59 protein-coding genes and 3 pseudogenes (1 of these 62 only partly in view) are annotated in these 55,455 nt (G+C 60.5%); 45 read left to right on the top strand and 17 right to left on the bottom strand.

Features of this window, described 5'->3' with window-relative positions; all coding sequences use genetic code 11:
• The 26 genes and pseudogenes from ACSSV8_RS15470 to tnpC (ACSSV8_RS15345) form a co-directional block, all read left to right on the top strand.
• Nucleotides 1-3,190 carry the 3' portion of a strawberry notch-like NTP hydrolase domain-containing protein gene (locus ACSSV8_RS15470; protein ID WP_454283043.1) on the top strand. The gene continues 1,073 nt to the left of window position 1, outside the view, so the window shows 3,190 of its 4,263 coding nt (coding positions 1,074-4,263); its start codon lies beyond the left edge, outside the window; the stop codon is at nt 3,188-3,190.
• Between the two features lie 126 nt (nt 3,191-3,316).
• Nucleotides 3,317-3,703 carry a DUF6878 family protein gene (locus ACSSV8_RS15465; protein WP_282092893.1) on the top strand — a complete coding sequence of 129 codons (387 nt, stop codon included), beginning with the start codon at nt 3,317-3,319 and terminating at the stop codon, nt 3,701-3,703.
• Nucleotide 3,704: 1 nt separating this feature from the next.
• On the top strand, nt 3,705-4,157 hold the full coding sequence (locus tag ACSSV8_RS15460; RefSeq protein WP_282092894.1) for a DUF6915 family protein: 453 nt from the start codon (nt 3,705-3,707) through the stop codon (nt 4,155-4,157).
• Between the two features lie 109 nt (nt 4,158-4,266).
• Nucleotides 4,267-4,562: pseudogene (locus ACSSV8_RS15455) on the top strand (hypothetical protein).
• Between the two features lie 124 nt (nt 4,563-4,686).
• Nucleotides 4,687-5,415, top strand: a complete 729-nt coding sequence (locus ACSSV8_RS15450; RefSeq protein WP_282092896.1) for a DUF736 family protein — start codon at nt 4,687-4,689, stop codon at nt 5,413-5,415.
• 156 nt (nt 5,416-5,571) lie between these two features.
• Nucleotides 5,572-6,108, top strand: a complete 537-nt coding sequence (locus tag ACSSV8_RS15445; RefSeq protein WP_454283042.1) for a hypothetical protein — start codon at nt 5,572-5,574, stop codon at nt 6,106-6,108.
• Nucleotides 6,109-6,256: 148 nt separating this feature from the next.
• Complete coding sequence (locus tag ACSSV8_RS15440; protein ID WP_417281129.1) at nt 6,257-6,838, top strand: rhomboid family intramembrane serine protease; 582 nt, start codon at nt 6,257-6,259, stop codon at nt 6,836-6,838.
• A 534-nt stretch (nt 6,839-7,372) separates the two neighbouring features.
• Nucleotides 7,373-7,963, top strand: a complete 591-nt coding sequence (locus tag ACSSV8_RS15435) for a hypothetical protein (RefSeq protein ID WP_417281127.1) — start codon at nt 7,373-7,375, stop codon at nt 7,961-7,963.
• Nucleotides 7,963-9,033, top strand: coding sequence for a helix-turn-helix domain-containing protein (locus ACSSV8_RS15430; RefSeq protein WP_288960400.1), 1,071 nt, complete (start codon nt 7,963-7,965; stop codon nt 9,031-9,033). The genes ACSSV8_RS15435 and ACSSV8_RS15430 overlap by 1 nt, the downstream gene beginning before the upstream one ends.
• A 61-nt stretch (nt 9,034-9,094) precedes the next feature.
• Nucleotides 9,095-9,805, top strand: coding sequence for a toll/interleukin-1 receptor domain-containing protein (locus ACSSV8_RS15425; protein ID WP_454283041.1), 711 nt, complete (start codon nt 9,095-9,097; stop codon nt 9,803-9,805).
• A gap of 846 nt (nt 9,806-10,651) precedes the next feature.
• The gene (locus ACSSV8_RS15420) at nt 10,652-11,581 is read left to right on the top strand and encodes a DUF2493 domain-containing protein (RefSeq protein WP_454283040.1); all 930 of its coding nucleotides are present in this window, start codon (nt 10,652-10,654) and stop codon (nt 11,579-11,581) included.
• A gap of 156 nt (nt 11,582-11,737) precedes the next feature.
• A complete protein-coding gene (locus tag ACSSV8_RS15415; RefSeq protein ID WP_454283039.1) occupies nt 11,738-12,730 on the top strand; it encodes a nucleotidyltransferase family protein in 993 nt (330 codons plus the stop codon).
• 533 nt (nt 12,731-13,263) lie between these two features.
• Nucleotides 13,264-13,470 (top strand): hypothetical protein, encoded by a 207-nt coding sequence (locus tag ACSSV8_RS15410; RefSeq protein WP_007120662.1) that lies wholly within the window; start codon nt 13,264-13,266, stop codon nt 13,468-13,470.
• A 562-nt stretch (nt 13,471-14,032) separates the two neighbouring features.
• Nucleotides 14,033-14,626 (top strand): helix-turn-helix domain-containing protein, encoded by a 594-nt coding sequence (locus ACSSV8_RS15405; RefSeq protein WP_454283038.1) that lies wholly within the window; start codon nt 14,033-14,035, stop codon nt 14,624-14,626.
• Nucleotides 14,613-16,946, top strand: a complete 2,334-nt coding sequence (locus ACSSV8_RS15400; protein ID WP_282092901.1) for a relaxase/mobilization nuclease domain-containing protein — start codon at nt 14,613-14,615, stop codon at nt 16,944-16,946. Before ACSSV8_RS15405 ends, ACSSV8_RS15400 begins: the two co-directional genes overlap by 14 nt.
• 8 nt (nt 16,947-16,954) lie before the next feature.
• Nucleotides 16,955-18,955: a type IV secretory system conjugative DNA transfer family protein gene (locus tag ACSSV8_RS15395; protein WP_282092902.1), complete on the top strand. Its 2,001-nt coding sequence runs from the start codon at nt 16,955-16,957 to the stop codon at nt 18,953-18,955.
• A 181-nt stretch (nt 18,956-19,136) separates the two neighbouring features.
• Nucleotides 19,137-21,227: an AAA family ATPase gene (locus tag ACSSV8_RS15390; RefSeq protein WP_282092903.1), complete on the top strand. Its 2,091-nt coding sequence runs from the start codon at nt 19,137-19,139 to the stop codon at nt 21,225-21,227.
• Nucleotides 21,224-21,640: a hypothetical protein gene (locus tag ACSSV8_RS15385; protein ID WP_282092904.1), complete on the top strand. Its 417-nt coding sequence runs from the start codon at nt 21,224-21,226 to the stop codon at nt 21,638-21,640. The genes ACSSV8_RS15390 and ACSSV8_RS15385 overlap by 4 nt, the downstream gene beginning before the upstream one ends.
• A 141-nt stretch (nt 21,641-21,781) precedes the next feature.
• Nucleotides 21,782-22,186, top strand: coding sequence for an IS66-like element accessory protein TnpA (gene tnpA / locus ACSSV8_RS15380; protein ID WP_454283037.1), 405 nt, complete (start codon nt 21,782-21,784; stop codon nt 22,184-22,186).
• Complete coding sequence (tnpB, locus tag ACSSV8_RS15375) at nt 22,183-22,536, top strand: IS66 family insertion sequence element accessory protein TnpB (protein ID WP_454283036.1); 354 nt, start codon at nt 22,183-22,185, stop codon at nt 22,534-22,536. The genes tnpA (ACSSV8_RS15380) and tnpB (ACSSV8_RS15375) overlap by 4 nt, the downstream gene beginning before the upstream one ends.
• Before the next feature lie 55 nt (nt 22,537-22,591).
• A pseudogene (locus ACSSV8_RS15370) lies at nt 22,592-23,224 on the top strand (IS66 family transposase zinc-finger binding domain-containing protein); the annotation flags it as partial.
• Between the two features lie 99 nt (nt 23,225-23,323).
• The gene (gene tnpA / locus ACSSV8_RS15365; RefSeq protein WP_454283035.1) at nt 23,324-23,698 is read left to right on the top strand and encodes an IS66-like element accessory protein TnpA; all 375 of its coding nucleotides are present in this window, start codon (nt 23,324-23,326) and stop codon (nt 23,696-23,698) included.
• Nucleotides 23,695-24,042, top strand: coding sequence for an IS66 family insertion sequence element accessory protein TnpB (gene tnpB, locus ACSSV8_RS15360; RefSeq protein ID WP_454283034.1), 348 nt, complete (start codon nt 23,695-23,697; stop codon nt 24,040-24,042). The genes tnpA (ACSSV8_RS15365) and tnpB (ACSSV8_RS15360) overlap by 4 nt, the downstream gene beginning before the upstream one ends.
• A gap of 62 nt (nt 24,043-24,104) precedes the next feature.
• Nucleotides 24,105-25,724, top strand: coding sequence for an IS66 family transposase (tnpC, locus tag ACSSV8_RS15355; RefSeq protein WP_454283033.1), 1,620 nt, complete (start codon nt 24,105-24,107; stop codon nt 25,722-25,724).
• The gene (locus tag ACSSV8_RS15350) at nt 25,724-26,020 is read left to right on the top strand and encodes a hypothetical protein (RefSeq protein ID WP_454283032.1); all 297 of its coding nucleotides are present in this window, start codon (nt 25,724-25,726) and stop codon (nt 26,018-26,020) included. Before tnpC (ACSSV8_RS15355) ends, ACSSV8_RS15350 begins: the two co-directional genes overlap by 1 nt.
• A 4-nt stretch (nt 26,021-26,024) precedes the next feature.
• Nucleotides 26,025-26,981, top strand: a pseudogene (tnpC, locus tag ACSSV8_RS15345) (IS66 family transposase); the annotation flags it as partial.
• Nucleotides 26,982-27,164: 183 nt separating this feature from the next.
• On the opposite strand, the gene ACSSV8_RS15340 reads toward tnpC (ACSSV8_RS15345), so the two are convergent.
• Genes ACSSV8_RS15340 through ACSSV8_RS15270 form a run of 15 tightly spaced genes read right to left on the bottom strand, consistent with a single transcriptional unit; the run spans nt 27,165 to nt 38,665 of the window.
• The gene (locus ACSSV8_RS15340) at nt 27,165-28,241 is read right to left on the bottom strand and encodes a type IV secretion system protein (RefSeq protein ID WP_009807518.1); all 1,077 of its coding nucleotides are present in this window, start codon (nt 28,239-28,241) and stop codon (nt 27,165-27,167) included.
• Nucleotides 28,242-28,253: 12 nt separating this feature from the next.
• A complete protein-coding gene (locus tag ACSSV8_RS15335; RefSeq protein WP_454283031.1) occupies nt 28,254-28,667 on the bottom strand; it encodes a hypothetical protein in 414 nt (137 codons plus the stop codon).
• Nucleotides 28,664-28,858: a hypothetical protein gene (locus ACSSV8_RS15330; protein ID WP_009807516.1), complete on the bottom strand. Its 195-nt coding sequence runs from the start codon at nt 28,856-28,858 to the stop codon at nt 28,664-28,666. Before ACSSV8_RS15330 ends, ACSSV8_RS15335 begins: the two co-directional genes overlap by 4 nt.
• Complete coding sequence (locus ACSSV8_RS15325) at nt 28,855-29,841, bottom strand: ATPase, T2SS/T4P/T4SS family (protein WP_454283030.1); 987 nt, start codon at nt 29,839-29,841, stop codon at nt 28,855-28,857. Before ACSSV8_RS15325 ends, ACSSV8_RS15330 begins: the two co-directional genes overlap by 4 nt.
• 4 nt (nt 29,842-29,845) lie before the next feature.
• The gene (locus tag ACSSV8_RS15320) at nt 29,846-31,225 is read right to left on the bottom strand and encodes a TrbI/VirB10 family protein (protein ID WP_454283029.1); all 1,380 of its coding nucleotides are present in this window, start codon (nt 31,223-31,225) and stop codon (nt 29,846-29,848) included.
• The gene (locus tag ACSSV8_RS15315; RefSeq protein ID WP_454283028.1) at nt 31,222-31,917 is read right to left on the bottom strand and encodes a TrbG/VirB9 family P-type conjugative transfer protein; all 696 of its coding nucleotides are present in this window, start codon (nt 31,915-31,917) and stop codon (nt 31,222-31,224) included. Before ACSSV8_RS15315 ends, ACSSV8_RS15320 begins: the two co-directional genes overlap by 4 nt.
• A 2-nt stretch (nt 31,918-31,919) precedes the next feature.
• Nucleotides 31,920-32,573 carry a virB8 family protein gene (locus ACSSV8_RS15310; protein ID WP_288960351.1) on the bottom strand — a complete coding sequence of 218 codons (654 nt, stop codon included), beginning with the start codon at nt 32,571-32,573 and terminating at the stop codon, nt 31,920-31,922.
• A gap of 16 nt (nt 32,574-32,589) precedes the next feature.
• Nucleotides 32,590-33,399 (bottom strand): type IV secretion system protein, encoded by an 810-nt coding sequence (locus ACSSV8_RS15305; protein WP_288960352.1) that lies wholly within the window; start codon nt 33,397-33,399, stop codon nt 32,590-32,592.
• Entirely contained in the window at nt 33,399-34,526 is a 1,128-nt protein-coding gene (locus ACSSV8_RS15300) for a lytic transglycosylase domain-containing protein (RefSeq protein WP_454283027.1), read from the bottom strand. The genes ACSSV8_RS15305 and ACSSV8_RS15300 overlap by 1 nt, the downstream gene beginning before the upstream one ends.
• 16 nt (nt 34,527-34,542) lie before the next feature.
• The gene (locus tag ACSSV8_RS15295; protein WP_197918508.1) at nt 34,543-34,710 is read right to left on the bottom strand and encodes a hypothetical protein; all 168 of its coding nucleotides are present in this window, start codon (nt 34,708-34,710) and stop codon (nt 34,543-34,545) included.
• Nucleotides 34,707-37,082 (bottom strand): VirB4 family type IV secretion/conjugal transfer ATPase, encoded by a 2,376-nt coding sequence (locus tag ACSSV8_RS15290; protein WP_454283026.1) that lies wholly within the window; start codon nt 37,080-37,082, stop codon nt 34,707-34,709. Before ACSSV8_RS15290 ends, ACSSV8_RS15295 begins: the two co-directional genes overlap by 4 nt.
• Nucleotides 37,072-37,350, bottom strand: coding sequence for a type IV secretion system protein VirB3 (locus ACSSV8_RS15285; protein ID WP_164193003.1), 279 nt, complete (start codon nt 37,348-37,350; stop codon nt 37,072-37,074). The genes ACSSV8_RS15290 and ACSSV8_RS15285 overlap by 11 nt, the downstream gene beginning before the upstream one ends.
• Nucleotides 37,343-37,636 (bottom strand): TrbC/VirB2 family protein, encoded by a 294-nt coding sequence (locus ACSSV8_RS15280; RefSeq protein ID WP_012187163.1) that lies wholly within the window; start codon nt 37,634-37,636, stop codon nt 37,343-37,345. Before ACSSV8_RS15280 ends, ACSSV8_RS15285 begins: the two co-directional genes overlap by 8 nt.
• Entirely contained in the window at nt 37,633-38,253 is a 621-nt protein-coding gene (locus ACSSV8_RS15275; RefSeq protein WP_107817820.1) for a lytic transglycosylase domain-containing protein, read from the bottom strand. The genes ACSSV8_RS15280 and ACSSV8_RS15275 overlap by 4 nt, the downstream gene beginning before the upstream one ends.
• Before the next feature lie 43 nt (nt 38,254-38,296).
• Nucleotides 38,297-38,665 (bottom strand): hypothetical protein, encoded by a 369-nt coding sequence (locus ACSSV8_RS15270; protein WP_107817821.1) that lies wholly within the window; start codon nt 38,663-38,665, stop codon nt 38,297-38,299.
• 210 nt (nt 38,666-38,875) lie between these two features.
• On the opposite strand from ACSSV8_RS15270, the gene ACSSV8_RS15265 reads away from it, so the two are divergent.
• The 3 genes from ACSSV8_RS15265 to ACSSV8_RS15255 all read left to right on the top strand — a co-directional run bounded on the left by ACSSV8_RS15265 (nt 38,876) and on the right by ACSSV8_RS15255 (nt 39,904).
• Nucleotides 38,876-39,127, top strand: a complete 252-nt coding sequence (locus ACSSV8_RS15265) for a hypothetical protein (protein WP_073038180.1) — start codon at nt 38,876-38,878, stop codon at nt 39,125-39,127.
• A gap of 124 nt (nt 39,128-39,251) precedes the next feature.
• Nucleotides 39,252-39,509: a helix-turn-helix domain-containing protein gene (locus ACSSV8_RS15260; RefSeq protein WP_454283025.1), complete on the top strand. Its 258-nt coding sequence runs from the start codon at nt 39,252-39,254 to the stop codon at nt 39,507-39,509.
• Nucleotides 39,510-39,676: 167 nt separating this feature from the next.
• Nucleotides 39,677-39,904 (top strand): hypothetical protein, encoded by a 228-nt coding sequence (locus ACSSV8_RS15255; protein ID WP_454283024.1) that lies wholly within the window; start codon nt 39,677-39,679, stop codon nt 39,902-39,904.
• 118 nt (nt 39,905-40,022) lie between these two features.
• Here the strand turns inward: ACSSV8_RS15255 and ACSSV8_RS15250 are convergent, their stop codons facing one another.
• Both ACSSV8_RS15250 and ACSSV8_RS15245 read right to left on the bottom strand, forming a co-directional pair.
• Entirely contained in the window at nt 40,023-40,718 is a 696-nt protein-coding gene (locus ACSSV8_RS15250) for a hypothetical protein (protein WP_454283023.1), read from the bottom strand.
• An 88-nt stretch (nt 40,719-40,806) separates the two neighbouring features.
• A complete protein-coding gene (locus ACSSV8_RS15245) occupies nt 40,807-41,667 on the bottom strand; it encodes a LysR family transcriptional regulator (protein WP_454283022.1) in 861 nt (286 codons plus the stop codon).
• A gap of 107 nt (nt 41,668-41,774) precedes the next feature.
• Between ACSSV8_RS15245 and ACSSV8_RS15240 the strand changes: the two genes are divergently transcribed.
• The 16 genes from ACSSV8_RS15240 to ACSSV8_RS15165 form a co-directional block, all read left to right on the top strand.
• Nucleotides 41,775-42,929 carry an ABC transporter ATP-binding protein gene (locus ACSSV8_RS15240; RefSeq protein ID WP_454283021.1) on the top strand — a complete coding sequence of 385 codons (1,155 nt, stop codon included), beginning with the start codon at nt 41,775-41,777 and terminating at the stop codon, nt 42,927-42,929.
• Between the two features lies 1 nt (nt 42,930).
• Nucleotides 42,931-43,896 carry a carbohydrate ABC transporter permease gene (locus tag ACSSV8_RS15235; protein ID WP_454283020.1) on the top strand — a complete coding sequence of 322 codons (966 nt, stop codon included), beginning with the start codon at nt 42,931-42,933 and terminating at the stop codon, nt 43,894-43,896.
• Nucleotides 43,896-44,858 carry a carbohydrate ABC transporter permease gene (locus ACSSV8_RS15230; protein WP_454283019.1) on the top strand — a complete coding sequence of 321 codons (963 nt, stop codon included), beginning with the start codon at nt 43,896-43,898 and terminating at the stop codon, nt 44,856-44,858. The genes ACSSV8_RS15235 and ACSSV8_RS15230 overlap by 1 nt, the downstream gene beginning before the upstream one ends.
• Nucleotides 44,859-44,955: 97 nt before the next feature.
• Nucleotides 44,956-46,203: an ABC transporter substrate-binding protein gene (locus ACSSV8_RS15225; protein ID WP_454283018.1), complete on the top strand. Its 1,248-nt coding sequence runs from the start codon at nt 44,956-44,958 to the stop codon at nt 46,201-46,203.
• A 59-nt stretch (nt 46,204-46,262) separates the two neighbouring features.
• Complete coding sequence (locus ACSSV8_RS15220; protein ID WP_454283017.1) at nt 46,263-47,090, top strand: phosphodiesterase; 828 nt, start codon at nt 46,263-46,265, stop codon at nt 47,088-47,090.
• Nucleotides 47,087-47,866, top strand: a complete 780-nt coding sequence (locus tag ACSSV8_RS15215; RefSeq protein ID WP_454283016.1) for a phosphodiesterase — start codon at nt 47,087-47,089, stop codon at nt 47,864-47,866. The genes ACSSV8_RS15220 and ACSSV8_RS15215 overlap by 4 nt, the downstream gene beginning before the upstream one ends.
• A gap of 47 nt (nt 47,867-47,913) precedes the next feature.
• Nucleotides 47,914-48,702, top strand: coding sequence for a phosphonate metabolism transcriptional regulator PhnF (gene phnF / locus ACSSV8_RS15210; protein ID WP_454283015.1), 789 nt, complete (start codon nt 47,914-47,916; stop codon nt 48,700-48,702).
• On the top strand, nt 48,695-49,102 hold the full coding sequence (locus tag ACSSV8_RS15205) for a phosphonate C-P lyase system protein PhnG (RefSeq protein WP_454283014.1): 408 nt from the start codon (nt 48,695-48,697) through the stop codon (nt 49,100-49,102). The genes phnF and ACSSV8_RS15205 overlap by 8 nt, the downstream gene beginning before the upstream one ends.
• Nucleotides 49,102-49,638, top strand: a complete 537-nt coding sequence (gene phnH, locus ACSSV8_RS15200) for a phosphonate C-P lyase system protein PhnH (RefSeq protein ID WP_454283013.1) — start codon at nt 49,102-49,104, stop codon at nt 49,636-49,638. The genes ACSSV8_RS15205 and phnH overlap by 1 nt, the downstream gene beginning before the upstream one ends.
• Complete coding sequence (locus ACSSV8_RS15195) at nt 49,638-50,705, top strand: carbon-phosphorus lyase complex subunit PhnI (protein ID WP_454283012.1); 1,068 nt, start codon at nt 49,638-49,640, stop codon at nt 50,703-50,705. Before phnH ends, ACSSV8_RS15195 begins: the two co-directional genes overlap by 1 nt.
• Nucleotides 50,702-51,616, top strand: coding sequence for an alpha-D-ribose 1-methylphosphonate 5-phosphate C-P-lyase PhnJ (locus ACSSV8_RS15190; protein WP_454283011.1), 915 nt, complete (start codon nt 50,702-50,704; stop codon nt 51,614-51,616). Before ACSSV8_RS15195 ends, ACSSV8_RS15190 begins: the two co-directional genes overlap by 4 nt.
• A complete protein-coding gene (locus tag ACSSV8_RS15185) occupies nt 51,613-52,410 on the top strand; it encodes an ATP-binding cassette domain-containing protein (protein ID WP_454283010.1) in 798 nt (265 codons plus the stop codon). The genes ACSSV8_RS15190 and ACSSV8_RS15185 overlap by 4 nt, the downstream gene beginning before the upstream one ends.
• Entirely contained in the window at nt 52,407-53,123 is a 717-nt protein-coding gene (locus ACSSV8_RS15180; protein ID WP_454283009.1) for a phosphonate C-P lyase system protein PhnL, read from the top strand. The genes ACSSV8_RS15185 and ACSSV8_RS15180 overlap by 4 nt, the downstream gene beginning before the upstream one ends.
• On the top strand, nt 53,110-54,273 hold the full coding sequence (locus ACSSV8_RS15175; protein WP_454283008.1) for an alpha-D-ribose 1-methylphosphonate 5-triphosphate diphosphatase: 1,164 nt from the start codon (nt 53,110-53,112) through the stop codon (nt 54,271-54,273). The genes ACSSV8_RS15180 and ACSSV8_RS15175 overlap by 14 nt, the downstream gene beginning before the upstream one ends.
• Before the next feature lie 79 nt (nt 54,274-54,352).
• Nucleotides 54,353-55,153: a phosphonate ABC transporter ATP-binding protein gene (phnC, locus tag ACSSV8_RS15170; protein ID WP_454283007.1), complete on the top strand. Its 801-nt coding sequence runs from the start codon at nt 54,353-54,355 to the stop codon at nt 55,151-55,153.
• Nucleotides 55,154-55,194: 41 nt separating this feature from the next.
• Nucleotides 55,195-55,455 (top strand): PhnD/SsuA/transferrin family substrate-binding protein (locus tag ACSSV8_RS15165; RefSeq protein ID WP_454283006.1); only part of this gene is annotated, 261 nt, incomplete at its 3' end.

Genomic DNA, 55,455 nt, shown 5'->3' with positions numbered 1-55,455 from the left:
CTTCACAAGCTTCGATGTCCCGCGCGACAACACCCCCGTCTCGGACATCTATGCGCGCTACCGCCCGCAACGAATCGAGATTGCAGGCACGCAGGAACATCCCACGCCGTTGGTCGAGAGCATCGCCATGGCCTCTGTCGCGCCACCCGTGCCTTCGGGTGGCGCCAGTTCGGAATTGTGCCTGCCAGCACGATTGATCGAGGAGGGACATCTCTCCGAGGCGCAGCTCGAGACCATCATCATGGCGCATGATGCCCATGGGCGTGATCTGCCCGGTCGGTTCACCATCGATGACGACCAGACCAAGCTAACGCGCGCCGATGATGACACCGTGGCGCGGGCCTATCGTCTTGGCTATTTCCTCGGGGACGGCACCGGCTGCGGCAAGGGCCGCGAATGCGCGGGGCTCATTCTCGTGAACTGGCTGGCCGGGCGTCGGAAGGCGATCTGGGTCTCCAAATCCGCCACGCTGATCGAGGATGCGATCCGTGACTGGACAGATCTTGGCGGCTCGCCTGCAGATATCCAGCCGCTCTCGAAATGGAAACCGGACCAGCCGATCCCGATGGGTGACGGCATCCTGTTTGCTACCTACGCCACGCTGCGCTCCGCGGGCAAATGCGGCACCACGCGGCTGAGCCAGATGCTCGACTGGATGGGCGAAGATTTCGACGGCGTCCTCGCTTTTGATGAGGCCCACGCCATGCAGAACGCGGCAGGGTCCGAGCAGGGCAGGGGGGTCAAACCCTCCCAGCAGGGCCTCGCAGGCCTCCGGCTGCAACTCGCGTCACCCCGCGCCCGCGTCTTCTACATCTCGGCCACGGGCGCCACGAGCGTCCACAACCTCGCCTATGCCGCACGACTGGGGCTCTGGGGGCAGGGCCCCGAATATCCCTTCCCGAGCCGCGAAGGTTTCGTCTCGGCAATGGAGGCAGGCGGCGTGGCCGCCATGGAGGTGGTCGCACGCGATCTCAAGACGCTCGGCCTCTACACGGCCCGTGCCCTCAGCTTTGATGGCGTGGAGTATGACGTGCTCGAACATGCGCTCACCCCGGCCCAGATCGAGATCTATGATGCTTATGCGACCGCGTTTCGGACGATCCACCACAATCTGGAAGCCGCACTGACTGCGACTGGCGTCAATGACGCCTCGGGGGAGACCAATGCGTCAGCCGCCCGGGCCTCGGCCAAGTCCCGCTTCGAAAGCACGAAGCAGCGCTTCTTCAACCATCTTCTGATGGGCATGAAGGCACCGACCATCATCCGCGCCATCGAGGACGACCTGGCAACGGGCCACGCGTGCGTCATCCAGGTGGTTTCGACCGGCGAGAGCCTGCTGAAACGTCGGCTTGAAACGATGGACGCGGAAGACGAGCTCGTCGAGGGTGCCTTGACGCCGCGCGACTATGTTCTGGGCTACCTGGAACAGGCCTTCCCGATCCACGCGCAAAAGCTGGTCGAGATCGACGGCAATATGGTGGCCGAGCCGCTCAGGGACGAGACCGGCGCGCTCGTTGTCTCGCGCGAGGCGCTCGCTTTGCGTGACGCGGCCATGATGGAATTGATGACGCTGGCCCCAATCCCCTCGGCGCTGGACCAGATCCTATGGACCTTTGGCGACGAGGCTGTCGCCGAGGTCACGGGGCGATCTATCCGGCCCCTCAAGGCCGAGGATGGTCATCTCTTCATCGAGAAGCGCGCCGCTAGCAGCAATTCGTCGGAGACCCAAGCCTTCATGGATGGTGAGAAGGATATCCTGGTCTTTTCTGACGCGGGCGGCACGGGCCGCTCCTATCATGCGGCGCAAACGGCGAGGAACCAGAAGCGGCGGCGGCACTACCTGCTGGAGCCCGGCTGGCGCGCCGATGCGGCCATCCAGGGGCTCGGCCGCACGCATCGTTCGGCCCAGGTCAGCGCGCCCTTCTTCCGGGTCTGCACCTCCGATGTGCATGGCGAGAAGCGCTTCACCTCAACTATAGCCAAACGCCTCGACCAGCTGGGTGCCTTGACGAAGGGCCAGCGCGAGACCGGCTCGCAAGGCATGTTCCGCGAGGAGGACAATCTCGAAAGTCCAATCGCGCGAGCGGCGCTGCGTGGGTATTTCGCCGATCTTGCCGCCGGGCGGGCCGAGGCGATGAGCTACGAGAGCTTCACCGACTGGACGGCCCTGCGGCTGATCGACAAGGACGGGGTGCTCCTTGAGGAGTTGCCGCCGATCCAGCGGTTTCTGAACCGGGTTCTGGCCCTGCCCATCCACATGCAGAACGCGCTTTTTGCCGAGTTCATGAAGCGGATCGCTGATCAGACCGAACGGGCGCGCGCGGCAGGCACGCTCGATCTCGGCGTGGAAACCCTGCGTGGCGAAAGGATCGAGCAGGTCTCCACAGAGGATCTCTGGACCTGCCCGAAATCCGGTGCCGTGACACGGATCATTGGACTTGAGGTTACCGACCCTGTCCACGTGCTGTCGGCGGATGACGCCCTGTCGCTCAACCCCGACAAGCTGCCGATGGTCAATCGCGCCTCCGGTCGCGCGGCGCTGATCTCGGCGCGGCCGATGCAGATGTATGACGAGGACGTCGTCACGCTGATGCGCAAGGCGGTGCGGCCAAACGGGTCGAGCTACCTGGAGGAGGCGCGGTTCGGGTCTTCTGCCTGGGAAGAGATCAGCAAGCCTGAGTTTGCGCGGCTTTGGGATGCCGAGGCTGCGTCCCTGCCAAAAACCACCACGACCAAGCTCTACCTGCTGACCGGGCTTCTGCTACCGATCTGGAAGGACATCCCGACCACCAATGAGCGCATCTATCGGGTCACGCCGGATGGGGCGACCGCCATGATCGGGCGCACGCTGAGCGAAGAAGGGGCGGCCGCGCTGCGCTCCCGCTTCCTCGTCTCCAACCCGCAAACACCGCAGGAGATGATGACCGTCGCTCTTGGCACTACAGCGCCTGTCGATATTGGCCGGGGTCTGACCCTGACCCGTCGCCGTGTCGCAGGCGAGATGCGCCTCGAGCTGGGCGGTGCGGATCGGGGTATGATCGAAAGCCTCAAAGCGCTTGGCTGTTTCACCGAGATCATCGCCTTCCAGTTGCGGGTGTTCCTCCCGCATGGGGACGGTGTCGACACGGTCAGCATTCTGGCACGGATCGTGGGGCAGGGAACCCCCAGAGCGGCGGACCAAGCCGCCTGAAAAGTCAAAGAGGGCTTTGGGTCGGGCGTCGCGGATCGGGATTTGACCGGTCTGCGCGTTCTTGGTGCGCGGGCAGGCCAATGGCACGCCTGCGCTCGTCCCAAATTCAGACAAGAGGACAGACCCATGACCAATCCCCAGATCGACTATGCCGCAATGGCGGCTCAGTGGCGCGCAGAGCGCGAAACCACCTTGAAGGCATCCCGAGCGGAGCTGATCGCACAACTACGTGCGCTCGGCATCAGCGAGGTCACTGCGGAATACGAAGGCTATGGCGACTCCGGCAATGTCGAAGATGTGATTGTGCAGCCTGCGGAGGCCAAACTGCCGGAACCGCTTGCCACCGAGGTGGGCGATTTCGCCTGGTCGCTCGCCTATCACCATCACCCGGGGTTCGAGAACAACGAGGGCGGCTACGGCACGCTGACCTGGGACATTGCAGCAGACAGCATCACCCTCGATCACGCCGACCGCTATGTCGAATGCTCGCACAGCTATGAAGAGGGGCTTTGAGATGGCCCATCCGCTTCATCATGCCGAAAGCTCTGCCCGGAAATTCGGCGGGGTGCCGTCTGACTATCAGGCCGTCCACGATTGGTTTGACGCCTCGAAAGAGCATCTCGCGCTTTTCACGCACCGGGCCTTGCGCCACCATACCCAAGGCCTGTTCGAGGCCGAACGTGTCTTCGGCCTGACCCTGACCAATAGCGCGGGTCGGGACATCCCCGTGCGCTGGATCGGCGAGCAGCATGTCCGCGAAGACTGCCAGGGCCGCATCCCGAGCATGGCGGACTGGCTGCGACGAATCCAGCCCGAGCCATGGATGGCCAATGGCCATATCGAGCAGCACGTCAGCGGGGAGCCCTGCGGCGATCCAAGGGTTGCCTGGGCCTCCGAGGTCGCCGCCGGACGAACGGTTCTTGGCCTGAAAGATTGGATGGCGGCGCGCGCGACGCAAGCCACGTAAAGCGCCTGACAGCTCTCGGTCGTTTGCCAAACGAATGCTGCATAGAAGCCTGGTCGGAAGATCGGGCTTCTTGCGGCGTTTACCCACCATTCTTCTTGAGGAGGTTCGCATGACACTCGAAGACATCAAGGCGGCCGTCGATGCCGGCCAGACCGTGCATTGGGCCAATACCGGCTACGTTGTCCACAAGGACCGGCTGGGTCAGTACCTGATCACCTATATGCCGAACGGCAGCTGCATCGGCCTGACCGAGCGGGAAGCGCACCGGTTGAACGGAAAATCGGCGGAGTTCTTCATCGCGCGGTCGGAGGACGGCGTTCGGGCAGCCAAGCAAGACCAGACGGGCAGGGGAGGGGCGTAGCACCCGGAGGCGCGGAGGCATTCCCACTCGGGCGGCAGTTCTGACCGAGGGGAGGGGAAGAAAGGAAAGCAGGCTTTCTGATTTGTGATCCCTCAAGGGGTCGAGAAAGCAATCCCGGATGCGCTGGCAAGAACGTCAGGCACCGGCCAATCCAAAAGGAACCATCTCATGTTCGCAGGAACCCTTACCCGCAATGTCGAGACCGCCGCCGCCGAATACACCGGCATGATTCACTCGACGCGTTTCGATGTTGCCATCCAGCTCGAAACCCGCCCGAAGATGTCCGAGCGCAGCCCGGATTATGACGTAACGGCGACCAACAAGTCGGGCCGCAAGGTGCGCATCGGCACGGCCTGGAACGAAACCGGCACGACCAGCGGCAACCCCTACATCTCGATGCAGATCGATGTGGGCCTTGGTCCCTTCCGGGTCAACGCGGTGCAGACGAAAGAGGCGCGCGCGGCCAAGAGCGGCGAATTCGAGATCATCCCGCTGGTCTCGAACGGCCTGATGAAATCCGGCTCGATCTCGGGCGAGCTCACCGCCATGGACGCCGACAACGCCTTCACCGGCTACATCGCCAACATGATGTTCGATCTGGAGTTCATGCTGATCGAGAACAGCTACAAGACCGAGGAGACCCACCCCGATTACCGCATCGAAGTCAGCTCGCCCCGGGGCACGCCGATCCGCGTCGGCTCGGCCTGGATGGCCAAGAGCAGCCGCACGGGCAATGACTACCTGTCGCTGCTGATCAACACGCCTGATGGCGACCTGCGTGTCAACGCCGTCCAGAACGAAGAACAGCGCGGTGGCCAGACTTTCTCGATCATTCCGTTCATCGACAGCGGTGATCAAGCGCAAGACGCGGGCGCGGGGCTCTCCTTGGTCGCCTAGTCGGCGCGCGAGGGGGAGACGATGTGAACTGAAAGGGGAGCCGTGGGACCACGGGTCCCCTTTTTCCATGTTTGGCTGCATGACGGGCGCCATCTGCTTGCGATCTGCTGAATATGATATACGATAATATAATATTGTATGGACGAAGGTAGGCGCATGATGGCGAGACTGGGAAAAGCTCCGTGGTTCGTGAGCTTTGATGTAGACGCCGAGGTTGAAGAGCTACTTGCTCATATCCAGCGTTGCACCGGATTTGCGCTGCCTGAACGACAGCGTGATGTCATCATGACCCATGCAAGGGCAAGGCTCGACAGGACAAGGCAGGCATTTCTGGAGGCCAAGGCGACGGGAAAGCCGGTGTCCACATCGCGGCGTGCGTATCTGACCGACCTGCAGGACACGATCTTCATGGCGATCCCGGAGGAGAACCTCGCGCGGATGCCGCTGCGCGAGCAGGTTCTCAACGACCCATCATTTTACGCGGATGCCATGCACCGCGCCGCCGCGATTAGCGAGGATGAGCTATTCATGGCGCTGTCCTCTTCGCTGAAAGACATGACGGTCCAAGACGCCCGCGCGTTCGTCTCGAAGCTTTGGCACGGCACAATCGATGACAATGCCCGTAAATACGCCGAAGCCCTGAAGCGCCCCGAGCGTGAACCGCAGCCCTTTCGCCCGGGGAACACCGTGTAAGACCGGAGCCATTCTCTTGGCTTGAGCCGTACCGAGGTTGGCCGCCTCAAACCCTCTTTCCCGGAGGTGGTACCCTGTGCAGCGCGCGAAAGCCGTTGAAGGCGCTGTGGGGACGACTACTGTCGCCAACATGATGAAACGGGATCACATGCGCGTCTTCTTCCGGCGAACCGCGGCGCTTGCCGCCTTTGTCGCGCTGCTCTGGGCGATCCAAGTCGTCAATTGGATCACCGGCTACGGCCTGATCCCGGCCTTCGGCCTGATCCCCAGGCACGGCAGCGGATTGGATGGTGTCATCGCCATGCCCCTGCTGCCCGGAAGCTTCGCGCATCTGATGGCCAATACGCCGCCGCTCCTGGTGATGGGTGGGCTGCTTGTGGCCTCGACCACGAGGGCTTTGCTGCCGGTGAATGCAGTGGTGATCGGCCTCGGCGGCGGACTCGTCTGGCTGTTCGGAAGCTCCGCCATCCATATCGGGGCGTCAGGGTTGGTCTTCGGCTGGTTTGGCTTCCTCGTCGCGCGCAGCTTCGTGGATCGCTCATTGATCACGCTGGGCGCGACACTGGTGGTCGGTGTCCTCTATAGCTCCATTCTCTGGGGCGTTCTTCCGGGCCAACCCGGCGTGTCGTGGGAAGCGCACCTCTTCGGTGCCATCGCCGGCGCGGTCGCTGCGTTCCTAATCCGAACGCATGTACATGCGCCGCGCCTCGGCGGCGTCGATCTGGACTGAAGCGGTACGCCAGACGTGGTCGGCCCTCTCCGGACATTCGTTTGAGTGGCTTTTGCCGCGGTGCGGAATCCCCTGTTCTGCCATTCACACTGTTGCTCAACACGGCGGTGCAGCTTCACCCCGACACGAATGGCCGGGAGGTCTTGCAGGTGAAATTATCCACTAACCAGATCGCACTTCGGCCCCGAGGGAGCCCCTGTTCGGTCTATCGTTCGAACGGGGCGCTTCCCCGGGACCCTGCGCATTCCGCGGAAGGCTTCCGCCGGATCAGGGTCATCGGTTTGCTCTCCCACTGAACTCCCTGCGCCCGGTCGGAGGAGACTTCGCTCGCCTCCCCAAAACCCCCTCCATCGAGTGCGACTCGCACGGACAAAAGCGAAGCACTCAACTTGCCCGCCCTCTGGACACCCCAAGGCGCCTCCCGGCGGGGACCTTTGCCCCGAGGCTCAAGGAGGAAATCAACTAGTGAATAATTTGCTGTTGCATTTGTAAATGTCGACCGCTACAAGGTGATCAAACAATCGAGGCTTGAGCATGCCGATCCCCAGTGAAGTTTCAGTCCGTCCCATCTTGAACGAAATCCGCGAACCCATCATCTCAGCCATTCGAAGCGCTTGGGACGATTGGCTGTCCAGCGATTTCAACGGCGTGTGGCGTTGTAAACGTAGCCGCGCCAACTTTGTGTGGGAGCAGATCATTGAACGTGTGAACAGCGACCTGTTGGGACACGACGCGGTACACGTTATTGACGGGCATGAAACGATGAAGTTTCTTGTCCACGACAAAGTGCTTTTCAGATTCAAGAAGGCCGACGAAACGGGCCGCTCGTCAAACGTCGCCACGCAACTCGCTCTGGCATTTCACGATCATGATCAGGATTTGTTCAATCTTCCAGAGGTTCAACGCGTTGAGATTGTATACAAACTCAATCAGCTTGAAACGCAGATCGCGGATATTTGCGTAGTTGCAAGGGATAGCAATCGGGTTGCGTGGGAGTATAGCCTCTTGGATGCGGGTGAAGCGACCATGCCGCTGCCGCTTCCCGATCCGAAGCCAGTTCGCCCGGCCGCCTCCATCGTGAAACTCAAGGGCAGAGCTTCCGACCGCAAGAAAAGCACAGACTAATGACCGACAATTTCAATCAAGACCTGCTGCGGATAGCGCGGCAGGCCCGTGGATGGAGTCAATCAGAACTATCGTCAAAATCAGGTGTGTCGCAGGCCAATCTCTCCAAACTTGAGAACGGCCTGATCGGCCCGACAGATGAGGTTCTGGATAGTGTCAGTAAAGCGTTGGGCTTCCCCATAGAATTCTTTTTTCAACATGATAGGGTCATCGGCCTTCCAATGAGCGTGCAATATCGGAAGCGTGCCAGCGTTGGACAGAAAGCGATTGAACGCCTGGAAGCTGAACTCAACATAAGGATACTGCACCTCAGAAGACTACTGGATGCAGCTGATCTTGAGCCCGAGTTGTCACTGCCACGGATGGATGTAGATGAATTTGGTGGCGATCCAGAGCGGATTGCCGACCTCATCAGGCGTACTTGGCTTGTCCCCTCGGGGCCTATCCGAGATCTTGTCGAGTGGGTGGAGCGAGCGGGCTGCATTGTCGTGCATTGCGACTTTGCTGCCCTCAAAGTCGACGGGTTTACTGTTCAAATCCCGGATATGCCACCGTGCATATTCTTGAACCGCAATATGCCGGCAGATCGGCAACGTTTCAGTCTGGCGCATGAGCTCGGCCACGTCGTTATGCATCAAGTTCCATCTCCTGACATGGAGAATGAAGCAAACGTCTTTGCCTCTGCTTTGCTAATGCCCGCACGAGACCTTCGCCCCCAGCTTTCATCAAGGCGCCTCACGGTTCAAACCCTGGCTGCCTTGAAACCAGTGTGGCGCACATCAATGGCAGCGCTCCTCTACCGAGCGAAGCAAATTGGGGCAATCACCGACAATCAAAGCCAGTATTTATGGCGGCAAATGAGTTCCATGGGCTATCGCAAAGCTGAGCCCCCCGAACTTGATCTCAAAGTTGAAATGCCAACTGTTTTGCCTGAGATCGTGCGCCTCCATATCGAAGAGCTCGGATATGATGTATCTGATTTGGCCCAAGCACTTCGTTCGAGTGAAGAAGATCTTCGCTCACTTCATCCTTTGCCGCAAGCGTCGCAACGCCTGCGGGTGGTCAAATAACTTCACGTTCATCCCGTAAAGGATGTCCCTACACTTCTGAAAAGCAGGAGCGACAGAAAAGATGGCAAGGTGTACCGCTCCCGTTAGGGGGCATAGTTCAGCAGCTGCTGCGGCGAACTGCCCAGCGTGTCGCAACCGTTACGGCGGATATGGTCGCAGAACGAATAGCTACGGTTCGTTCTCGCCACCGTCCCGTATGTCTTTCGCCGCTGGTGGCAGCACAAGTACCGGAAGCGGAACAGGACGCAGCACCAAAAAACCGCGTTGGTCAGGAAGCGCGTCGACGGTTTCCTACACTCAAGCACAAGTACAAGCCCTCACTCCTATAAGGGACAATGTTGAGCAACTTGCGTCCTCCCAGCCAGACCTCCGTGACGCCTTTCTCTGCCATGCTTGGGACGACAGGCAAGGCGCGGCGAAGGAACTTCATGACCTTCTCGAAGCACGGGGTGTACGAGTTTGGTTCAGCGAAAAGGACCTTGGGCTGGGAGTGCCTATGATGCGGGCAATTGACAAGGGCTTGGTCAATTCCAGGGTTGGGATCGTGCTGGTCACGCCAGCAATGTTGCGGCGTCTACCCGCGGAAGGTGTAGCCGACAAAGAACTGTCGGCATTATTGAGGCGCGAACGGCTCATACCAATCGTGCACGAAACGACTTACGAAGAGCTCGAAAAGGTCAGTCTGCTATTGGCGTCACGAGCGGGCCTGAATACAGCTGATGAAAGCATGACCGACGTCGCGATCAAGATTGCCGAACTGGTCAAAGTTTAGCCGTGAGCAACGGTAGCCGGAACCGCTGGCCAACTTCTCCTATCGTTGCATAGTCGTTTTGGCCTCGCCGTCCCATTGTCAGGTGCGTGTCTTTGTGACACGCACCCTTTCTGCTCATTGCTAACCTTGGCATCCATCGCAGCAAGAGGCTTCAGTTCCGATAGGGTTTGAATGGCTGCTTTCGCCAAGGTGGAGCTTTGGATTCGCAGCCGCCCCGAAAGACGGCTTTCCGCCCATCACGTCGCAAGCTTGGAGACGTAATCCGTATAGTCTAAAGCGTAGCCCCTGCACATTAACCTTGGCCAGAGCCTTACGGCCTCCCCTGCTCGGCTTCGCGTGTCGCAGGGGAGAACGGCCCTTCGGTCCGTCGCGCATTCGGCCATGCGGCCTCACCGCGGCGTTGCGCCCGGCATTCCGGTTTGCCCGCCTCGCGAGCACGTCCCTCCCCGGCCGCTCCGCCGGATTGCGCTTTGGTCTGTTTTGCGGGGCAAAACGATCCCGCCGCTGCATCCGTCTCCCGCGTCCGGTCGGGCCGTTTGCCTGCTCGGGTCGGGCAAACCTACCGTCTAAACACACACACATGAGCGTGGAAGCATATCCTCCGGATGGCCCCCAAATCAGCCCGCGTCAAGGATCGCAAAACTTTTCGGCGAGGACGGGGTCTGTGGCTTGGGGCGGTCCCGTGCGTGAGGGCGCGCGTGTGTCGGGTGCTTCGCTCGGAAAACTTTTGCGCCCGGCAAGCCGGCGGCTGCGCCGTCCCTGACCCGGGCAGATTCGGAAACCAGACATTCGGCCATGCCCCCACACTCACGTGGTGGCTCTATAACCGAACACTGGAGACCAGACATGGCTTACGACACCGCAAACACCTACGAGACCATCGAGCTTTTCGGGCTGACCGAGAAGGACGCGCAGCTGCCGATCCCCGAGGATCACATCCTGACCGACCACATCATCCGCGAGAGCTTCGAGGCTCTGCTCGGTCCGCTGCGCGGGACCGGGCTCGAAGCAGAAATAGAACCGCTGGCCCATGGGCTCGCCACGATCCTGCAGCGGCGCAAGGTGGCGCTTGGCAAGGAGGTTGACCGCACCGCCGACCAGATCGGCGCGCTGGCAAAATCCCATGACGGATCGGAGATCGCCGAGACCGCGCTTGAAGAAGCGCAGGCGCGCTTTCTGCAGCTGCGCGAGATTGTCGGCGCCATAGAGGTGATGAGCGAGGCTGCGGCGGAATGCTACGAGATCGAGACCGGCCACGCCTTCATCCCGGCAGCCGGGTCGCGTGCAAGCGTCCGGGCGCAAGAGACCGGGGCGGTCTTCGAGGCGCGGCAGCTCCTGGAGCAGCACGACCGCGAGACTGCCGAGAAGTCGAAAGTCGAGGGGGTGCCCCTGATCGTCTCAGGCGCCACCGACTGGACCGATGTCGATGTTATCTTCAACACGCTCGACAAGGTTCGCGAGCGGATCAAGCAGAACCGCAACCAGGAGATCTTCCTCTGCCACAAGGGTGGCAAGCACGGGGCGGAGATGATTGCGGCGCGGTGGGCCCGGGCACGCGGAGTGGCGCAGGCGCGGTTCGATCCGCGCTGGTCCGCACATGGGCGGGCGGCACCGTTCAAGTGCAACGACGAAATGCTGGACGACAAGTTCGCGGCGACGGGGGTTGTGCTCTTCGGCGGCAACGGGGTCGCGCTGAACCTCGGGCAGAAGGCGGAAGCGAAAGGCCTGACGGTCATGCGGGTTGCGGACCCGGCGAAGAAGGCGTCGCAGGATTGAAGAGAGAGGGTCGCCTTCGGGCGGCCCTTTCGTCGTTTCTCATGGGTGTGGACGTTCTCCAAATCACTTTGCCTAGCAATTTCCTGTTTTGATAGGTATATGTATGCCAAGCAAAACTTGGAAATGATAGGCATGACCCCACTCAGCAGCATCGCGATGAGCGCCTATACCGACCTGGTGCGTCTTCTGAAGGACGACGCCTTGTCCGGTGTCGAAGGCAAGCCCACGCTCAAGGAGCGTGGGGATAAGGCCTATTGGTATGCCGCGCGCCGTGTCGGGACGGAGATGCGGTTCATCTATATCGGCGAAGACAGCGACGAGACGCGCGCGCGCATCGACCGGATCGAAGAGCTGCGCGCAACGGCCAAGGATCGGCAGGCGGAACGGTCGCGGCTTGTTCGCCTCTTGCGCGCCGAAGGCATGACACCCATCGACCGGGCGACCGGTTCCATCCTGTCGGCCATGGCCGCAGCCGGAACCTTCCGTTTGGGTGGCACCATCGTCGGAACCAATGCATTTCGCCTCTATGAAGGCGAGCTTGGTATCCGTCTGCCAATTGGCGGTATGGCCAATACTGGCGACATCGACATCGCGCAGTTCGAGAAGCTCAGCGTTGCGTTGCAGGATCAGGTCGACCCGGGTCTTGCCGAGACGTTCTCAGCGCTCAAATTCGATCCTCTGCCAGCTCTTGACCAAGGTCGGACATGGCGATGGGCCCAGGGTGGCAGCGGCCAGTTGGTCGAGTTTCTCACACCGGCGTTCGGAGATGAGACCATCCGTGATCTGCCAGCCTTGGGCGTGAACGCCCAAGGATTGAACTATCTCAACTTCCTGATCGCTGAGCCGATCCACGCGGCGGCGATCTATAGATCCGGCGTTCTGGTGCAGGTGCCCCGCCCGGAGCGCTATGCGATCCACAAACTGATCATTGCCGACCGGCGCCGCGATGGGGCAGGGAGCCTGAAATCCGCGAAGGACCGCGAGCAGGCGGCTTTCCTTATCGAAGCGATGGCCGAGGACCGGCCCGATGATCTGGCCCGGGCCTATGCCACCGCAATGGAGGTTGGGCCGCGCTGGCGGGAACACATCGGCAACTCGCTGAAGCGAATGCCTGATACCAGGGGGATGCTCGACAGCTTGGGCGCGTGATGGCCATAACGGGGTCGCCTTCGGGCGGTCCTTTCGTCATATCTCATGGCGCGTGCGATCGGTCACACTTGATCTGCATCTCACGGCGTCCAGCACCGTCATCCCTCTACCCAGCACGTCAGAGTTCGGCCCATCCGCATCGATACGGGCTGGGGATGGTGCGCACATCGCACATCGTCAGCAGCGCAAGACCGAGGGGTCGAGACGTCGCATATGAGGCTCAAGACCTGCACAACCCTCGGGTGGTGTTGCGGAACATAGCTCCCACGCAGGCGCGCTTCGTCTGCACCCCGGCCAGGCTTGGCGGGACGCGGATGGTGGCGTCGGCGTGATGGCAAGGGTCATCCGGATCACTCCTTTTTGCTCATAGATGTGGATCGCACGGGGTCGGCCCAATCGTGCCCTCAACTCACGCTTCGGCAAGCACAAATACGGCTTCCACGGCGGGGCCGCGGACCCTCCGCATTTGCGCTTGCGACCGGTCCTCTTGCCCCCGTGCTGGGTGATCCTCATCGCAATAAGAAGTAACCCAAATGACCAACCACTACGTCGCCACCGTTCCCGTCAAGTTCACCGATACCGATGGCCAGGAGCGCACCCGATTCCAACGCGTGGGCGCCATGTTCCGCAACACCCGCAACGGGGACGGCTCGGAGTTCTTCAGCCTCAAGCTCGACTTCCCGGTCGCGGTCTCGGAGCTGGTGATGTTCCCGCCGAGCGCGAAGGATCCCCAGGACTAAATCCTCTGGCGAGGATGGGCCGCCCCAGGACGATCTTGGGGCGGCCCGATCCCTGTTCCAGGGATGCCGTGTCCGGCGGTCAGTTCGCCCGAAGTGACCTCCTCTTGGTGCCGGTCGCTGCGCGCGCAACGGACGATCGCCGCTCGGAATGATCCGGCCGCGACAGACCGGCCAGTCAGCCTCAAGGGGGCCATCCACAAAAACAGGCAGGCCAGGGCCTCCCGGTTTTTGCGGCAGAGATTTGGCGGAGCCAAATCTGGCCCTCCTTGACCCTGCCTGTCCGCCCTGTCGGTGGGGTTTGCGCCCGCCCGCGGTTCCGTCCGAACACGTGCGTGTTCGGCCAAACCCTCGGGCGGTGCTGGGGAAGGGGACCCATTGGACAGGTGGTCGCCCGATGGTGAGGGTGGCAGAGCCGCGTCCCTGCGGGCCGCGGCGTGAAGCGGACACCAAGGCTGACTAAGTCTGAATGCGACGTAAGTATATAATTGACAGTAAGGTATATTATCGTAAGGTGGGGTCAGCCTTGGTGGAAGGTGGCAGGAAATAGGAGGTCTTTCTTCGCATGTCGCGCTCAAAACGTCTCACAGGTGCGGACCGTATGGAGATCGTTCGCGAGGCTGCAGAAGGTGTGTCGACGTCTGAGCTTGCTGAACGGTTTGGCGTGTCGTCGCGAGCGATCCAGTACACGCTCAAAGCCGATGCCGAGCGCCAGACGGATGCCGCGATCCCGGTCTCCGCGGTCAGTGTGAAGGTCACCGCTGCTGAGCTTGCGGCGCTCGACGAGGTGTTGGCGAAGGCCGGGATCGAGAGCCGGGCCGAGGGGCTGCGGCGGCTCATTCAAGCGGCCGGCGGGGTGTTCGTTCCGGACGCGCAGATGGCGGCCGAGATGGCGCGCTACCGCGCCTCGCTTCACGAGGTCGGCAATGGCGTCGCGCAGATCGCCAAGCAGATGACACGGGCCAACCTGCAGGGGCAGGGGGCTGATGGTGGCACGCGTGCCGAGTTCTCCGAAATGCGCCTTGCGCAGATGCGGGGCTTGGCCCGGTTCATCCTGGATTCCGCGGATGAGATCGACCTGCTCCTGCGCCGCCGTCGGGACGCGATGCAGCTCGAGGCCACGGCCGCGCTGAGGGAGTTTGCCCATGCGGCTGAATGATGCGGTTGACGCGGTCACCGGGGAGGTCTTCAGGGATGGCTGGAGCCGGATCCGGGGCTCGATGCAGGGGCTGCACGTGGCCAAGCAGAGCCAGCTTGTGCGTGCGGCGGCGGGGCACCGGCCAGCGGTCTTCAAGGCGATCCGGGGCGGCGGTACCCATACCAAATCACAGCTCACAAACCAGCTCGAGTACCTCACCACCAAGTCCACCCATATCGTGGATTCGAGCGGCTTCCTCGATGGCAAGGCGAAGCTCGAAGCGGGTGACATCAAGGACCTGACAGAGCGCTTTGCCAAGCGGTGGGATGCGGGCTTCAAGCCCAAGCTCGGGCAGACCACCCATATGCTGATGTCCTTCCCCATCGGCACGCGGGGCGAGGATGTGCGCGACATTGCGACGGATGTGGCCGAGCGGTTCTTCCAGAGTGACGCGGGGCATTTCGACTACATCATCGCGGTGCATGAGGACCGCGATCATCCCCATGCGCATCTGGTGCTGAACCGCCGCTCGCAGGAAGGCGAGTTCTTCTTCCTCGGGCGCAACCATCGCTTCAACTATGACGACTTCCGCCTCGCGATGGTCGAGGAGGCCGAAAAGTATGGCGTGCGCCTGGAGGCCACGCGCCGGGTGGATCGCGGGGTTTTGCATTACCCAGCCCGGACCGGCGAGGTCTACGCGGCCAAGGACGAGGGTCGCGCGCCCCGCGAGCGCGAACGTGTGGGGCAGGACCTGGCGCGGACGCTGGCGGAGATCGCCAACACCAGAACCATCTACCACTCGCTTGCTGCGGAGGCTTCGCGTGAAGCCCGCGAGGATATTGCCGCAGCACTCTTCCGTGCGGGCGAGGTGCTGGCGCGCGGCGGGCAGGTGGACCGAACAGGAGATGTGTATATGGCAGAGGATCAGAGTTTCGAGGATCTGAGAAGCCTCTATGCGGAGAAGCTCGCGCGGGTGCAGGGCATGATCGCCGAAAAGTCCGACGCGGAACGTCCCGTGCTGGAAAAACGCCTCATCGAGATCCAGACGCAGGTCCAGCACATGCAGCCTCTCGGATTGCGTTCGAGCACGTTGTCAGAGGCACCATCGGAGGGCGGGGTCTATTCCGAGGTAAACATCCAAGAGAGCCAGTTGGAGCGCCTCACAGAGCCGCGACTGCGGTCGCGGATCGACGCGGCCCTGCGGGGCACGGGGATCAGCACATCGGAAGTGGTGGCCCGGATCGAGACGGGCGCCTCAAATGCAGCGCTCGAGCATCAATGGATCGCCAATGATCTCTCCAAAGTGGCCGAGGCGCGGGACCTGAACCTCGAACGCCGCGCAGACCTGGAAAAGGCGCGTGACATCCTGAATGACGTGCATGTCGAGCTTGGCACGCTTCTGGAACGGGAGAACGTGCTGCGCCGGGATGGGGTCGTGGAGGAGAAAGCGGTCAGCGAGCGGTTCCACTATCACGAGGACGCGGTCCGGGCGATGGAAGGGACAATCCGTCAGGAGATGCGCGCAGACGGCCTGACTGCGCAGCAGATCGAGGATCGGGATTGGCAGGTCGTCTCGTGGGCGGAGCGCCGGATCGAGACGGAGCAGCGTGCATATCTCGAGGCACATCCGGAGCTGCTCGCACGCCCTGGCGATGTGATTGACCGGTCTGAGCCTTACAAGGAGACCATTACCGATGCCGCCCGCGCCAGTGCGATCACCCGCGAAGTCGACCGCATCATGGAGGGACGCGACCTCCGTACGCCCGTTGCAGATGCCGTCACGGATGACTTGCGCGCGCGCTATCCGGACATGCCGTCCCACCTCGCCCGCGGGCTCGGTGCGACCTATGCCGCCGTCATCGAGATACGGGACACGGAGGCCATTAATCAGGTCCGCCGCGACAACGAGTTGCGCGAGGGGCTTGGGGTTGGCACGCGTGACGAACGTCTAGCCACCCGCGATGAAACGGCGCCGCAGTCTGACCGTGCCGGCCGTGTCCCAGAGGAGGTTGCACGTGTCCTTGATCATGAACGGGCCGGAGAGCTGTCCGCACCTTTCGAGACCGAGGCGGAGCGGGACGCCTTCCGCGAGGAGATCGCGCGGGTGCTGGATGACCGCCAATTGGGCCGCCTCACATCCGGCGATGCCGATGCGCTGGACAAGGTTCTCGAGGACCGTCTCGACCGGCTCTATGTCGCCAAGGTCTACCTGCAATCCGATGCGGCGACGGCCAACACCGAGGCCTTGCGCCAGGTGGTCGATGAACTTGCCGACGCCGAGTATGAAAAACACCGCGCGACAGACGTGGATGGCGAGACCGAGCGGGGCCAGGTCCATTGAGCGCCGCCATGGGAAAGTCGCGGATCGCGACCGGCGTTTTGCTGGTGACGCTTGTGACCGGGGCCATGGGCTACACCATCGCCTCGGCCGTGCTGACGTATCAGGATCTCGGCTTCGGGGCCGAGATCGACTTTGCCTATATCGCGCAGAACTATCTGGCGATCCTCGATCGCCGCCCGGAGGACGCCCAACTCATCCACCTGATCATCGGTAGCTTCGCCGCCGCCGGTATGATGCTGAGCCTCGCCCTGTCGGGGTCCGCGCTCACACGCTTTGGCCAGACCCATTGGCAGACCTCCCGCGAGATGAAGGCCAATGGGTTCTTCGGCGCGCCCGGGACGGGATTCATCCTCGGTAAACTTGGGGCGCCGGGCTCCCGCGCGAAATACATCTGCTCGACGGTCTTTCCCCATGCGCTGATCGTGGCCCCCACGGGTCGCGGCAAGACCACGGGTTTTGTCATTCCGAACCTGCTCACCTGGCAAGGCTCTGCCGTGACGCTCGATGTGAAGGGCGAGTGTTTCGAGGCCACGGCGCGGCACCGCGCAGCCCAGGGCGACAAGGTCTATCGCTTTGCTCCCACGGATTGGGAGAGCAAGCGCACCCATCGCTATAACCCGCTCCTGCGTATCTTCGAGCTGAAAGATCCTGCGCGCCAGCAGATGGAACTGCAGCTCTTGGCGACGCTGTTCCTGCAGAGTGACAACGACCGGGTGCAGGGCCTCCTCAAGGGCGGGATCGATCTCTTCGTGGCGGCAGGGCTTTTGGCCTTCCAGCGCAAGCGCCCGACCTTGGGCGAGATTTACCGCATCGCTGCCTCGGGCGGGAACAAGCAGAAGGAGTATTTTGCGCGCGGCCACGAGGTGGAGAACAGGGCCGCCAAGCTGATCTTCACGCGTCTGGCCTCGACCAACAACGACACGCTGACCTCATACGTTTCGCTCCTGATGACCTCGGGGCTCGATCAATGGCAGAACCCTGCGATCGATGAGGCGACGGCGGTGTCGGACTTTGATTTCCGGACGATCCGCAAGAAACCCTTCTCGGTCTATCTCGTGGTCCAGCCGCTTATGGTGAAGCCCCTCGCGCCCCTCATCCGCCTCTTTTTCTCCGATCTCCTCTCGGCCATGCAGGAAAAGGACCCAGGGCCGGATGAGCCTTGGCCGGTGATGATCATGCTCGACGAGTTCAATCGTTTGGGCAAGATGCCCATCGTGGTCGAGAGCATCGAGACCCTGCGGACGTATCGCGGTCACCTCGCCGTGGTTACCCAAACCATCCCCGCCCTTGATGAAATCTATGGCGAGAACACCCGCCGAGCCCTGCAGGGCAACGCGGGCGTGAAGCTCTACCTCACGCCCTCGGATGAAAAAACCGTCGAAGAGCTGAGCAAGGCGGTTGGCAAGACCACGAAGACCGTCATCACGCGTTCGCAGTCCATCGGCAAGAACCCATTCGAGGGCCGTAGCCAATCCACACGGACCGAAGAAAGCTCCTTGCTCCCCGAAGACGAGGCGCGCCGCCTGCCGCTCGACGAGATCGTCATGGTCATCGATGCGCAGATGCCCGTACGTGCGAAGAGAATCCAGTATTTTGACGATCGGCTGTTCAAGGCGATCCACGCGGCGCAGACGGGCGAGTTGCCGTTCCCGGAACCGGGGGGAGGTGGGTCGCAGGGCACGCTGCCGCTGAGCATGCGCGCCATGCCGATGACACAGCCACCGGACGGCCCCCGTGGTTCTGAAGCTGATGTGGAGCGGGCACGCGAGGGCGTTGACGGTCAACCGTCAGGGCAATCTGATGTAGTTCCAAAGAAGACCGCGCCTGTCGTTCAAGCCGTTATCGCCGAGGAACAGCGCCAGATGGAGATGGATTTTGGGGGACAGCTTGCGGATGCCGAGACAGTGGGGGTGGATGATGAGGCGCAGATGCGCTCTGCCGTTGATGGCTTGGACGATATGGAAGCGATGCTGCGAGAGGGGGATGTCGAAAAGCTGGTTGCTCGATAGCGTGGTGTGCATCGCCATCTTTCAGGGACGGCGGAAAGCGGAAGTTCGCTGCAGCGCCGCTGTACAGCTCGTAAGTCTGAAAAGCGGTCTTTCGTAGTTCAATAGTTCTACGACATCCCATCGGGCTGTTCACCAGCAACACAAAATCGTGTTACGGTTGCACCAACTTCAGGAGGCAGCTTTGACGATCTACGACATCACGATTTCCAACTGCAACAGTATTGACGAAGCGCACATTCAGATCACCAAAGGCGTGCTGAATATCAAATACGGTCCGAATGGACTGGGTAAGAGTACGGTTGCCAAGGCAATATCAGCTCACGTGAATGTCGACGGGACACTAGCTGACCTCCTCCCGTTCAAACTTCGCAAGGTAAAGACTGATAAGGTACCCGTGGTTTCTGGAACAGGTGACCTTCAATCCGCATTGATCTTTGATGAAGCCTACGTGAATCAGTTTGCATTTCAGCAAGAAGAGGTCGTGAAGAACAGCTTCGAAATCTTCATCAAAACACCAGAGTACGATGCCGCCATGGACCAGATCGCAGTATCGTTTGAGGGCATCAGGAAAGCGTTCGGCAACAGCGAAGAAATCGAACAAACGACCAAGGACCTGAAGGACCTTCGTGATGCCTTTGGTAAGGCTAATAAAGATGGTTCGATCTCAAAAACCAGCAAGGTGATCAAAGCTTTCGGAGATGGCAACAAGATTGATAACGTCCCAGACCAGTTGCTGCCGTTTGAAACCTTCATCAAGGGTGACAATCCGTCAAAGTGGGTGGGTTGGCAGATCAAGGGGAACGAGTTTCTCAAGAACGGTGATGTTTGCCCCTACTGCGCATCGGGTTTGCCTGAGCAGAACCAAAAGGACACTGCGCTTGCAGTCTCCAAACAATACAATGCAACCGCAGTTGATCACCTCAATACCCTCAAGGCTGTAATTGAACGGCTTGGGAGCTACTTCAGCCCGTCATGCAAGGAAAATCTTGACAAAGTAGTGAATGCAAAGCTGGAGTTGACCCCTGCGGAAAAGAGTTTTTTGGGCAGCCTGCGAACTGCAATCAGTGCCTTGATAGAGCAGCTTGATGGCCTGCGAACTATCTCATTCTTTGCGCTGCGTGATGTCGATCAGATCGATGCAAAGCTGCAAGGGCTGAAGATCGATTTGGGTATGATCGATAAACTTGACTCACCAGAGACGAGGAAAGTCATCGACCCAATCAACGCCCAGCTAGAAGAATTACTCAAGAAGGTGACGCCGCTGAAAAAGCTGGTCGGCGAACACAAAACTCGGATCAGAAAAACAATTCAAGAAAACCAGAAAAGCATCAATGGCTTCCTGAAGTCCGCAGGTTATCGTTATGCGGTTTCGATTGTTGCTGAACCGGATTCATACAAGATGAAACTAATTCATGACGATCTAGATGAGCATATAGAGATGGCGTCAAAGCACTTGAGCTATGGCGAACGCAATGCCTTCGCTCTTGTTCTGTTCATGCACGAGGTGAACAGCCGGAAACCGGATCTCGTGATTCTAGACGATCCGATCTCCTCATTCGATAAGAACAAAAAATTTGCCATCCTACATGAGCTGTTTAGAGGCAAAGGGAGCCTTCAGAATACCACAACCTTGATGCTAACTCATGACATTGAACCGGCCATTGATGTTGTAAAGAGCACTGCGGGACTGTTTGCAAAAGCAAAGCCTGAAGCATCCTTCCTATCAGCAAAGGAGGGGGTGATCTCAGAGGTTGCGATTACAAAAGATGACATCCAAACGTTTGCTCAGATTTGCACTGAAATTGTTGCAAGTGATGCGGACACTCTGATCAAGGCGGTTTATTTGCGAAGACACTATGAGATTTTGGACAATATGGGCATGGCATATAATCTTCTTGCAAGTCTGCTACACAAACGTGTGCAACCTACCGTCAAGTCGGTTGCTGAAACTCGCGCCATGACGGTGGAAGAGAAAGCTGCGGCCGAAAAAGAGATCAAAGGCAGAATCCCAGCCTTTGACTACGATGCGCTGGTTGGTGAGGTGCAAAATGAGGCTGGCCTACTGGCCAAGTATCAGGCCACGGAAGTTGGCTATGAAAAGATTCAGTTATTCCGCCTGATAAACGGTCAGCATGACGATGATGTGATCAAGAAGTTCATTAACGAGGCGTACCACATCGAGAACGAGCATATCATGCAGCTTGATCCCAGACGCTTTGACAGTGTTCCAGAGTATGTCGTCAAGGAATGCGATAGGCTGCTAACCGCATGAGTTCCAAGCATTTGAAGGAAGAGCATCCGTTCGTAACCTGCGAAATCACAGCAAGTGACGATGGGTCCGAGTTCACTGGCGTATTGACGTACAAGGGCTTTGAGAACGGCAAGCTGAGCGGTCCCAGCTTGGCATCTGTGCGGGATCAGTTCCAAGTGCTTTGTGATCTACTGGACCAGCAAGGTGGCATGTTACGACGTGGAACGATCATGTTAGGTTATCACAATGATGAATTGAAAGGCGACGTACTTCTCCCTGATGGAGAAGTAATAGGGTTCTGGGAGATGGAGGTGGATGATGACACCAGCCACTTCACACCAGAAGCACAGGGCGAGAGCGCGTTAAGCGCACCATCGGCGTGGATGTTGCAAGATTCCATTGCAGACTGGTTGGGAGTTTACTGCAACAACTGAAGAATTCAATTTAGACTATAGTTGCCAAAATCAATTGCCGTCGGGAGTGACGAACTGTAAGCGTCGCCTGGCACCCACCTGTTTTTGATCCGGATGATTTGAGACTCAGACCCTGTTGGATAACAGGAGGTGAGTTTCGCCATGGAGACTACGAACGAGTTTCTCACGCGTTTGGGCGTTGAGGTCTCACAGACCGGGAGCCGACGTTGGCCGGATCGTGTGAAGGCGCGGATCGTTGCGGAAACGCTGGTGCCTGGGGCGACGGTGAATAACGTTGCGCGCAAGTATGACCTGCGCCCGAACCACCTGTCGGGGTGGCGGCGGCTGGCCAAGGACGGTGAACTTGTTTTGCCCGCGCCGGAGGCTGACGCGGACTTCGCCCCGTTGGTGCTGTTCGATGTTGAAAGCCCGCCACCGGCCGAAGATACGGAATCGGCAGCCTCGGCGGTCGAGATCATTGCCGGAACGGTTTCTGTCCGGCTGGACGGAGCAACGCCCGCGGCACGGATTGCAGAGATCGTGCGCGCTCTTGGGGACGGCGCATGATCTTTCCGTCAAACCGGGTGCGCATTCTGGTGGCGACGCAGCCCGTTGACTTCAGAAAGGGCCATGACGGCCTCACCGCGCTGGTCCAGTCGGCTCTGCGCAAGGACCCGTTCACCGGGACGGTGTTCGTGTTCCGGGCCAAGCGCATGGATCGATTGAAGCTGCTCTATTGGGACGGGTCAGGTCTCGTGATGGCCTACAAGCGCCTCGAGGACACGACCTTCACCTGGCCCGCGATCAAGGACGGGATGATGGCGCTGAACCACGCCCAGTTCGAGGCGCTGTTTTCCGGGCTGGACTGGCGCAAGGTCAAGGCGCTGGACACTCGGCCACCGGCTGCGGCGGAATGAATCAGGGTGTCGAATGCAGCGGTAATGGGCCTGATTCCGGGCTATAAACCTGGCTATGACCGCCGCTGCCAAAGACCTCGATCTGTCCGTCCTGCCACCGGAATACCGCGTGGCTTTCGAGGCCTTGCAGGCAAAAGCTGCGCGGGCCGCAGAGCTGGAGGACATCGTCAAACGTCTTGAGCATCTGGTGGCCGAGCTGAACCACGTGGTCCACGGCAAGAAGTCCGAGAAGCTCAGTGAAGATGATCGCCAGCTGGCGTTCGAGGATCTTGAGGCTGCCGTCGCCGAGGCCCGCGAACAAAAGCAGGTGCAGGCGCCAGATAATGACACGTCCAAGCGCAAAAAGATCCCCAGACGCAATCGTGGCAATCTGCCGGAAGGGCTGCCGCGCATCGAGCGAATGATCGAGCCGGACAGCTTCGACTGCCCGTGTGGATGTGGGCAGATGCACAGGATTGGCGAGGACCGCAACGAGCGGCTCGACATCGTTCCGGCGCAGTGCCGGGTGATCGTGACGATCCGCCCGAAATACGCCTGTCGCACCTGCACGGATGGGGTCACGCAAGCTGCGACGCCGTCTTGGCTGATCGAAGGCGGGCTGCCAACTGAAGGCACCATCGCGCATGTGCTGGTGAGCAAGTATGCGGATCATTGCCCTTTGTATCGGCAGAGCCAGATCCTGGCCCGTAACCGCCCGGTTGTGGCCGCCTGCCCGAGTTGAGTGCGGTGGGGTAGCTTGCGTCGTTACTGACGTCATTACGGACGTCAGCTTCGACGGGGGGCGGGTATGCGGGACGGGGTGCTTCTTGGGGTCGAGCGGCGGCGTCGCTGGACGGATGAGGCGAAGCTGGCGATCCTGGGCGAGGTCGGGGTGAACGGCTGGACGGTGCGGGATGTTGCGCAGCGGCATGACGTGGCGCGGCAGCAGATCTACCAGTGGCGGCGGGAGATGCGGCGCAAGGGGCTGTGGCCTGTGGTCGACGCGCCGGTGTTCCTCCCGGTGGAGATGGCGGTGGCGCCGGAAGCGGCGGTCGCGACGGAGCCGGGCGGGATGGCGGGCGAGATCACGGTGGTGCTGCGCAACGGTCGGCAGCTGCGGTGTCCGGACGGGATCGGGGACGCGGCGCTGGTACGGTTGGTGCGGCTCCTGGAGACGGCATGATCGGGCCGGGGACCGGAGTGCGGGTCTACCTGGCCTGCGGCGCGACCGATATGCGCAAGGGGATCGCGGGGCTGGCGGCGCTGGCGCAGGACCAGCTGCGGCAGAAGCCGGCGAGCGGGGCGGTGTTTGCGTTCCGGGGCCGCAAGGGCGATCGTTTGAAGCTGCTTTACTGGGACGGCCAGGGGTTCTGCCTCTACTACAAGGTCCTCGAGCGCGGCCGGTTTCCCTGGCCGAAGGCGGAGGATGGCGTCGCGCGGCTGACCTCGGCGCAGATGGCGATGCTGTGGGAAGGCATCGACTGGCGGCGGCCGAACTGGGGCGCGCCGCCGGCCCGTGTGGGATGATTTATCCGGCTGAATCGCCTTGTTTTCATGGCGTTCACGCGTGACCGGTGTTAACTTTCGGCATGTCCGCAGACGCCGCAATCCTGCCCGAAGACCCTGCGCTTCTGAAGGCGATGATCGCCGCGCTGCAGGCCGAGAACGCCAGGATGTCGGCGACGATCCGCGCCCATGATCAGCTGATCCAGACGCTGCGGCTGCGCATCGCGAAGCTGAAGAAGCAGGCCTTCGGAAAGTCCTCGGAGAAGGTCGAGCGCGAGATCGAACAGCTTGAACTGGCGCTGGAGGACCTGCTGATCGCCGCGGCCGAGGGCGACACCAGGCCGCCGGCCGAGGACGAGGCCGCACCGGCGCCCCCCGCCGGAGAGACGGCCGAGCGCAAACCGCGCCGCCGCCCGCGTGTGTCAAAGACCACCCCGCGCGAGCGCCGCGAGCTCGATCCCGGCAGTTGCTGCCCGGACTGCGGTGGCGAGCTGCGGCCGGTGGGCGAGGACGTCAGCGAGATCCTCGACATGGTCGTGGCGCAGCTGAAGGTCCTCGAGATCGCGCGGCCGAAGAAGTCCTGCCGCCGTTGCGAGAAGATGGTTCAGGTGCCCGCGCCCAGTCGCCCGATCCCGGGCAGCATGGCGAGCGCGGCGCTGCTGGCCTACATTCTCGTCTCCAAATTCGACGACCACCTTCCCCTGTATCGCCTGGCCGAGATCTTCGCGCGCATGGGCGCGGACATCCCCGACAGCACGCTGGTCGACTGGTGCGGGCGCGCCATGAAGGTGCTCAAGCCCCTGATCGACCGGATCGAGGCCGCGATCATGGCCAGCGACCTGCTCCACGCCGACGACACCCCGATCCGGGTGCTGGACCGCTCCCTGCGCGACCGGGGCCTTGGCAAGGGCGTGAAGAAGGGCCGGGTCTGGGCCTATGTCCGCGATCAGCGACCATGGGCGGGAACCGCGCCGCCCGGCGCCGTCTACCGCTTCGCCCCGGACTGGAAGGAAGAGCACGTCCGCGAGCACCTTCAGAAAACCAAGGGGATCCTGCAGGCCGACGGCTACAAGGGCTATGCCAAACTCTACGATCCCGGGCCCGACGGCGCTGTCCAGCTCCGCGAGGCGGCATGCTGGGCGCACCTGCGTCGCGACTTCCATGATGTCTGGACCTCGACGAGATCAGCGATTGCCCGCGAGGCACTGGACCGCATCGGGGCGCTCTACGACATCGAGCGATCCATCTCGGGCCAGCCCGCCGAGGTCCGCCGCGCCGTCCGCCAGGAGCAGAGCAAGCCGAAGATCGAAGCCTTTCGCGCCTGGGCCGAGCAGCAGCTCGCGCGCATCCCCGGCAAGAGCGATCTCGCCCGCGCCTTCCGCTACGGCCTCAGCCGCTGGCCGTCGTTCTGCCTGTTCCTGGAGGACGGCCGCGTGGCCATCGACAACAATCCGGCCGAGCGCGCCCTGCGACCCATTGGAATCGGACGGAAAAACTGGCTTTTTGCAGGCGCCGACACCGGTGCCGAAACCCTCGCGCGCGCCATGACCATCATCGAGACGGCCAAGATGAACGGCCTTGACCCGCAGGCCTACCTCGCCGACGTCCTCGACCGCATCAACGATCATATGATCAACCGGCTCGACGAGCTGCTGCCCTGGAACTGGGCGCCACGCACCGCCCCGCAGGCCAAGGCCGCTTGATGGCCACCGTCACCCAGATCTGCGCCCTCGACTACGTCGCAAAGATACTGGGCGAGGACCTGGAACTCCTCGAAGCCATCGTCTGGAACGACGACAATCTGACCTACGGATCGATCATCAGCGTCCACACAGGCCCGGAAGAGGCCATCACGGCGCTGACCGACGACGGAATCGAGGAGCTGCGCGACATGCTCCGTGACGCAAGGCGCTCCCCCCAACACTGGAGCGACTTCCTCAAGGACTTCGTTGACGACCCGGATATCCTCGCCCGTGTCAAGAAAAATGGGCCGCGGTAGCAATCGGGCCGTTACCCTGGCCCGTTCAGGCATCGACATTCACCGCTCGACCCTGGCCGACTGGGTCGGCGTGGCAGCCTTTCACCTGGCGCCCGTCGTGGATCGGTTGGCCGAGCACCTGAAGACGTCCACGAAGCTGTTCATGGACGAAACCACGGCGCCGGTGCTGGACCCGGGCCGCGGGCGGACAAAAACCGGCTATCTCTGGGCGCTGGCGCGTGACGACCGATCATGGGGCGGCGATGATCCCCCCGGGGTGGTCTATTTCTATGCTCCCGATCGCCGCGGGGAGAATGCCGAGACGTTCCTGACAGGGTTCAACGGCACACTGCAACTTGACGGTTACCAGGGCTACAACCGGCTGACGCGGCCGAACCGCAAGGGCGGCGATCCGATTATTGTCGCGCATTGCTGGGCCCACGCCCGCCGCAAGCTCAAGGAAATCTTCGACCGCGATGGCTCGGAAATCGCTGCCGAGGGCCTGCGTCGGATCGCCGAAATCTATGCCGTCGAGAAAGATATCCGCGGCACGTCCCCGGGTCAGCGTCTGTCGGCCCGCCAGGCCCGATCCGCCCCTCTGGTCGAAGCCTTCGGCACCTGGCTACAAGCGCAGCGCCTGCGCATCTCGGCCAAATCACGCCTCGGCGAGAAGCTGGCCTACATCCACCGCCACTGGGATGGATTGCAGACCTTCCTGACGGACGGACGCGTCGAGATCGACTCCAACAAGGTCGAGAATTTGGTCAGGCCGATTGCTCTGAACAGAAAAAACGCGTTGTTCGCCGGCCACGACGAGGGTGGCAAGGCATGGGGCCGCATCGCATCCCTCATCGAGACAGCCAAGATCAATGGCGTGGAGCCTTTTGCCTATCTGAAATCTACGCTCGAAGCCATCGCGGCCGGACACCCGCAACACCGGATCGACGAGTTGCTTCCCTGGAACTTCCAGCCGTCAAGCTGAAACCCCAGTGCCTTCCAGACACCGCTTACGACGAACTCCCACAATCAATAGACTAATTCTTATTCCAGGCGAGTGTCCAGCGTGTCTTTCTCCCGCCCGCCATCAGTTGGTTCAAATCCGACGTCCGCAATGCAGGCTGCGACGCCAGCACTCGATGACAGGGGGGACGTCAGCTTTGGGCCGTCACCGGCGTCCAAGTCGACCCAGTCTTGCCAGCTGCGCCAGCATTTTTGACCCCGAGTCTGCGGATCCTGTGCCTCCTGCGGAACCCGTCTGCCCCATCCCTTGCCGAACAGGCATCTGCTGCACACCGAAGAACTGCCGCGCTCTGAGGGCTGCATATTCCGCACCGCTTGCCCCACCGATCAGGTAGCGATTGTAGGCCTGCTGGCTGCCCATTGCGGCGCGGGCAAAGCTGTAGCCGCCGCCGAGACCACCGGAGAGGGCGGGCATCATGATGTTTCCGGAGATCGCGCGGACGATGAAGGGCGTGGCAATGATGAAGCCCTTGGCCATGAGGACCATCATGAAGAAGGGGATGAGCGCGCCTATGTTTGAAGCCCCTTCCGGGTCGCCAAGCTCACCGATCAGAGCGGAAGAGACGCCAGTGATCGTTGCGAACACGCCGGCGACGACGATGGGGTAGAGTGCGAAGGAAACCAGTGCCGAAAGCCATCGCGCGAAGTAATCTTTGGTCACTTCGAAGAGGGTCAGGAAGATCATCACCGGGGCAATCCCAATCAGGAGTGCGATCATCAGGCGGGATGCCACGAGAATGAAGGCGGCGAGCCCACCGAGGATCGAAAGTAACAGCACCCCGACAATGTCGAGCATGGCACCTGCCATCCAGTTCAGCTCTGATCCGGCTGCATTGAGGTAGTCGCCGAGTTCCGCGATCAGCCGGTCAAACTCTTCGGCAAAGGTCCCAGAGGGACCTGGGGTGCCGCCACCGACTGAGGCGACAAGCGCGCCCGCAATGCTGTCGATGCCGGCCAGGATGGCGGTGGAGAGGGCGTTGAACTGCACCCAGTTGGTCGCGAATATCCCGATGAGGCCGATCTTGACTGCCAGCCAGAAGGCCGTGCGGCCGTCCATCGCCTTGTATTGGTAGATCATGTTCAGGAAGACGAGAATCACCACGAGCGTTGTTCCCAGGACGAGAAGCGTGCCGACCGTTGCCGCGACCGACCCGAACTGGGTTTCTGCTGCGGTGTCGAGATAGCCCTGGGAGGTTTCAACGAAATAAGTGACGACGCTCATAACGGGACTACCCTACCAATTGCCTGCAGCTTCGCAGATGGCTTTGGCGGCAGGGCGGACGGCGCTGGCGCGGCGGTTGTAGGCGTCCGAGGCCTGCAGCATTTCCCAGCGTTCGTCACTGGCGTGGCGCTCACGAAACGCCCCCTCGGCATCGTCCCAGGACGGGAACCGGATCTCGCAAGCGCAGCTGCCAGTCTCTACGATGCGTTCAAGATTTTGGGCTCGGTAGATGTCTTGAACCAGCACGCGCTGATAGGCTTGGCGCAGGGGGATCTCCTGCATCCACACGGGTTCAGCGGGCCGTTCTGGACAGACGTCGGAACTGCGCTCGAGGGTCGGCACGAGATTGCGCTCAGCGAAGCCGGGTGCCGACGTCAGGCCCAGGACCAGCGCAGCCAGTACGAGGGTACAGCCCGCCTGCCTCATGCCGTGGCTCTGGCGGGTGTGGTCTCGCGCTTCAGGAAGACAGTGTGTCCCACATTGGCGAATTCCGAGGAGCTGATCGACACGACCTCCCAGCCTTCGGCCCCCTTCACATTTAGGCTGGCCTGCATGTCGGCAAGACTGGTTTTGCGGGTCATGGGAAAGGACAGGATATCGTATTCAAAGGTTTTCATTGGGAAGCTCCGATCTCATTGTTGCCGGGGAGGTAGAATTCGGTGATCCCGCGTTTGCCATCATGGCGACCGGCCTGGATGATTACGTCGATGGAGTTCTCGATGTACTGGATCATGTCGGCATAGGTCATGGGGATCTCGGTCTTGAGCGCGGCGATGGCCAGACGCTGCACGGCAAGTTGCGGGGTTTCTGCGTGCAGCGTGGTCATTGAGCCGCCATGGCCAGTGTTGATCGCCTCGAGGAAGGTCATGGCCTCCTTGCCTCGCACCTCGCCCAGGATGATCCGGTCGGGGCGCATGCGCAACGTTGCGGTGAGCAGCACATCGGCGGTCTGGAACTCCGCATCGCGATTGGCGATGAGGGTCACGGCATTGGGCTGGGTCGGCAGAAGCTCGGCGGCTTCCTCGATGGTGACGATGCGTTCCTCGGATGGCACGTGCGAGAGGATCTTGCGCGCAGCCACGGTCTTGCCGGTGGAGGTGCCACCAGAGACGATCATGTTGAGCTTGTTCTCGACGCAAAAGGCCAGCGCATCGTCGATCACGCCCGCGGCCACGACCTCACGCAGTTGCCGGGTTTTCTCGAGACGGAGTTCCTCGAGCTTGCGTTCTTTGCCAAAAAGGAAATCGAGTGCGATCCCATCGAGTGGCAGACTCGAGAAGAACCGAAGGCTGATCGACATGGCCGAGAGCACGGCAGGCGGGGTGATGACCTGTGCGCGGATCGGACGGCCCTTGTAAGTGATCGAGACCGAGACGATGGGGCGGTCCTTGCTCATCGTGGTGTTGGCAGAGGAGGCGATCTGGTTGCCGAGGTCCTTCACTTCGGTTGCTGTCAGCTTCTGGTCCAGCTTTCTCATGAAGTGATCGCCCTGGAACTCGCCCCAGCAGGTTCCGTCTGGGTTGATGCAAATCTCGATGACATCGTCGCGGGCGGCGGCGTCGATCCGGTCGAGCGAGGTTTGAAGATAGCTCAGCGACATGGGCTCAGAATATCTCCAGATCGCGGTCGACCATGACCGTGACGCGGGCGCCCTGGTCGACATAGACGACCGGGCCGATCGAGAGGTAATCGCCAATCACACTGTCCGTGGCATCGGCAAGATCATCGCCCACGTCTTCGAGCACATCCGCGGCGGTTTCGTCCTGCACATTTGCAGCGGCTGCACTAGGCGCGGCGGAGATCAGTGAAATCAGCGCGGCCGAGCCGAAGCGCTCGTCAAAGCGCGTGTCGACAAAGCCGGTGACGCCGGAGCGACCCAATTCATCGCCCCCAAAAGAACTGATCTGGATGGTCTGGTTGTCGGGCAGAATGATCCGGTCCCAAGCGATCGTGACCCGGCGCTGCGCGATATCAACGCCCGAACGATAGCGCCCGATGAGGCGGGATCCACGCGGGATCAAGAGCCGAGAACCGTCGAAACTGAACACGTCTTCGGAAACAACGGCCCGGGTCTGGCCGGGCAGAGAGCTGTCGAGGGCGGTTTCCATGACGGCCTGGATCATCGTGCCCTGGATGATCGTGTTGGAGGGGTTGGCGATGACCTCAGCTTGCGTCACCGAAGTGGGCAGCGCACCATTCAGCACAAAATCCGTCACTTCCCCAAAAGTCCGTTCGGTCAAAGCAGTTTCATTTGCGCCTGAGGTGCCGCCAAAGGCAATGGTGGGCGAGGTGATGCGGCGCTCCTGAAACGCGCGCTCCTCAGCAGCGCGGCGTTCAAGTTCCGCGAGCCGTCGTGCTTCTTCCTCGCGGCGCAGCCGTTCTTCTTCCCGCGCGCGCAACTCGTCCTCGGTGGGCCCGGTGGGTGCGGGGAGGGGGCGGTTGGCCTCGAGTTGGGCCAGTTCCAGATCCATGCGGAGTTGCTCAAGGCTGCGATCCCGCGCCGTCAGTTCGTCCTGGAATCGTTGCTGTGCGGCTTCCGAGGCGGCTTGGAGCGCAGCGATCTGAGCGGTCAGCGCGTCGATCGCCTCTGCAGCGGCGGTGTCTTCCTCCACGACCGGTTCAGGGGCATTGCGCAATTCCTCGATCTGGGCCTGAAGGGCTGCGAGCTGTGCCAGAAGCTCAGCATTGGGCTCGACCGGATCGGGTGCGACGAACACAACCTCGGGCTCGGGCGGGGGCAAGGTCTCGATGGCGCCGAACCCGTCGCCTTCGTTCTGGAACACGTCCGGCGTGGCCGTGGGAAGGACTTCCTCTTCCTCGGGTTGGGACATGAGATAGAGCAACGCACCGCCCGCGCCGATCACGAGGACGACGACCAAAGCGAGCAGCGGTGAGCGCCGTGGGGCAGGGGGCGAACCAGCGCCCTTGCCTTGTTCTAGAGCAGCGAGGCGTTTCTCGAGGTCTGCGTTTCCAGTATCGCTCATGAGCCTACCCCCGCAGGTGGGGTGGCCTCGATGCAGACCACCTCCTCCCCGATCCGCAGCACCCATTGTCGGTTCACGCCTGAAACCCGGATCACGCTGTCCTCGGTGGCTTGCGTGTTGACCGTGCGCTCACGGCCATTGGCGTAGCGGAAGATCGCAGGCACCGGCGCGTTCCGCGGAAATTCGAAATACGTAAACGTCCCGTCATCCCAGACACGGGTGGGGGTGAACTCGGTCCGCGCGCTGGCACCGTAATTATAGTTCGGCGCTTGGGCCGCGATGGCACGTGTGGGCCGCGTATTGTCTTCGGGGTAGCGGAACTGGACCACGTAAAAGGTCGGACTGCGGGTCTCTTGGACGTTGAAGTAATAACTGCGCCTGTTCGTGTAGACGGTCACATTGGTATGCACCCCGCGCGCCACCGGCTTGATCGCGAAGGCCTGACCGCCGGGTACGCCGTCGATCTCGAAGCCTTCCGTGTCGCCCGCAATGATCGAGCGGATGCTCTCGCCTTCCCCGAACTCGACCGTGGTCACATGGGTGAGCGACACGCTGAGGCGGTAGACCTGACCTTCTTGATATGTTGCCAGCCGCACCCGATTGTCATTGGGCCCGCCACGCGGGATGGCTTCGGCGAAAGCAAGGCCGGGCAACAGGGCAATCAGCAATATGAAAAGTCGAGCAGGGAACAAATTCAATTCTCCAATCTGTCGGAGCGGATGGAATATTCGAGGACCGTGAAGCCGAAGGGGTTGGTCCAGACCTCATCGATGGAGCGGCGGGTCTCGGGGCGGAACTCGAAGAGAAGCGTGGCGGTGAAAAGCCCGGTTTGGACGCCGTTGATAGATGTCAGGCGCTTGCGCAGGCGGACCGTCGCGCGGTTGGTTCCGATCCGGTTTATGCTGAGGATCTCCACGTCGAGCCGCGCATTGGGGCCATAGACCGTCGGCGGGTAGTTCTCATTGGCGCTGTTCCAGATCTGGCGCAGCCCGCTCTCGGCAGCTCCGTCCGAGCGGCGCAGGACGTTGCGGATGCGCAGATCGTTGTCGAGCTGGTTGTAGACCTCCCGGTCGGTCACATAGCGGAACACCTCCGCCTCGATGATCGCCTGGTTGGCGGTCACCGAGGAGGCGCCGACCGAGGCTTCGGGGAGTGCAAAGCCGGTGGCGGGATCATAGGGAACAACGACGGGGGGCGGGTCGACATCGAGGATCGAGACCGCCGCGGCGCTCAGACAGCCGATGACACCGAAGACAAGGCCCGTCAGGCCAAGGCGTTGCCAGAGCCGTTCGCGGCGCAAGGCACCGTAGACCAGCTCCTCTTCGATGATTTCCTGTTCACTCGCCACCTGTCACAACCCTTGATCAGTCTGCCCGCAACTCGGGCAGCGTGAAGTCCATAAACCGCTGCTCCTCGGCGATGGTGGCGGCATCGATCACGCCGCCTGTGCCGTCGCCCACGGTTTGCACCGCCTCGAGCTGCCACATGGCGACGAGCGCAATGGCGAGCTCCGCTGTGACGCGCGTGTTGAGATCGATGCTTTCCTTGAGTTCGTCCATGTCGTCGATGAGCCCGACCAGCCGGTCGACGCGTTCCAGCGATTGGCCCGCGTCCTCGTAGCTGTTCTGGGCAGCGGCCGAGACGAGCGCGCCGGTGGTGGCTTGTGTGGCCACACGGTTGGCCCCGGGATTGCCGCTGGTGGCCATTTCCGAGAGGGTGTCGTCATCAAAGCCAAGATCGGCCAGCACCCGGTCCATCTGGGTTTCGATCTCGCCTGCGCCTGAGCCAGAGAGGCCGGAGAAGTCACCTGTCTTGATCGCCTCAATCGTGGCGAGGATATCGCCGAACTCTTGGTCGAGCAGGCCGTTCAGCTCGTCCTCCATCTCGGTGCGGATGATTTCTGGAAGCTCGGCGAGGCGGGTGAGGGCCTCGTAGGTTCTTTGCAGCTCCGCGAGTTGGTCCGTGAGTGTCGCAAGCTGTTCGCGGAGCTGCGTCAGCTGTTCGTTTTGTAGGATCTCGTCTTCGATCATCTGCCGGAGCTGCTGGATGTTTTGCGCGATGTTCTGGGTGTCGACGACGGGCACACCTTGCGCCAGGGCAAGGGAGAGGGTTCCCAAGTGTAGGCCAATCCCAAGTGTCGTGGCTAAGGCCGTTCTCAAGAGTAAATCTCTCATCAGTCTATCTCCCTGATCGTGAATTCCATGAACGCGCCCTCGGCCATGCGGGCGCTGGCCTGCGCCAGTTCTTCGGCGGAGAGAACGCGTGTGCGCGCCGCTTGCAGCCGAATGCGGGCGGCGACGAGGCGCACGAGTTCGGCGCGAGCATAGGTGTTGAGCGCGATGCTCTCCTGAACGTCTTCGGTCGTCGAAATCCGCTCGACGATATCCGCAATGCGCAGGGCGGCCTGCCTGATCGCAGCGGGTGAGTTGTTGCCATAAAAGGTCGCCCCATGACCCGTGAGGGAGAGGTTTGCATTTGCCAGAAGCGCGGGATCGATCGTACCGAGCGCTTCGATCCCGCCGATGCGGCCCAGGTAGAGATTGTAGCGTTCGGGGATGACCTGGACGTAGTGCTGGGTCTCGCGGAAAGGCGGCACGCCGCCATACTCGAACACCCGGCCGGGTCCGGCGTTATAGGCCGCGAGCGCGTTGATGATGTTGCCATCGAAGGTGTTGAGTTGGGTGGCGAGATAGCGCGCGCCGCCATGCACCTGCAGGTAGGGGCTGTCGTAGTATTCCGGGTTGATGCCGAGATCGCTGGCCGTACCGGGCATGATCTGAGTTAGGCCGAAGGCGCCGACCGGCGAGCGGGCGCCGATGGTGAAACGGCTTTCCTGCCAGATGAGCGCCTGTAGGAGTGCGCGCCATTGAACCGGCGAGAGACCCGCGCGGCCCACGCCCGCGAAACCGCTGGTTTCCTGGGCGACGCGGATGATGAGTTGCTCAATGTTTTCGGCGGCATCCCCGAACATCTGTGCGCCGCCGGGATTGGGGTCGATCTCGGCATTGCCGTAGACCGTTTCGACGGAACGGGCTGGATCGCCGCTGCCGCTTTCCAGCCCGGAGACCATTGCCGGCAGGCCCTGACCGCCGAAGCTGGTCTGGGCATCGAGGATGCGCTGCAGGGTTGCGAGTTGCTCGCGTTCGATCTCGGCAATGAGCTCGCGCACGGACAGCTTGTCCGCCTGGATCGCAAGGTCGGTCTCGCGATCTCCGGTCTCGACGATATCGCGCGCGGTCAGCCCGCTGTCATTGGTCGGCACGCCTTGGGAAAGGGCGATGCCGGGCAGCAGGCAAAGCACGAGGATATGGGGCAGTTTAGACTTCAATGCCGCCCTCCGGCGCGCCAAGGGGCGTGAAGGTGCAATCAGGTGCTGTGGGTGCCGTCGAGGCGAGGAAGGTAAAGCAGTTGGCCTGTGGCTCCTGGTACTGGGCGCAGGAGGCCAACACACCAAGCGCAGAAAAGAACAAGAAGATACGGGTCATGAAAGCCTCCAGAAATCAGGGCGGTCGCGGTAATCGGCGCCGACGAGCGCTTCACCTTTTTCCATGCCGCCGAGGATGGTGAGATTTGGCCCGAGGGCGCTCAGATCGGCATCGACGACGATGGATCCCTGGTCGTCGCGGATGAGCGCAAGGCGGCTGTCGCTGCCGGTGTTGAGAAGCACATCGAGTTCCTTCTCATAGAGGTTCAGCATCGCGTAGTCGGCGGCATGGGCGCGTATGTTCGGGAGCAGGATCTGCGTCGGCACCGCCTCGACGATGGTCTTGCCGGTCCGGGTGCGTTCGAGCTGGCTCGCGTATTGCGTCATCATCACCGCGACGGTGTTCTGCTTGCGCGCGGTCACCAGCCAGTTCGACAGCCGCTCGGCGAAATACGCATTGTCGAGCGCCTTCCAGGCCTCGTCGATCACGATGATGGTGGGGCGGCGATCCTCGATCTCGCGCTCGACACGGCGGAAGAGATAGGAGAGGACGGCCATGCGTTCCTTCTCGGCTTCGCTGTCGAGAATGCCGGTGAGATCGAAACCCACCACATCGCCTTCGAGCGAGAAGGTGTCTTCCAACGTCTGGCCGAATATCCAGCCGTAGCGGCCTTCTTCCGTCCATTCGAGCAGGCGCTGGTGAAGATCGCCGCCATCATCGGTGGACACAAAGAGCGATGCAAAATCCCGCCAGTTGCGCAGGGCGGGGTTTGTGGCTTGCGCGTTCTGGCGGACGACTTCCTGAATGCGGTTGGTCTGCGCGGGCGTCAGGGGCTTGTCAGCGCGGTAAAGAAGCGTGGCGAGCCAGTCCGACAGCCAGGCCGTGCCACGACTATCGGTTTCGGTCCAAAGCGGGTTGAGCCCAGTAGGCTGTCCCGCTTTCAAAGACGCATAGCGCCCGCCATTGGCGCGGACCGCCATCTCCATACCGAGCCGGTAATCGAAGACGAAGATCCGCGCCCCTGCTCGACGGGCCTGTGTCATGAGAAAGGCCGACAGCACCGACTTGCCAGACCCGGGCCGCCCCATGATCAGCGTATGCCCGCTGGTCGGTTCTTTCTCGGGGCTACCCTGCTCGTGATAGGAAAACCGATAGGCGCTCTGCTCGGGCGTGGGAAGATAGGTGATGACTTTGCCCCAGGGCGTTTTCTGAGCAGGCTTGCCGAGCTGGGTCCGATGAAACGCCGCGAAATCCGCGAAGTTGCGATTGGTGATTGCACTGGCACGGACGCGCTTGGGCTGGTTGCCGGGATGCTGGCTGAGGTAATGCGCCTTGGCCGCGACCCGCTCGCCAATCATCTTCACGCCTTCGGCGGCGGCGGCGTTGACGATCTCGGCGCTAAGGGTCTGCAACTCGTCGAGCGTATCACAGAAGATCGTCACGACCATGTGGTGCTCGCCGAAGCTCTGGCGTTTGGCTTCGAGATCATCGGCGGCGATATCGAGGGCTTCCATGAGTGACAGGGCCGCATCCTGGCTGGCTTGCATCTGGCGCTTTTGCCGCTTGATGCGGCCCGCCATGAGGTTCGAATTGATCGGCGTGAAGGAATGCGTGACGATCATGTCGACCGGCAGGTTCAGCATGTCGAACATGGTGCAGGAGGTGGCCTCGGAATATTCCCCGATGGTAAAGCTCTTGCCATAGCGATGTCCCACGACGCCTTCGGTGAGCTCGAAGTGATCGCCTTGGAACGTCACCCGGGTATTGGCGACGTTGAAAGACAGAAAGCCATAGGTGTTCGCCGGATAGAGCGGCAGTTCCTGGCCGGTGTTGAGGGCGCCCAGAAACCCGATCAACTCGCCACTCTTGGCTGACAGGACGCGCGGGTTCAGCTCGGTCAGGCCCGACAGGAAGACATTCACGGCCTCGCCCAGACGGCGCAGACGCCTCTCGGTAGCCTCCTTGAGACGGTCCGGCGCGCTTCGGTTCAGGAAGTGCAGGACGCTTTTCGGGGGCGGGCGGTGGATGACCGTAAGCGTCAAGGTTTTGTCGCGCAGGCCGCTGGTCTCGAGCTTTGTCCGCCAAAGCCGATCCACCTCTCCCGCAAAACTGTCCTCGCGCACCGGCTCGAGGTCTGGCGTGATCGCCTTCGAGACCTTGTGGACGTAGTAGCTGAACTCCGGCCCGAGCTGCGCGATGATCCGGGCAAAGAGCGCGGTCACCTTGTCGAGATAGGCATCATCCGTCGTGTAGCTGTTGACCCCATCGAGTCGGATGCACTGGAAAAGCTCGTTCACCCGCGTCCGAACGGTGCGGTCATCGACCACGCTGACGTAAGGAAGCATATGCGCAAGGCGGGTCTCGCGCGCATACCAGTCCGGCGTCATGGTGCGGGGATCGAGCCTTTCGTCCATGGCAGTATTAGGGCGCATAGCTGTCCCCGCCATGGATGGAGCGGTTCCGCGTGGGTGGCGTTTCCTGCAGCGCCGTCATCATCACGTCGATGAAACGCGGGTCCCAATCTGCGGCCTTCCACAGCACCGGATAAAGAAGGGCGGCCACGCCCAGCGCCCCGATGTGCTGGACCCAGACGAACAGGAGCACCGAACCGAAGAGCCAGACCATCGCGTACATGATGGGCAGGCCCAGAAGCTTCGGCGGGCGCACGAGGCCGAGAAAGAGAGGCGCGCGCTCAGCCACCGGCAAAAACCGCGGCAACGATGGTGGGGGCGGCGGCAACACCGGCGATGCCGACAAGCACCCAAAGCGCTTGGCGCAGATCGATGATGTTGAAGAACCAGCTGAGAAAGACCCCGAGAACGGCAAGCGTCGCGATGACCACACCAAGGGGGCCGGTCAGCGCGTCGACAATGCCCTGCAACAAGCTCTGGATCGGGGAGAGATCGATGCTTTGTGCAAGGGCGGGCTCGGCAATGAACAGGAATAGCGCCAGCGAGGCGACAAAGAGGTTTGAAATCTGTCTCATGAATTTGATCCTTCCAATCGGGCCACGACAGCCATGACGCGGGCCACGTGGTTCTGGGTTTCTCGGTAAGGGGGAATGCCACCGTGTTGGCGCACGGCGTCCGGCCCCGCGTTGTAGGCCGCCAGCGCCAGATGCGGATCGCCGAAGGTTTCCAGCATCATCGCGAGGTAGCGGGCGGAGCCGTCGAGGTTCTGCAGCGGATCACGCGGGTCGACGCCCAGATCACGCGCAGTTGCTGGCATCAATTGACCAAGGCCAATGGCACCCGCACTTGAAATCGCATCCTGCCGGTAGGCGCTCTCAACCTCGATATTGGCGCGGTAGAGAGCCAGCCAATCCCTCATGGAGAGCTCTGCGCGCCGCAGGCCCGGATGGCCGGCATAGCGCAGGGCCGTTGCCTCGATGCCTAAGAGAACGTCTGCGCGGGGCAGGGGTGCTGGCTGGGCGAGTGCCGCAAACCTCAGCGCGTCAGGTTCGGAAGCTGCTTCAGTCTCGCCAAGAATGGCCAAACCATCGGACGCCGATCCCTGACCAATGCCGTCATTGTAGTTTCGAGCAAAGCTGCTTTGGGAGCGTGACGGGATCAGGGAGCCGTCGCTCTCCATGACCAGGACCATTTGAGCTGAGGCAGGTGCTGCGACCAGCCAGAGACAGACGAGGTTAGCTGCCAGCGCCCTTGTCTGATGGGGCTTTGTCTGGCGGCGCAAGTTTGTGCGTACGGCTTGTCCCCGCCTCAAGCGGCAGGTCGACATGCGCAAAACCAAGGCCAATGAAGAAAGACACCACGCCGGAGATCGTCTTGAACTCGCGGATCTTGATATCGTTGTAGGTCGTCCGCGTGCGGGCGGTGACCAGGAGCTTTTCCTCGCCATCATCAGAGACAATGCGCATGATCCAGACCCCGTAATAGCTGGGGCCTTTCTTATGTGCCGACTCCTGGCACAGGATTTCTGCGCTATAGCCGCTTTCCACGAGCTCGCGGAACCTGGCTTCCGTAACCACATTTGGTGCTTCGATGTCCCAGTTCATGGCCCGGCTCACGCTTTCTCCAATGGCGCGACCCCAGGCATTCCCACTTGAAGCCCAGAGTTACGATAGTATATTATCAACCGCAAGATGTAATATCATGCTTTAGCTGTAGTTTGGTCACGCAAACACTAGTCTCGGGCAGTGTCCGCAATCAAGGAGATAACAGGTTTGAGAAACCCGAGGTTGATATGCCTGCTCCCATTGCAAGCTCTGGTCCTTCTAATCTGCGTTTCCGGGCCGGTTTTGGCGGAATCCTGCTTCGCCCCGGCCCGTCCTTTCCTGCCAAGCGATTCGCAGGCGGCGCGGGACTATGCGGACATCATCCGTGGCGATTTCGAAGACTACATCCAGGATATCCAGAGCTACTTCCGTTGCCTCGACAGCGAACGCGCCCGCGCTTTCGAAGAAGCGCGCGAAGTCAGCGAGGACTATGGCCGATTTCTGCAATTGGTAGGGGATTGATGGGCAACCTCGGGAGCATCAGACTTGTAGCCCATGGAAACCAGACGCCGATAACACCCTCATATATCTACTTTTTAGATAACAGATTTCATCCGCTAGCGACGTCACAAAAGGTATGTGACGCGTGGCAAAAACAATCAGAAGCACGGGACAGGTGGCACTCTGCCAAGCATTGGTCGACGCCCGCATCAAGGCGGGCCTCGGTCAGGAGGACTTGGCGATCAAGCTCAAGTGCCATCAATCCCTCGTGGCGCGCATTGAAAGCGGCCAGCGCCGGGTCGACGTCGTCGAGCTGGTCGTTCTTGCGCGGGCCATCGGCTTTGACCCCTTCGAGGTTTTGGCGACCGTCGATGCCGCCACGGAGCCCGACCACAGAATTTGAAAGCAAAGAAATTTTCAAACGTACCGAATTGGACGTCCCCATGTGAATTGAGCTCCTCCAGGAAGAGTAGTCATCCAACATCCACCAAGTACGGCATGCGATCCGAGCGCGCACTCAGTGACACGATGCCGTAACTGCAGCGCCAATGTGCAGGAAGTCAGTAAACAGTGAACGATGATAAAGGTGAGGGCGTCGCGATCGCCAATCTGATCGGGACCGATGGGTGCAGCATTGTTGGTTGGGTGTATCGATGGACGACGGGCGCGCATGCGGTGATGTGGGACGTCCACGGGCCCCAGCCGGTGTCGGAAATCCGGCCGGATTTCACCGCGGAACAGAAACAGGAAATCGACTTCGACGCGCTCACCCGGATCGGTAGAGACGAGGGCGGGTGAGGTGAGAACCCGCAATGTTTGCCGAAATGCCTAATAGCCTATGGACCGCGACGGATATGCGGTGTCGTCGTACAAGCCAGAGAAACGGGGTTCCGAGGCAAGCCAATGCAGCGGCAGGTCAGTAGTTCACCTGTTCAAAGCCGTAATTGCCCTCATAGTCGCGCCAATCGACGAACACGGAACGGTGATAAATGCCGGGGCAATGCTCGCCCCAGCGTTCAAGGCCTACGTGAGCCGAAGGAAGGTCAGTGACGGCAGACCTCTGCCAAGAGAAATCGCCTTGGGTCCCGTAAGTGCCGAGGACCACGGTCGCGCTGCGATTGCAGTCACCGTCACGACCGGATTCATGCTGCCGTGCATAGCGAACATCAAAGACACGGATGGACCGCACGAAATTGAACTCGGGACCGCTGATATCGATGTCCGCGCGATCCTGAACAAGCCGGAGTGCCTGGTCGGTGGGAACGAGATCATGGACTTGCAAGGATTGGAGCGGTCGACGGCTGTCCGTCTGGTAAAAGGCTTCAAAGATGCGGCCAGCGCTGTTTAATGGCCGATCGCTCTCATAGGAAGCGCCCATGGGACACCGCCAGATCTGCAGCGGCGGTTCCACCGGCCAGGGCGTAATCCGCCGGATGAATTCGGCGCGCGCCCGGGCGCAAGGGACGGAAGCGGGCCAGCCGCCCGACAGACACAAGAGGATCGCGCAATCGATAGAGTAGGTCTGCGCGCGGGCGGGCATCGGCAGCGAAAGACCTGTCACAGTTAGGGCAACTGCGACCGAGGCGGGGAGCTTATTGAATAGATGGCGCATGCTGAGAACCCTCTGTGACAAGGCTCAGCATACATACGATAATATACTATCGCAACACTAAGTACAAAGACGCATAATGAAGTTTATGTTAATTTACTGAGTTGATGAACTCGGAAATCAGTTTCAAGCCCACCCTGTCTTTAGTGGCAATCAAATGGGTCTCATGTTTCTGTGGCATCTCTAGGATCGGAATCTCTGTGACAGACTTTTTAATCAGACTGCTGTTGCACAAGAACACCGCAACTCCGATACCCTGTAAGACAGCCTCGTACATCAGTGGGAACGTCGCCATCGTTACCGTTCTTTCAAGCGCAATGGCGTGGGTCCGACAGGCGTTTTCAAGCAACTTCCTCGTCAAGGACCCTCTTTCGGGAATAATGACCGTTTCCTCCTGTAGGTCTTTGAGAGATACGGATGCCTGCCCGCTCAACGGATGTTCATTTGGACAATAAAGAACGCATTCGGCGCTCTCAATGTGAATGCGCTCCCATGCATCGGAAACCGGTGCATCTGTGATCAAACCTACATCGGCTAGTCTGTTGCGGAGCATATTCGTCGCGGTGGACCAGTCATAAAGGCCAAAGTTCACTTGAATATTTGGAAAGCGTTGCCTGAACGTTGCGATAATCCTGAGTGCCGGTTGCGGTGCGTTGCCAATGACGTTCAAACGCCCGTTTTTCATGGCATTGTAGCCTTCAAGACGCTCTGAGACCTCGGCATCCAATGACACCATGCGGTCGGCCAGATCATAAAACTCCTGCCCTGTGGGCGTCAGCTCCACCCCGTCTCGACCTCGGCGCAGCAGAAGCGTGCCGACGGTCTTTTCCAGATTGCCAATATGCTGCGTGATTGTGGATTGCGTCACGCCCATACGCGCCGCCGCAGCGGAAAAGCTGCCCTCGCGGATAACATAGGCGAAGGCGATGAACTGATGATGATTGGGGCGCATAGAGCCTCCTTTCGCGCAACTCATAGACCCCATCGGTTTCACTAATATGACGTCACAAAATTGTGGCTCAGCACCAGTAGCCTTGGGTCAACGAATGGGGGAATCGAATGGCTGGCCTGTCGATCTCATCGGTGACCAAACGCTTTGGGGACACCGAGGTGCTGAAAGGCGTGACGCTGGACGTCGCGGATGCGGAGTTCGTGTCGCTTGTTGGGCCGTCAGGGTGCGGGAAGTCGACATTGCTGCGCATCATCGCAGGTCTTGAGGATCCGACCAGCGGCGACATTGCGATTGATGGCAAAGGCGTCACCGGGATGTGCGCGGCCGATCGCAACCTGTCGATGGTCTTTCAATCCTATGCGCTTTATCCGCATTTGACCGTGGCCGAAAACATCGCTGTGCCGTTGCAGATGCGGTCGCTTACAACCACGCAACGGCTGCCTTTGATCGGCCCTTTTCTTCCGGGTGCCAAAGATCAGCGAGCCGAGATCGCTACGGCGGTGCAGAAAGCGGCCGAAATGCTTGAGATTGGCACGCTATTGGATCGCAAGCCCGGCCAACTTTCAGGTGGGCAGCGACAAAGGGTGGCTCTGGGGCGCGCGCTCGTGCGGGAACCGGCGGCCTTTCTGCTCGATGAGCCGCTGTCCAATCTGGACGCCAAGCTGCGGGTTCAGACACGGGCCGAGATCGCGCAGCTACACCGTCGCCTGAACGCGACATTCATCTACGTGACCCACGATCAGGTCGAAGCGATGACCATGTCGGACCGGATCGCGGTCATGATGGGCGGTGAGATCCTGCAATGCGACGCGCCCAGCGTCATCTACGAAGATCCCAGCGACATCCGCGTGGCGGAGTTTATAGGTTCGCCAAAGATCAATATCCTGCCGATTGAGCTTGCCAATGCCAAGTTGACCCTGTTTGGCCGCGTTTTGGGCCATGCCACTGAGGCGGCACAGACAGGCGTCTATCAATTGGGCCTGCGCCCCGAAGCGCTGAAACTCACGCAGTCAGAGCCGGTGATGACCGGAACGGTCGCGCATATGGAAAATCTGGGATCGGAGGTTTATGCGCAAGTCGCCTTGGCGGACCAAACCTCCCGCGTGACCCTACGTGCGGCCCCTGCGGAGCGTCACAACTTGCGACTGGGTGCCGAGGTGGGCCTTGGCTTTGATCTGCAGGACGGTTTGATTTTCGATGCGGATGGCAAGCGCAGGCGACGCATTGAAGTCGCCGTCATGCATGAGCGAGAGGTAGCCTGATATGGCTGCGATTGACGCGCCAGCCGCCGCGCGCGCGCCGCGCGAAGTGAACCGGCAGGCCCGGACAGCCTGGGGCTTGGCTTCTCCGGCACTGGCTTTGATGTTCTTGATCCTTTTGGTGCCAGTTGTCGTTGCGGGCGTCTTGTCGTTTACGAACTACTCGCTTGGAAATACTGGCTTTGACTGGGTCGGGTTCAAGAATTACGACCGCCTGTTTTCCCGCTCGACCTATGAGAAGATGTTCATCGCGACCTTTACCTATGTGGCCGTGGTCGTGCCGGTCTCGGTCGCATTGGGGCTGGGCGCAGCGCTGCTCGTGAATTCGCTGGGGCGGATTGGGGATGTCTACAAGACGATCTATTTCCTGCCGGTCATGGCGACGCTGCTGGCGATGGCCATCGTGTGGGAATTCATGCTGCATCCAACGATTGGCGTAATCAATCAAACCTTCGAGATGTCCTGCGGCACCTTCCTTGAGGTGATCCCCTTCCTTGGCAATGGTTGCGCTGACGGCTTCCCCTTGTGGCTCGGGGATCGGGATTACGCCATCTGGGTGCTCTGTTTCATCGGCATCTGGCAAGGGTTTGGCTTTAACATGGTGCTGTATCTCGCCGGGCTAACAGCTGTGCATCGCGAACTATACCATGCCGCCGAAATGGACGGTGCCAAGAGCGCATGGGAACGGTTCCGGCTCGTCACATGGCCCGCGCTTGGGCCGACAACTGTGTTTGTGGTGACAATCTCTTGCATCCGCGCCTTTCAGGTTTTTGACACTGTCGAAGCCTTCTGGCCCCAAGGCGGCGGGCCCAACAAATCCACCTATGTGATGATGTTTGCGATCTTTGAGAAAGGCGTGCAGCAGAACCTGATCGGGATCGGTTCAGCGATCACCATGCTGTTTCTGGTCTTCGTGATGTTCCTCACCCTGGTCCAGCGCTGGCTGGTCGAACGCAAGGTGCATTACTGATGACCCGCGATATCTGTAAACACCTGATCCTTGTGATTGGCGCGATCATCGTACTGGCGCCGTTCTACATGATGCTCAGCTATTCCTTCAAAAGCCCGGGCGAGATTGATCGGGGTGTAGGCGGCTTCTTTGGCGCGCAAGAGATGATGGTCGACCCGCGCTGCGTCAAACTGCGCGACCCAAACCGCGATGAAGTAGCAGCCGCGGCTCCTCAATATCCCGGCAAATCCGACAGCGAGATCCGCGCCGCGATCATGGCGCAGGCCGAAATCGACTGTTCCATGCGCCCTGTTGTATTCAACTATTCCAAAGCCTTCATCGAGGCGCCACTGCTGCGCTATTTGCTAAACGGGGTGATCGTCACCGCGTCGATTTTCTTTATTCAGGTGCTTGTCGCGCTGCCTGCTGCCTATGCGCTGGCCAAGCTGAAATTCTGGGGGCGAGAGGCAGTGTTCGGGCTGGTGCTGTTCTGCCTGTTGATCCCAGTACACGCGATTGCCCTGCCGCTTTACATCATGCTGGCCAAGGTTGGGCTGACCAATACCTATGCCGCGTTGGTGGTGCCCTGGACGATCTCGGTCTTTGGGATTTTCCTGATGCGGCAGTTCTTCATGACCGTGCCGGACGATCTGATCGATGCCGCGCGCATGGACGGAATGACCGAGTTCGCCATCGTCTGGCGCGTCATGCTGCCCACCGCCATCCCTGCCCTGCTCGCCTTTGCCATCTTCAGCATCGTCGCCCATTGGAACGACTATTTCTGGCCGCGCATCGTGGTCACCGGCAGCCGGGACCTGTTCACCCCGCCGCTGGGCCTACGAGAGTTCAAAGGGGACGCGGATGGATCCTTTTTCGGGCCGATGATGGCCACCGCCACCATCATCGTCACACCGCTTATCGTCGCATTTCTGGTCGCACAACGCCGCTTTATCGAGGGGATCACGCTGTCTGGAATGAAATAGGGTGGGATCGCTCCCACCCTACTCGTCGCCCTTTCGGGCTTATCACCGGGGTCTGCCAATCGCCAAACCGTCAGCCCCAACAACTGGAGTAGATGTAATGAAATACACGCTGACTGCAATGGCTGTGGCCCTTTCTGCCACGGCCGCGTTCGCTGAGGACAAGGTGACAATCGAGTTCGCCTATCCCTATAGCCACCTCTTTGACGTCACCTACGAGGCGATGATGCCCGCATTCAAAGAAGCGCATCCAAACATTGAGGTGAAGTTTCGCGCAACTTACGAATCCTACGAAGACGCCACAAACACCGTTCTGCGCGAAGCCGTGTCTGGTAACCTGCCAGACGTAACCATGCAGGGTCTGAACCGTCAGGCACCGCTTGTGGACAAGGGCATCGCACAGTCGCTGGAGCCCTTCATCGCTGCCGAAGCCGATTTCGAAAAAGACGGCTATCATCAGGCGATGCTCGCGCTCTCGACCTTCAATGACGAAGTGCACGGCCTGCCGTTCTCGATCTCGCTGCCGGTTGGCTACTATAACATGGACATCCTGAACGAAGGCGGCATCACCGAGCTGCCAACAACGTGGGACGAGGTGATCACCGCTTGCAAAACCATGAAGGCCAACGGCATCGACAACCCGATCTTCTGGGGTTGGAACATCACCGGCAACTGGTTCATGCAAGCCCTGCTGTGGAGCCAAGACAAGGCAATCGTCGAGAATGGCAACGTCACCATGGACAGCCCCGAAGCGCTGGTTGCTTTGGAGCAGATGCAAGAGATTTTCACCGAATGTGAGATGAAGAATCTTGAATGGAAAGCGGCGCTGGCCTCGTTCTCGGCGGGTGAGATCGGCATGATGTTCTGGTCCACCTCCGCACTGGGTGCAGTTGAGCGTTCTCAGGGTGATTTTGAGTTGGTCACAGGTCCGTTCCCGGGTCTCGACGGCGCGCCGATGGGTCTACCTGCGGGCGGCAATGCCGCGATGCTGACATCTACCTCCGACGATCCGAAGGTGCGCGAAGCAGCCTGGACCTGGCTCAAGTACATCACTTCGGGTGACGGTGCCGCCGAAGTGGCGAAGACCACGGGTTACATGCCGCCGAACAAAGCTGCGAACGAGATCATCCTTGCTGATTTCTATGAGCAGAACCCGAACAAACAGACCGCCGTGGACCAACTCCCGTTGCTGCGCGACTGGCTGGCCTATCCGGGCGACAATGGTCTGGCGATCACGCAAGTGATCTATGACGGGCTCGAGCGGATCGTCACTGGCGACGCCACCGACATGGAAGAGCTGCAAGAAGAGCTGGTCGAAGAAATCGCCGACCTGCTGCCGAACGGCTAAACGCTGTTTGCTGGTCGCCCCTCCCCGGGCGGCCAGCGCCCTAACCGAAAGATGCAGTCATGAAACTCGTCCATATCTCTGACATCCACCTCACCTGCCCTGGCGAGCGGATGGGCGGCCTCGATCCCCATCGCCGATTTGCACAGGCTTTGGGCGAGGTCCGGAACAAGCACCAAGATGCGGACCGGATCATCATCACCGGTGATCTCACCCATTGGGGCGAACCGGACGCCTACGCAGCGCTCAAAGACGCGCTTGTCGATCTCCCCTGCCCCGTTCGCTTGCTTATGGGCAACCATGATGATCGCGCGAATTTTCTAAGCGCCTTCCCTGATCAGCCGCGGGATGAGCACGGCTATATAAACTATGCCGAAGATCTGCACGGCACCCGTCTGATCTATCTCGACACCACCGCGCCGCGCACGCATGCTGGCCATTTCGGTGCGGACCGGGTTGCTTGGCTTGAGAAACAACTGGAAAGCTGCAAACGCGCGAGACTGTTCATGCATCACAACGTCATGACACTCGGCCAGCCCGCCGAGGACAAAATTGCACTAGTCTCGGAAGACCGGCCTGCCTTTGCCGACTTGCTGAAACGCTTTGCCAAAAAAATCGACTATCTGCATTTCGGCCATATCCATGCGCTTTGCACCGGGGTGTATTTCGGTATTCCGTTTGCTTCCGTCCGTTCAACCGGCAATCAATCCCTGCCCGACTTCACTGAGACCGAACTCCTACATGGCGCGCCCATGGCACCCTCGTTCGCAGTGATCGAGGTCAGCGAGAACACGACCGTAATCCACGACATTCCTTTCACATGGGACGGCCCGGTATTCTCCTCGGGCACCGGCTGGGACGACTGGGCCAAGCCTGTGGCGGCTGAATGAAGTTCATCCACCTCACGGACACGCATGTTGTCGGCTCCGGTCTGCTCTATGGTCGGGATCCGGCAGAGCGACTGACCGAGGCTGTTACGTCGATCAACGCCGAACACAGTGATGCAGAGTTTGTGATTGTAACGGGTGATATGACCCATTGGGGCGACGCAGATGCCTATGCGCGTTTTGCCAATGAGATCACCAAGCTGCAAATCCCCTTCCATCTTATGGCAGGCAATCACGACGACACGCCGTCGCTGATGCAGACATTTCCGAACCTGCCGCGTGACGAAAATGGCTTTGTGCAGCAAGCGATTGAGACGCCGCGCGGGAGGTTATTGCTGCTCGACACTAAGGCCCCATTAGGCCACTCGGGAGCTTATTGTGAGGCGCGCCGCGACTGGCTGTCCCACCAATTGGAGGCGTCCGGCCCCGTCTATCTGTTCATGCACCATCCGCCGTTCGAAGTTGGGATCAAAGCGATGGACGCGATCATGATGCTGGATGCCGAGGCGTTTCATGACGTAGTTGCGCCGCATAAAAATCGCATCCGCCACCTGTTCTTTGGCCATGTGCATCGGGCGATCTGGGGCAATTGGCGCGGCATCAGTTATTCATGCATGCGCGGGCTCAACCATCAGGTGGCCCTTGATCTGAACGCCCCGGCCGGGCGGATAAACGGCAATTTTGAACCGCCCGCCTATGGCGTTGTTCTGTTGCAAGACGATCAGGTGACCGTACATCTGCACGATTTCAGCGACACGTCCGAGAGCTTTCAGCTATAAGTGCTCAAAGGCCAACGTAAGACCTTTGATCTTTCGCCGCGCCGCCGGTGTTTTTCCTGCTTTTGTCATGCCAGTGTCACCCGCGTGACCTAGACAAAATTCATTCGGATGAATCGGACATGATGCGCGACAACTGGACAGTAATTCGGGACGCCCTTTCAGATGACATCCGCTCAGGACGGCTGTCAGCGGGGGATCAACTGCCGACGGAAACCCAACTGGCGGATCGATTTGAGATTGGTCGACATTCGGTGCGGCGCGCGCTTGAAGCGCTCGCGCGCGACGGAAAGATCAGCATCGAACAGGGGCGCGGCACCTTTGTCGCCGATGCGCCCCGGCTGACCTATCAGATCGGCAAGCGGACCCGGCTGCGCCGCAACCTGATCCCGCAGGGTGTGGATGTGACCAGCCGGCTTCTCTCGGCGGGCCGTGTGGCGGCCTCTGATGCGGTGGCAAAGGCCCTGCTGTTGAACTCTGCTGCCAAGGTGACGGAAAGCCAGCGGATCACGCTGGCCAATGATCTTCCGGTCGCTTTCGGAGCCAGCTACCACTGTGCCGAACGCTTCCCCGATTTCGCTGAACGCCGGGACGTTCTGGGGTCCACGACGGAAACCTATCGGTCTTTCGGGATCGACGATTATCTGCGGCAGCACACGTCGATCTATTCGCGCGCAGCAAAACTTGATGAAGCGAAGACCCTCAAACAGCACCCGGATGTCCCCGTGCTGGTGGTCACGGCCATCGACGCCACGCTTGACGGGACGCCGATCTCGACCAGCCGGGTCATCTGGTCCGCAGGGCGGGTGAACTTCACAATGGAGCATTCCGATGGATGACACGCTGAGCGTGCTGGCGCGCGCCCATGCAACAAAGCTCAAGAGTTTTGCGGAAACCCTGATCCCGGATCTGGGCGAGATCGAAGTCCTGCAATCGCAAAGCGGTCTGGTGATGCTGCCGATGCGCGACACGGCCAAAGGCGTCGCCTTTCATCTGGGCGAAGTGCTAATGAGCGAAGCGCATATTCGCAAGGGCGAGGTGCAAGGCTACGGGATGCGGCGCGGGCATGACCTCGAGGCCTCGATGGCGATGGCGCTAGTTGATCTTGCGATGGCGACAGATGTGCGTCGCGCCGATTGCAAGGCGTTTTGCAACGCGCAGGCCGAGGCATTGCAACAGGCAGACGAAGATGTGCTGCGCCGCGTCGAGGCCACCCGCGTGAACATGGAGACCTTCTAATGCTTGCCACCCCTGCGCCAAGCCTCGCCGAGACGCGAGACAACGCAGCTTTTGACGCTTTACTGTGGACGTTGAGCCGCCCCGGATTGCCCCGTGATCTGCCAGAGCCGGGAGAGCAAAGCATTGTCCCCGCCCTGCTGGACAGGGAATGTCTGGTCTACGCGGCCGACCCGCTCCTGATGCCCGAGATTATGCGCACAGGCGCCGAACTGACGGACATCGACAAGGCCGATCACGTCTTCCTGGGGGCGATGACCTCAACAGATTCGCTTGCGGCCATTGCAATCGGGAGCGATTTCTACCCCGACGATGGAGCCACCGTGATTGTCCGCGCCACAGTCGGATCGGGACCGGCCCTGCGCCTCAAGGGTCCTGGGGTTGATGGCGCGGTGACCCTTCAGCTTGGTGGGCTCCCGGATGGGTTTTGGAAAGCGCGCTCAGCGCGTCTGAGATACCCGATGGGGTTTGACCTCTTCTTCGTTGACGGCGCTCGCGTCGTCGGCGTGCCCCGATCCACAACGGTTGAGGAAATCTAATGGCCTATGTCGCAACACGCGGTGGTGAGCGGGCCATCGAACAATCCGAACGGCTTTTTCGCGAGGAAATGGGGAGCTTTGACCGCGACCGCGTCGAGGAGATGAAGAAAAGTCTGCCCTATCTGATTGACCGGGTCATGGGCGAAGCCTCGCTTTATGATGAGGACTTGGCCGCGCTCGCTTTGGCCCAAACGGGTGGAGAGCTTTATGAGGCCGTTTTGCTGCTACGCGCCTGGCGGACCACGCAGCCGCGGTTGCAAGTGGCGGAACCGATCGAGCAAGATACCTTGTTCACGCATCGCCGCATCTCTGCTGCCTTCAAGGATATTCCCGGCGGCCAGGTTCTGGGACCGACGCTCGACTATGCGCACCGCATTCTGGCAACCGACGTGCTGCAGGGCGAAACCTACGCCCCCGAACCCGTCGAGCCTGCGGCCAACCCGTCGCCCGCCTATCAGCCCAGCGTCAGCGCATGGCAGGCAGAAAATGACCTACTTGATCCCCCAGCGGACGATCCAACCAATGGCAACGAGATCCCCGATCTAACGCGCGAGCCACTGCTCTTTCCGTCAAAGCGTGCCCACACGTTGCAAAGCCTCGCACGGGCCGAAACCGGTGGCGTTCTCGCGCTCGGTTATGCGGCTATGCGCGGTTACGGACAGGCCCACCCAACGGTGAACGAATTGCGTTTGGCCGAAGCGGAGATTGCCGTTACCCATCCCGATGGCAGGCAGTTTTCGGCGGGACGGGTCAAGGTTTCTCAGGCCGAGGTTGTCGACAAAAAGGGCGAGAAGTTGGGCATCGGCTATGCCGCCACCTTTGGCTGGAACGAAGTCAAGTGCATCGCAGCGGCAACGCTCGATCTCAACAGTCCGGGGGCCGAGAAGGGCTCTGCGACCGAAGAGGAATTCTTCCTCTACCATACAGAAGGCGTCGAAAGCTCTGGCTTCTGCATCCATTTCAAGCTGCCGCATTATGTGACGTTCCAGTCTTCGCTGGACGCGATGCGGGATGCAAAGGCCAAGAAGGCGGCAGGCGCGCCCAAGAAACAGGAACCCGCGGAATGAGCCTTTCAAGCCTGACCAAACCATGGGAAGCGATGAGCTATGGCTTCCTTGATGGCTCTGCCAAGCGCGAGCTGCGCCGCAAGATGCTCAAATCCGTGGCGGTGCCGGGCTGCCAGATGCCCTATGCCAGCCGCGAAGTGCCGATGGCGCGCGGTTGGGGTACTGGCGGGCTTCAGGTGTCACTGACGCTGGTGAACCCGCAAACACGCGTGAAGGTTATTGACCAGGGCGCGGATGACAGCGTCAACGCAGCTTCGATAAGGCGCTTTATCGCGCGGGTTGCGGGGACGCCCACGACGATGGACACGCTGGACGCGGACCTGATCCAGTCGCGCCACCGCATCCCCGAGGAAATCCTGCGCGAAGATCAGGTCTTGGTGTTGCAAGTTCCGAACCCAGAGCCGCTGCGACCTGTCCAGCCGAATATGTCCATCGCGCGCCAGATGCATGCAGATGCAGACTATGGGCGGATGTGGCTGCAGCTCTATGAGCAGATCGTGCGCTCCGGCCGGGTTATGCAAGGCGCTAGTTATCCCAGCCTTGTGCATGGTCGCCATGTCATGACACCCTCGCCCATCCCCCGTTGGGATGTCCCGAAACTGCACATGGCCAAGCACCTGACGATCTTGTCGGCTGGCAGGGAAAAACGCATCTTTGCAGTGCCGCCTTACACGCGGGTTGAGCCTTTGGTCTTCTCGGATGTGCCCTACAAGGTCGAAGAGCACGGCCTCCTGACCTGTACCCGCTCCGGCACAACAGGCTTTTTCATGAACGAAATCCCGCAGGATGATGGCACGTCCAGCTTTGAAGTCTCGGACAGCGAATGGGGTGTGAAGACCATTCGCGCGCGCGATGGTGAGACCGAAAGCCGGGGCGAGACCTGGTACAAAGACGGGGAGATGCGGCAATGACGCTGACGCTTGATGCCCCACGCATTGTTGAGACCCGCCCGCTGCTTCAGGTGCAAGGCGTCTCCAAATCCTATGGCCCCGTACAGGCCGTGCGCAACGTCTCTGCCCATGCCTATCCGGGTGAGGTGCTGGGCATTGTCGGCGAAAGTGGATCTGGCAAATCAACGCTTCTGCGTATGATGAATCTTGAGGAAATCCCGGAGGATGGAAGCTACACGCTGGATTTGCCAGATGTGTCCGGCAACCTCTTTGAACTGGACCGGTTCGCCCGACGGATGCTTTGCGCAACCAAGATCGGGATCGTGTATCAGAACCCCCATCTTGGCCTTTTGATGAAACACTCATCGTCAGGCAATGTCGCCGAACGTCTTCTCGTTGCGGGGGAACGCAGCTTTGCGACCCTGCGGCAGGCGGCGACCGAAGCATTGGATGCCTCGGAGTTTCCGCTGGATCGCCTCGACGCACCGCCGATTGAACTCTCCGGCGGCATGCAACAGCGGGTGCAACTGGCCAAGGCGATTGCACTTGAACCGGCCCTCCTGCTGTTGGACGAGCCAACAACGGGTTTGGATGTGAGCGTGCAGGCCCTGGTGCTCGACACGCTCAAGCGCCTTCAGCAAGATCGACAGATCACCATGGTGATCGTGAGCCACGACCTTGGCGTCATACGCACGTTAGCTGACCGGGTCATGGTGATGCGGCGCGGTGAAGTGATCGAGACCGGGCTTGCGGATCAGATCTTTCAAGACCCGCAACACCCCTACACGCAACAACTGGTGCACGCGAAACTATGACCGTTCTAGACATCCAAGGCCTGACCAAAGGCTTCTCGCTGCATCATCTGGCCAAGGATATCCCGGCCTTCGAGGATATCACCTTTCGCGTCGCGGCTGGTGAGTTTGTCCTGCTCAAGGGCGCAAACGGCGCGGGTAAATCCACGCTGCTGCGCACGCTCTATCGCTCCTACCTGCCGCTGGCCGGAGAAATCCGCTTTCATTCCAGCCATGGCGTTATCGACCTTGCCCGGGCGGCGGATGTAGACATTGCGCATTTGCGGCGCACGGAAATTGGGTTTGTCACGCAGTTCCTGACAGCCCGCCCGCGCGTGAGCGCCGAGGCCATCGTGGCCGAACCCTTGCGCCTTGCCGGGTGGGTGCCGGAGGCCGCATTGAACGCCGCCCGCAAGGCGCTTGAAACCTTTGGTGTAAAGCCAGACCTCTGGGCCGCCTACCCCACAACCTTCTCTGGCGGTGAGCAGCAAAAGGTCAATCTGGCCCGCGCTCTGATCCTGCCACAAAAGCTGTTAATGCTGGACGAGCCGACCGCCTCGCTTGACGCCAATGCACGCGCTGCGCTTGTGGCCCGACTGCAAGAACTGAAGGATCAGGGCACGGCGATAATCGGCGTGTTTCATCATCCTGATGATGTGATGCACCTAATTGACCGCGTGGTTGATCTGACCCCCGATGATGCACCTCAAGAGGAGCGAGATGATGTGGCTCTCTGACGTAACACTCATCCTGGCGGACCGGATCATCGAGAACGGCGCGCTGAAGATCGAAAACGGTATAATCGCCGAGATCACTGGGAGCCCAGGCCAGCCATCAGGTTTCACCGTGTTCCCGGGCTTCATCGACATGCACGGCGACATGATCGAGCTGGAACTGGAACCTCGCCCGAAGGTAGATTTTCCGATGGAAGTCGCGGTCGGTCATCTGGATGCGCGCCTTGCCGCGGCTGGGGTGACGACGGCCTATGCGGGCGTCTCATTCTCGCGAAGCGCGAAAGATGGAGAGCGGCGGTCCTTTGAGCATACGAGCGCAATCATTCGCGCGCTCAAAGATAGCATCCAGGGTCTCCGGGTCGATCACCGCATCCATGCGCGGTTTGACATGACCTATACCGATGCCATCGCGGCGCTCGAAAGTTTGCTGGTCGCTGGCGCTGTCGATCTGGTGTCCGTCATGGATCACACCCCCGGACAGGGTCAGTATCGCAACATCGAAAAGTTGATTTCTTACCGTATGCGGGGCGGAGCGAGCGAAGCCGAAGCCCGTGCACGCCTTCGGGCTCAGATCGAAAACGCCGTTCCTGCTGAAGAGATGCTCCGCAATTTAGAGGACGTCTCCCGCCTATGCAAAGCCCATGGTATTGCGATGGCGAGCCATGATGATGACACAGTGCGTAAAGCCTATCTGATGGCGGATATCGGGGCTGTTATCAGCGAGTTTCCAGTAACGATAGAAGCCGCTCAGGTTGCGAAGGAACGCGGGCTGATGATTGCCATGGGCGCTCCAAATGCGATGCGCGGGCAAAGCTACTCAGGCAATTTGTCCGCTCGCGAGGCCCATGCGGCGGGTCTGTTGCACATCCTGGCGGCGGATTATCACCCTGCTGCTATTTTGCCAGCCATCCGCGCCCTTTCCGCGTCTGATCCTGATGGCTTGGTCGGCGCCGCTCGCCTCGCCTCAAAGAACCCGGCAAAGGCACTTGGCCTCACAGATCGGGGCGAAATCGCGATCGGCAAACGCGCCGATTTGGCCGTTGTCGATGCGGCAGACCGCGTTGTTAAGACCTTTGGCGCCGGACAAGTCATCTTCTCCAATGGATCCGGGCCGAAAACTGCCGAACAGTCCGCCGTCGCCGCTGTGGCGTAGCAGAAGTTTTACAAAACAGACTCTTGGACGTCACAGAAGCCCATCATGGTTCATGGGAAATTCATTCGGATGAATCGCCATGACCGCTGCCCTAACCCTCACCGGTGTTTCCAAACTCTTTCACGAGACGCGCGCTGTTGACGACGTCACACTCAAGATCGAACCCGGCCAGTTTGTTGGGGTCATCGGACGTTCCGGCGCTGGAAAGTCCACAATGCTTCGTCTGATCAACCGCCTTATCGACCCCACGCAGGGGTCGATTTCGTTTGGGGGCTCTGAAATTACCTCGCTGAAGGGCAAGAACCTGCGCAACTGGCGGCGTGATTGCGCGATGATCTTTCAACAGTTCAACCTGGTTGACCGGTTGGATGTGTTGACCAACGTGCTCATAGGGCGCTTGGCAGAGCATGGCTTTCTCAGTTCGATTGCCATGCAGTTCACCGATGCGGAACGGGCGATGGCGCTTCAGGCGTTGGACCGACTGGATCTGGTGCCGCAAGCCCTGCAACGCGCGGGCACCTTGTCTGGTGGTCAGCAGCAGCGGGTCGCGATTGCGAAGGCACTTGTTCAGCAACCCAAGATCATGTTGGCCGACGAGCCGATTGCATCGCTTGACCCGGCCAACGCCACGCTTGTCATGGACGGCCTGCGGCAGATCAACAAAGAGGACGGGCTGACCGTTCTCGTTAATCTTCACACGCTCGACACCGCACGCGCCTATTGCGACCGGATCATCGCGATGCGCAATGGCCGCGTCTTCTTTGACGGTGTCGCCGCGCAACTGACCGATGATGTGGTGCGTGACATCTATGGCCTCGAAGGCCTGAGAGAATTCAACGAGGCAGTGACGTCGACCCAATCGGTCGCCCTGCCCGCCTGACAAGATATCCAATCGCCAAACCAAACCAGGGGGACCTGACCATGAAATACCTTATCACAACAGCATTGGCCGCCGTGCTTGCCACGTCTGCCGTCGCAGAAGACTGGAAAGAAGACTACCAAGTCATCAAGTTCGGCATCCTATCGGGTGAGAACGAAAAAGACCGGATCGCACGCTATACCCCGTTCGAAGAGTATCTCGAGCGCGAACTGGGCGTCGAAGTCGAAATCTTCACAGCCGGTGCGTATGACGGCGTGATCCAGGCGCTTGCCGCCGATCAGATTGAATTCGCCTTCCTCGGG

This window comes from Roseovarius sp. MBR-79 (assembly GCF_053628555.1).
Note: the sequence above shows the minus strand (reverse complement) of the source record. Positions and strands in the feature narration are given on the sequence as shown.

Bases quoted from the DNA above. Each gene is read 5' to 3' on its own strand.
- ACSSV8_RS15420 (WP_454283040.1), top strand. From the start codon at position 10,652: ATGGCTTACGACACCGCAAACACCTACGAGACCATCGAGCTTTTCGGG.
- ACSSV8_RS15320 (WP_454283029.1), bottom strand. From the start codon at position 31,225: ATGAGCGATACTGGAAACGCAGACCTCGAGAAACGCCTCGCTGCTCTA.
- ACSSV8_RS15325 (WP_454283030.1), bottom strand. From the start codon at position 29,841: ATGTCGCTGAGCTATCTTCAAACCTCGCTCGACCGGATCGACGCCGCC.
- ACSSV8_RS15190 (WP_454283011.1), top strand. From the start codon at position 50,702: ATGAGCCTTTCAAGCCTGACCAAACCATGGGAAGCGATGAGCTATGGC.
- ACSSV8_RS15330 (WP_009807516.1), bottom strand. From the start codon at position 28,858: ATGAAAACCTTTGAATACGATATCCTGTCCTTTCCCATGACCCGCAAA.
- ACSSV8_RS15395 (WP_282092902.1), top strand. From the start codon at position 16,955: ATGGGAAAGTCGCGGATCGCGACCGGCGTTTTGCTGGTGACGCTTGTG.
- ACSSV8_RS15335 (WP_454283031.1), bottom strand. From the start codon at position 28,667: ATGAGGCAGGCGGGCTGTACCCTCGTACTGGCTGCGCTGGTCCTGGGC.
- ACSSV8_RS15385 (WP_282092904.1), top strand. From the start codon at position 21,224: ATGAGTTCCAAGCATTTGAAGGAAGAGCATCCGTTCGTAACCTGCGAA.
- tnpA (WP_454283035.1), top strand. From the start codon at position 23,324: ATGCGGGACGGGGTGCTTCTTGGGGTCGAGCGGCGGCGTCGCTGGACG.
- ACSSV8_RS15215 (WP_454283016.1), top strand. From the start codon at position 47,087: ATGAAGTTCATCCACCTCACGGACACGCATGTTGTCGGCTCCGGTCTG.
- tnpB (WP_454283034.1), top strand. From the start codon at position 23,695: ATGATCGGGCCGGGGACCGGAGTGCGGGTCTACCTGGCCTGCGGCGCG.
- ACSSV8_RS15275 (WP_107817820.1), bottom strand. From the start codon at position 38,253: ATGGTCCTGGTCATGGAGAGCGACGGCTCCCTGATCCCGTCACGCTCC.
- ACSSV8_RS15240 (WP_454283021.1), top strand. From the start codon at position 41,775: ATGGCTGGCCTGTCGATCTCATCGGTGACCAAACGCTTTGGGGACACC.
- ACSSV8_RS15220 (WP_454283017.1), top strand. From the start codon at position 46,263: ATGAAACTCGTCCATATCTCTGACATCCACCTCACCTGCCCTGGCGAG.
- ACSSV8_RS15340 (WP_009807518.1), bottom strand. From the start codon at position 28,241: ATGAGCGTCGTCACTTATTTCGTTGAAACCTCCCAGGGCTATCTCGAC.
- ACSSV8_RS15250 (WP_454283023.1), bottom strand. From the start codon at position 40,718: ATGCGCCATCTATTCAATAAGCTCCCCGCCTCGGTCGCAGTTGCCCTA.
- ACSSV8_RS15185 (WP_454283010.1), top strand. From the start codon at position 51,613: ATGACGCTGACGCTTGATGCCCCACGCATTGTTGAGACCCGCCCGCTG.
- ACSSV8_RS15305 (WP_288960352.1), bottom strand. From the start codon at position 33,399: ATGAGAGATTTACTCTTGAGAACGGCCTTAGCCACGACACTTGGGATT.
- ACSSV8_RS15290 (WP_454283026.1), bottom strand. From the start codon at position 37,082: ATGCGCCCTAATACTGCCATGGACGAAAGGCTCGATCCCCGCACCATG.
- ACSSV8_RS15410 (WP_007120662.1), top strand. From the start codon at position 13,264: ATGACCAACCACTACGTCGCCACCGTTCCCGTCAAGTTCACCGATACC.
- ACSSV8_RS15175 (WP_454283008.1), top strand. From the start codon at position 53,110: ATGTGGCTCTCTGACGTAACACTCATCCTGGCGGACCGGATCATCGAG.
- ACSSV8_RS15405 (WP_454283038.1), top strand. From the start codon at position 14,033: ATGTCGCGCTCAAAACGTCTCACAGGTGCGGACCGTATGGAGATCGTT.
- ACSSV8_RS15230 (WP_454283019.1), top strand. From the start codon at position 43,896: ATGACCCGCGATATCTGTAAACACCTGATCCTTGTGATTGGCGCGATC.
- ACSSV8_RS15180 (WP_454283009.1), top strand. From the start codon at position 52,407: ATGACCGTTCTAGACATCCAAGGCCTGACCAAAGGCTTCTCGCTGCAT.
- ACSSV8_RS15440 (WP_417281129.1), top strand. From the start codon at position 6,257: ATGCGCGTCTTCTTCCGGCGAACCGCGGCGCTTGCCGCCTTTGTCGCG.
- ACSSV8_RS15205 (WP_454283014.1), top strand. From the start codon at position 48,695: ATGGATGACACGCTGAGCGTGCTGGCGCGCGCCCATGCAACAAAGCTC.
- tnpB (WP_454283036.1), top strand. From the start codon at position 22,183: ATGATCTTTCCGTCAAACCGGGTGCGCATTCTGGTGGCGACGCAGCCC.
- ACSSV8_RS15400 (WP_282092901.1), top strand. From the start codon at position 14,613: ATGCGGCTGAATGATGCGGTTGACGCGGTCACCGGGGAGGTCTTCAGG.
- ACSSV8_RS15425 (WP_454283041.1), top strand. From the start codon at position 9,095: ATGGCAAGGTGTACCGCTCCCGTTAGGGGGCATAGTTCAGCAGCTGCT.
- ACSSV8_RS15460 (WP_282092894.1), top strand. From the start codon at position 3,705: ATGGCCCATCCGCTTCATCATGCCGAAAGCTCTGCCCGGAAATTCGGC.
- phnH (WP_454283013.1), top strand. From the start codon at position 49,102: ATGCTTGCCACCCCTGCGCCAAGCCTCGCCGAGACGCGAGACAACGCA.
- ACSSV8_RS15415 (WP_454283039.1), top strand. From the start codon at position 11,738: ATGAGCGCCTATACCGACCTGGTGCGTCTTCTGAAGGACGACGCCTTG.
- ACSSV8_RS15450 (WP_282092896.1), top strand. From the start codon at position 4,687: ATGTTCGCAGGAACCCTTACCCGCAATGTCGAGACCGCCGCCGCCGAA.
- ACSSV8_RS15435 (WP_417281127.1), top strand. From the start codon at position 7,373: ATGCCGATCCCCAGTGAAGTTTCAGTCCGTCCCATCTTGAACGAAATC.
- ACSSV8_RS15295 (WP_197918508.1), bottom strand. From the start codon at position 34,710: ATGACCCGTATCTTCTTGTTCTTTTCTGCGCTTGGTGTGTTGGCCTCC.
- ACSSV8_RS15225 (WP_454283018.1), top strand. From the start codon at position 44,956: ATGAAATACACGCTGACTGCAATGGCTGTGGCCCTTTCTGCCACGGCC.
- ACSSV8_RS15195 (WP_454283012.1), top strand. From the start codon at position 49,638: ATGGCCTATGTCGCAACACGCGGTGGTGAGCGGGCCATCGAACAATCC.
- ACSSV8_RS15430 (WP_288960400.1), top strand. From the start codon at position 7,963: ATGACCGACAATTTCAATCAAGACCTGCTGCGGATAGCGCGGCAGGCC.
- ACSSV8_RS15235 (WP_454283020.1), top strand. From the start codon at position 42,931: ATGGCTGCGATTGACGCGCCAGCCGCCGCGCGCGCGCCGCGCGAAGTG.
- ACSSV8_RS15270 (WP_107817821.1), bottom strand. From the start codon at position 38,665: ATGAACTGGGACATCGAAGCACCAAATGTGGTTACGGAAGCCAGGTTC.
- ACSSV8_RS15280 (WP_012187163.1), bottom strand. From the start codon at position 37,636: ATGAGACAGATTTCAAACCTCTTTGTCGCCTCGCTGGCGCTATTCCTG.
- ACSSV8_RS15445 (WP_454283042.1), top strand. From the start codon at position 5,572: ATGATGGCGAGACTGGGAAAAGCTCCGTGGTTCGTGAGCTTTGATGTA.
- phnC (WP_454283007.1), top strand. From the start codon at position 54,353: ATGACCGCTGCCCTAACCCTCACCGGTGTTTCCAAACTCTTTCACGAG.
- tnpC (WP_454283033.1), top strand. From the start codon at position 24,105: ATGTCCGCAGACGCCGCAATCCTGCCCGAAGACCCTGCGCTTCTGAAG.
- ACSSV8_RS15465 (WP_282092893.1), top strand. From the start codon at position 3,317: ATGACCAATCCCCAGATCGACTATGCCGCAATGGCGGCTCAGTGGCGC.
- ACSSV8_RS15245 (WP_454283022.1), bottom strand. From the start codon at position 41,667: ATGCGCCCCAATCATCATCAGTTCATCGCCTTCGCCTATGTTATCCGC.
- tnpA (WP_454283037.1), top strand. From the start codon at position 21,782: ATGGAGACTACGAACGAGTTTCTCACGCGTTTGGGCGTTGAGGTCTCA.
- ACSSV8_RS15350 (WP_454283032.1), top strand. From the start codon at position 25,724: ATGGCCACCGTCACCCAGATCTGCGCCCTCGACTACGTCGCAAAGATA.